The sequence below is a fragment of the Bacillus sp. FSL R5-0576 genome (genome assembly GCF_038004765.1).
GTDB classification, from domain to species: domain Bacteria; phylum Bacillota; class Bacilli; order Bacillales; family Bacillaceae; genus Bacillus; species Bacillus subtilis.
In genome coordinates, this window is the sequence record NZ_JBBORU010000001.1 from 825,001 (window position 1) to 882,300 (window position 57,300).

The 57,300-nt window shown below is 43.9% G+C and carries 60 protein-coding genes, 2 tRNA genes, 1 pseudogene and 1 riboswitch (2 of these 64 cut by a window edge); of the genes and pseudogenes, 51 read left to right on the top strand and 12 right to left on the bottom strand.

Annotation, left to right across the window (positions count from 1 at the left end; all coding sequences use genetic code 11):
* Positions 1-48 (top strand) — tRNA-Leu (locus NX903_RS04215); it begins 34 nt to the left of the window's first position.
* A gap of 78 nt (positions 49-126) precedes the next feature.
* On the opposite strand, the gene spo0M is transcribed toward NX903_RS04215, so the two are convergent.
* Positions 127-903, bottom strand: coding sequence for a sporulation control protein Spo0M (gene spo0M, locus NX903_RS04220; RefSeq protein WP_086343609.1), 777 nt, complete (start codon positions 901-903; stop codon positions 127-129).
* A gap of 141 nt (positions 904-1,044) precedes the next feature.
* Here spo0M and NX903_RS04225 point away from each other — a divergent pair, with 141 nt between their 5' ends.
* Positions 1,045-1,248 (top strand): hypothetical protein, encoded by a 204-nt coding sequence (locus NX903_RS04225; protein ID WP_014479229.1) that lies wholly within the window; start codon positions 1,045-1,047, stop codon positions 1,246-1,248.
* Between the two features lie 74 nt (positions 1,249-1,322).
* Here NX903_RS04225 and NX903_RS04230 read toward each other — a convergent pair whose 3' ends face one another.
* Complete coding sequence (locus tag NX903_RS04230) at positions 1,323-1,595, bottom strand: spore coat protein (RefSeq protein WP_144486548.1); 273 nt, start codon at positions 1,593-1,595, stop codon at positions 1,323-1,325.
* A 41-nt stretch (positions 1,596-1,636) separates the two neighbouring features.
* Between NX903_RS04230 and NX903_RS04235 the strand changes: the two genes are divergently transcribed.
* The gene (locus NX903_RS04235) at positions 1,637-2,329 is read left to right on the top strand and encodes a Type 1 glutamine amidotransferase-like domain-containing protein (RefSeq protein WP_086343610.1); all 693 of its coding nucleotides are present in this window, start codon (positions 1,637-1,639) and stop codon (positions 2,327-2,329) included.
* A gap of 69 nt (positions 2,330-2,398) precedes the next feature.
* A riboswitch (TPP riboswitch) is annotated at positions 2,399-2,506 on the top strand.
* A 131-nt stretch (positions 2,507-2,637) separates the two neighbouring features.
* Entirely contained in the window at positions 2,638-4,410 is a 1,773-nt protein-coding gene (gene thiC / locus NX903_RS04240) for a phosphomethylpyrimidine synthase ThiC (protein ID WP_086343611.1), read from the top strand.
* Between the two features lie 37 nt (positions 4,411-4,447).
* On the opposite strand, the gene NX903_RS04245 is transcribed toward thiC, so the two are convergent.
* A complete protein-coding gene (locus tag NX903_RS04245; protein ID WP_086343612.1) occupies positions 4,448-5,803 on the bottom strand; it encodes an FAD-binding oxidoreductase in 1,356 nt (451 codons plus the stop codon).
* 250 nt (positions 5,804-6,053) lie between these two features.
* Here NX903_RS04245 and senS point away from each other — a divergent pair, with 250 nt between their 5' ends.
* Positions 6,054-6,251 carry a transcriptional regulator SenS gene (senS, locus tag NX903_RS04250; protein ID WP_003245192.1) on the top strand — a complete coding sequence of 66 codons (198 nt, stop codon included), beginning with the start codon at positions 6,054-6,056 and terminating at the stop codon, positions 6,249-6,251.
* Between the two features lie 26 nt (positions 6,252-6,277).
* Here the strand turns inward: senS and katA are convergent, their stop codons facing one another.
* Positions 6,278-7,729 (bottom strand): catalase KatA, encoded by a 1,452-nt coding sequence (katA, locus tag NX903_RS04255; RefSeq protein ID WP_014476225.1) that lies wholly within the window; start codon positions 7,727-7,729, stop codon positions 6,278-6,280.
* Between the two features lie 407 nt (positions 7,730-8,136).
* Here katA and NX903_RS04260 point away from each other — a divergent pair, with 407 nt between their 5' ends.
* The 6 genes from NX903_RS04260 (at position 8,137) to rpsN (ending at position 12,921) form a co-directional block, all read left to right on the top strand.
* On the top strand, positions 8,137-8,904 hold the full coding sequence (locus NX903_RS04260; protein WP_086344579.1) for an ABC transporter ATP-binding protein: 768 nt from the start codon (positions 8,137-8,139) through the stop codon (positions 8,902-8,904).
* Positions 8,905-8,921: 17 nt separating this feature from the next.
* The gene (locus NX903_RS04265; protein ID WP_042977653.1) at positions 8,922-9,920 is read left to right on the top strand and encodes an aliphatic sulfonate ABC transporter substrate-binding protein; all 999 of its coding nucleotides are present in this window, start codon (positions 8,922-8,924) and stop codon (positions 9,918-9,920) included.
* On the top strand, positions 9,917-10,747 hold the full coding sequence (locus tag NX903_RS04270; RefSeq protein ID WP_010886451.1) for an ABC transporter permease: 831 nt from the start codon (positions 9,917-9,919) through the stop codon (positions 10,745-10,747). Before NX903_RS04265 ends, NX903_RS04270 begins: the two co-directional genes overlap by 4 nt.
* 22 nt (positions 10,748-10,769) lie before the next feature.
* On the top strand, positions 10,770-11,900 hold the full coding sequence (gene ssuD / locus NX903_RS04275; RefSeq protein WP_003245787.1) for an FMNH2-dependent alkanesulfonate monooxygenase: 1,131 nt from the start codon (positions 10,770-10,772) through the stop codon (positions 11,898-11,900).
* Positions 11,901-12,002: 102 nt separating this feature from the next.
* On the top strand, positions 12,003-12,539 hold the full coding sequence (locus tag NX903_RS04280) for a hypothetical protein (RefSeq protein WP_042977888.1): 537 nt from the start codon (positions 12,003-12,005) through the stop codon (positions 12,537-12,539).
* A 112-nt stretch (positions 12,540-12,651) separates the two neighbouring features.
* Positions 12,652-12,921: a 30S ribosomal protein S14 gene (gene rpsN / locus NX903_RS04285; protein WP_024573218.1), complete on the top strand. Its 270-nt coding sequence runs from the start codon at positions 12,652-12,654 to the stop codon at positions 12,919-12,921.
* 17 nt (positions 12,922-12,938) lie between these two features.
* Here the strand turns inward: rpsN and NX903_RS04290 are convergent, their stop codons facing one another.
* Positions 12,939-13,412, bottom strand: a complete 474-nt coding sequence (locus NX903_RS04290) for a hypothetical protein (RefSeq protein WP_042977658.1) — start codon at positions 13,410-13,412, stop codon at positions 12,939-12,941.
* Between the two features lies 1 nt (position 13,413).
* Positions 13,414-13,614 (bottom strand): helix-turn-helix transcriptional regulator, encoded by a 201-nt coding sequence (locus NX903_RS04295; protein WP_009966860.1) that lies wholly within the window; start codon positions 13,612-13,614, stop codon positions 13,414-13,416.
* 193 nt (positions 13,615-13,807) lie between these two features.
* Between NX903_RS04295 and NX903_RS04300 the strand changes: the two genes are divergently transcribed.
* Positions 13,808-13,881, top strand: a tRNA-Gly gene (locus NX903_RS04300).
* A gap of 90 nt (positions 13,882-13,971) precedes the next feature.
* Here the strand turns inward: NX903_RS04300 and NX903_RS04305 are convergent.
* A complete protein-coding gene (locus NX903_RS04305; protein WP_086343613.1) occupies positions 13,972-14,595 on the bottom strand; it encodes a B3/B4 domain-containing protein in 624 nt (207 codons plus the stop codon).
* A gap of 82 nt (positions 14,596-14,677) precedes the next feature.
* Between NX903_RS04305 and queG the strand changes: the two genes are divergently transcribed.
* From queG to NX903_RS04400, 19 genes are all read left to right on the top strand, one after another.
* The gene (queG, locus tag NX903_RS04310; RefSeq protein ID WP_072175972.1) at positions 14,678-15,838 is read left to right on the top strand and encodes a tRNA epoxyqueuosine(34) reductase QueG; all 1,161 of its coding nucleotides are present in this window, start codon (positions 14,678-14,680) and stop codon (positions 15,836-15,838) included.
* A 66-nt stretch (positions 15,839-15,904) separates the two neighbouring features.
* Positions 15,905-16,840 carry an amidase domain-containing protein gene (locus tag NX903_RS04315; protein WP_086343614.1) on the top strand — a complete coding sequence of 312 codons (936 nt, stop codon included), beginning with the start codon at positions 15,905-15,907 and terminating at the stop codon, positions 16,838-16,840.
* A 37-nt stretch (positions 16,841-16,877) separates the two neighbouring features.
* Positions 16,878-17,360 carry a tRNA (uridine(34)/cytosine(34)/5-carboxymethylaminomethyluridine(34)-2'-O)-methyltransferase TrmL gene (trmL, locus tag NX903_RS04320; protein WP_010886453.1) on the top strand — a complete coding sequence of 161 codons (483 nt, stop codon included), beginning with the start codon at positions 16,878-16,880 and terminating at the stop codon, positions 17,358-17,360.
* A 125-nt stretch (positions 17,361-17,485) separates the two neighbouring features.
* The gene (locus NX903_RS04325; RefSeq protein WP_044052586.1) at positions 17,486-18,127 is read left to right on the top strand and encodes a YhbD family protein; all 642 of its coding nucleotides are present in this window, start codon (positions 17,486-17,488) and stop codon (positions 18,125-18,127) included.
* The gene (locus NX903_RS04330; protein ID WP_086343615.1) at positions 18,118-18,831 is read left to right on the top strand and encodes a bactofilin family protein; all 714 of its coding nucleotides are present in this window, start codon (positions 18,118-18,120) and stop codon (positions 18,829-18,831) included. The genes NX903_RS04325 and NX903_RS04330 overlap by 10 nt, the downstream gene beginning before the upstream one ends.
* Positions 18,832-18,842: 11 nt before the next feature.
* On the top strand, positions 18,843-19,550 hold the full coding sequence (locus NX903_RS04335; RefSeq protein WP_086343616.1) for a polymer-forming cytoskeletal protein: 708 nt from the start codon (positions 18,843-18,845) through the stop codon (positions 19,548-19,550).
* 349 nt (positions 19,551-19,899) lie between these two features.
* Positions 19,900-21,795 carry a serine/threonine protein kinase PrkA gene (gene prkA, locus NX903_RS04340; RefSeq protein ID WP_003233433.1) on the top strand — a complete coding sequence of 632 codons (1,896 nt, stop codon included), beginning with the start codon at positions 19,900-19,902 and terminating at the stop codon, positions 21,793-21,795.
* A 179-nt stretch (positions 21,796-21,974) separates the two neighbouring features.
* Positions 21,975-23,153, top strand: a complete 1,179-nt coding sequence (yhbH, locus tag NX903_RS04345) for a sporulation protein YhbH (RefSeq protein ID WP_003233432.1) — start codon at positions 21,975-21,977, stop codon at positions 23,151-23,153.
* A 159-nt stretch (positions 23,154-23,312) separates the two neighbouring features.
* Complete coding sequence (locus tag NX903_RS04350) at positions 23,313-23,777, top strand: MarR family transcriptional regulator (RefSeq protein WP_003233431.1); 465 nt, start codon at positions 23,313-23,315, stop codon at positions 23,775-23,777.
* Positions 23,778-23,812: 35 nt separating this feature from the next.
* Positions 23,813-24,478 (top strand): HlyD family efflux transporter periplasmic adaptor subunit, encoded by a 666-nt coding sequence (locus tag NX903_RS04355; RefSeq protein WP_003233430.1) that lies wholly within the window; start codon positions 23,813-23,815, stop codon positions 24,476-24,478.
* 40 nt (positions 24,479-24,518) lie between these two features.
* Positions 24,519-26,117, top strand: a complete 1,599-nt coding sequence (locus NX903_RS04360) for an MFS transporter (RefSeq protein ID WP_003233429.1) — start codon at positions 24,519-24,521, stop codon at positions 26,115-26,117.
* A 22-nt stretch (positions 26,118-26,139) separates the two neighbouring features.
* Positions 26,140-26,670: an NAD(P)H-dependent oxidoreductase gene (locus NX903_RS04365; protein ID WP_003233428.1), complete on the top strand. Its 531-nt coding sequence runs from the start codon at positions 26,140-26,142 to the stop codon at positions 26,668-26,670.
* Positions 26,671-26,682: 12 nt separating this feature from the next.
* Entirely contained in the window at positions 26,683-27,057 is a 375-nt protein-coding gene (locus NX903_RS04370; RefSeq protein ID WP_086343617.1) for a hypothetical protein, read from the top strand.
* Positions 27,057-27,212: a hypothetical protein gene (locus NX903_RS04375; protein WP_072557135.1), complete on the top strand. Its 156-nt coding sequence runs from the start codon at positions 27,057-27,059 to the stop codon at positions 27,210-27,212. Before NX903_RS04370 ends, NX903_RS04375 begins: the two co-directional genes overlap by 1 nt.
* A gap of 4 nt (positions 27,213-27,216) precedes the next feature.
* Positions 27,217-27,978, top strand: a complete 762-nt coding sequence (locus NX903_RS04380) for a hypothetical protein (RefSeq protein ID WP_042977667.1) — start codon at positions 27,217-27,219, stop codon at positions 27,976-27,978.
* 2 nt (positions 27,979-27,980) lie between these two features.
* Positions 27,981-28,346, top strand: a complete 366-nt coding sequence (locus NX903_RS04385; RefSeq protein ID WP_042977668.1) for a GntR family transcriptional regulator — start codon at positions 27,981-27,983, stop codon at positions 28,344-28,346.
* A gap of 1 nt (position 28,347) precedes the next feature.
* Positions 28,348-29,046 (top strand): ABC transporter ATP-binding protein, encoded by a 699-nt coding sequence (locus NX903_RS04390; protein ID WP_086343618.1) that lies wholly within the window; start codon positions 28,348-28,350, stop codon positions 29,044-29,046.
* 16 nt (positions 29,047-29,062) lie between these two features.
* Entirely contained in the window at positions 29,063-29,980 is a 918-nt protein-coding gene (locus NX903_RS04395; protein ID WP_024572923.1) for an ABC transporter ATP-binding protein, read from the top strand.
* Entirely contained in the window at positions 29,973-30,914 is a 942-nt protein-coding gene (locus NX903_RS04400) for an ABC transporter permease (RefSeq protein WP_003233421.1), read from the top strand. Before NX903_RS04395 ends, NX903_RS04400 begins: the two co-directional genes overlap by 8 nt.
* A 91-nt stretch (positions 30,915-31,005) precedes the next feature.
* Here the strand turns inward: NX903_RS04400 and cspB are convergent, their stop codons facing one another.
* On the bottom strand, positions 31,006-31,209 hold the full coding sequence (gene cspB, locus NX903_RS04405; protein ID WP_003224086.1) for a cold shock-like protein CspB: 204 nt from the start codon (positions 31,207-31,209) through the stop codon (positions 31,006-31,008).
* 435 nt (positions 31,210-31,644) lie between these two features.
* Here cspB and NX903_RS04410 point away from each other — a divergent pair, with 435 nt between their 5' ends.
* Positions 31,645-32,475 (top strand): MetQ/NlpA family ABC transporter substrate-binding protein, encoded by an 831-nt coding sequence (locus NX903_RS04410; RefSeq protein WP_014479256.1) that lies wholly within the window; start codon positions 31,645-31,647, stop codon positions 32,473-32,475.
* A gap of 2 nt (positions 32,476-32,477) precedes the next feature.
* Here the strand turns inward: NX903_RS04410 and dgcK are convergent, their stop codons facing one another.
* Positions 32,478-33,557 carry a diguanylate cyclase DgcK gene (dgcK, locus tag NX903_RS04415; protein ID WP_003233417.1) on the bottom strand — a complete coding sequence of 360 codons (1,080 nt, stop codon included), beginning with the start codon at positions 33,555-33,557 and terminating at the stop codon, positions 32,478-32,480.
* Between the two features lie 172 nt (positions 33,558-33,729).
* Between dgcK and tcyP the strand changes: the two genes are divergently transcribed.
* Positions 33,730-35,121: an L-cystine transporter TcyP gene (gene tcyP / locus NX903_RS04420; RefSeq protein WP_003244685.1), complete on the top strand. Its 1,392-nt coding sequence runs from the start codon at positions 33,730-33,732 to the stop codon at positions 35,119-35,121.
* A 39-nt stretch (positions 35,122-35,160) separates the two neighbouring features.
* Here the strand turns inward: tcyP and NX903_RS04425 are convergent, their stop codons facing one another.
* Positions 35,161-35,607 (bottom strand): hypothetical protein, encoded by a 447-nt coding sequence (locus tag NX903_RS04425; RefSeq protein WP_069322471.1) that lies wholly within the window; start codon positions 35,605-35,607, stop codon positions 35,161-35,163.
* Positions 35,608-35,756: 149 nt separating this feature from the next.
* Here NX903_RS04425 and NX903_RS04430 point away from each other — a divergent pair, with 149 nt between their 5' ends.
* Together NX903_RS04430 and NX903_RS04435 are read left to right on the top strand one after the other, a co-directional pair.
* Complete coding sequence (locus tag NX903_RS04430; RefSeq protein WP_086343620.1) at positions 35,757-36,326, top strand: YhcN/YlaJ family sporulation lipoprotein; 570 nt, start codon at positions 35,757-35,759, stop codon at positions 36,324-36,326.
* A gap of 120 nt (positions 36,327-36,446) precedes the next feature.
* Complete coding sequence (locus tag NX903_RS04435; protein WP_003245770.1) at positions 36,447-37,415, top strand: hypothetical protein; 969 nt, start codon at positions 36,447-36,449, stop codon at positions 37,413-37,415.
* Here NX903_RS04435 and NX903_RS04440 read toward each other — a convergent pair.
* Positions 37,347-38,000 (bottom strand): spore coat protein, encoded by a 654-nt coding sequence (locus NX903_RS04440; protein ID WP_009966881.1) that lies wholly within the window; start codon positions 37,998-38,000, stop codon positions 37,347-37,349. The two genes, NX903_RS04435 and NX903_RS04440, sit on opposite strands and share 69 nt — an antisense overlap.
* Before the next feature lie 82 nt (positions 38,001-38,082).
* On the opposite strand from NX903_RS04440, the gene yhcR reads away from it, so the two are divergent.
* Positions 38,083-41,736, top strand: a complete 3,654-nt coding sequence (gene yhcR, locus NX903_RS04445; RefSeq protein ID WP_086343621.1) for an endonuclease YhcR — start codon at positions 38,083-38,085, stop codon at positions 41,734-41,736.
* A complete protein-coding gene (gene srtA, locus NX903_RS04450; protein WP_017695407.1) occupies positions 41,733-42,329 on the top strand; it encodes a sortase SrtA in 597 nt (198 codons plus the stop codon). Before yhcR ends, srtA begins: the two co-directional genes overlap by 4 nt.
* 29 nt (positions 42,330-42,358) lie before the next feature.
* On the opposite strand, the gene NX903_RS04455 is transcribed toward srtA, so the two are convergent.
* Positions 42,359-43,267: an RluA family pseudouridine synthase gene (locus NX903_RS04455; protein WP_086343622.1), complete on the bottom strand. Its 909-nt coding sequence runs from the start codon at positions 43,265-43,267 to the stop codon at positions 42,359-42,361.
* Positions 43,268-43,377: 110 nt separating this feature from the next.
* Between NX903_RS04455 and NX903_RS04460 the strand changes: the two genes are divergently transcribed.
* The 14 genes and pseudogenes from NX903_RS04460 to yhdA all read left to right on the top strand — a co-directional run.
* The gene (locus NX903_RS04460; protein WP_003233401.1) at positions 43,378-43,773 is read left to right on the top strand and encodes a YhcU family protein; all 396 of its coding nucleotides are present in this window, start codon (positions 43,378-43,380) and stop codon (positions 43,771-43,773) included.
* 136 nt (positions 43,774-43,909) lie between these two features.
* Positions 43,910-44,332, top strand: coding sequence for a CBS domain-containing protein (locus NX903_RS04465; protein ID WP_003245462.1), 423 nt, complete (start codon positions 43,910-43,912; stop codon positions 44,330-44,332).
* A 126-nt stretch (positions 44,333-44,458) separates the two neighbouring features.
* Positions 44,459-45,121, top strand: a complete 663-nt coding sequence (locus NX903_RS04470) for an HAD family hydrolase (RefSeq protein WP_014479281.1) — start codon at positions 44,459-44,461, stop codon at positions 45,119-45,121.
* 15 nt (positions 45,122-45,136) lie between these two features.
* The gene (locus NX903_RS04475) at positions 45,137-46,678 is read left to right on the top strand and encodes a bifunctional GNAT family N-acetyltransferase/carbon-nitrogen hydrolase family protein (protein WP_014479282.1); all 1,542 of its coding nucleotides are present in this window, start codon (positions 45,137-45,139) and stop codon (positions 46,676-46,678) included.
* Positions 46,679-46,848: 170 nt separating this feature from the next.
* A pseudogene (locus tag NX903_RS20945) lies at positions 46,849-46,950 on the top strand (AEC family transporter); the annotation flags it as partial.
* A 145-nt stretch (positions 46,951-47,095) separates the two neighbouring features.
* On the top strand, positions 47,096-48,448 hold the full coding sequence (locus tag NX903_RS04480; RefSeq protein WP_086343623.1) for an aspartate aminotransferase family protein: 1,353 nt from the start codon (positions 47,096-47,098) through the stop codon (positions 48,446-48,448).
* 27 nt (positions 48,449-48,475) lie between these two features.
* Positions 48,476-49,054, top strand: coding sequence for a glycerol uptake operon antiterminator GlpP (gene glpP / locus NX903_RS04485; RefSeq protein ID WP_080332325.1), 579 nt, complete (start codon positions 48,476-48,478; stop codon positions 49,052-49,054).
* Positions 49,055-49,232: 178 nt separating this feature from the next.
* Positions 49,233-50,057, top strand: a complete 825-nt coding sequence (glpF, locus tag NX903_RS04490) for a glycerol uptake facilitator protein GlpF (RefSeq protein WP_086343624.1) — start codon at positions 49,233-49,235, stop codon at positions 50,055-50,057.
* 18 nt (positions 50,058-50,075) lie between these two features.
* The gene (gene glpK / locus NX903_RS04495; protein WP_003233384.1) at positions 50,076-51,566 is read left to right on the top strand and encodes a glycerol kinase GlpK; all 1,491 of its coding nucleotides are present in this window, start codon (positions 50,076-50,078) and stop codon (positions 51,564-51,566) included.
* A gap of 140 nt (positions 51,567-51,706) precedes the next feature.
* Positions 51,707-53,374 (top strand): glycerol-3-phosphate dehydrogenase, encoded by a 1,668-nt coding sequence (gene glpD, locus NX903_RS04500; RefSeq protein WP_042977694.1) that lies wholly within the window; start codon positions 51,707-51,709, stop codon positions 53,372-53,374.
* A 129-nt stretch (positions 53,375-53,503) separates the two neighbouring features.
* Positions 53,504-55,249, top strand: a complete 1,746-nt coding sequence (gene pgcA, locus NX903_RS04505) for a phosphoglucomutase (protein ID WP_042977697.1) — start codon at positions 53,504-53,506, stop codon at positions 55,247-55,249.
* 148 nt (positions 55,250-55,397) lie between these two features.
* Positions 55,398-56,537, top strand: a complete 1,140-nt coding sequence (gene yhcY / locus NX903_RS04510; protein WP_086343625.1) for a two-component system sensor histidine kinase YhcY — start codon at positions 55,398-55,400, stop codon at positions 56,535-56,537.
* Positions 56,534-57,181 carry a two-component system response regulator YhcZ gene (gene yhcZ / locus NX903_RS04515; protein ID WP_021479675.1) on the top strand — a complete coding sequence of 216 codons (648 nt, stop codon included), beginning with the start codon at positions 56,534-56,536 and terminating at the stop codon, positions 57,179-57,181. Before yhcY ends, yhcZ begins: the two co-directional genes overlap by 4 nt.
* Positions 57,178-57,300, top strand: partial view of an FMN-dependent NADPH-azoreductase gene (yhdA, locus tag NX903_RS04520; protein ID WP_086343626.1) — the 5' portion only. It continues 402 nt past the right edge of the window; 123 of the gene's 525 nt are visible here — the first part of the coding sequence; its start codon is at positions 57,178-57,180; its stop codon lies beyond the right edge, outside the window. The genes yhcZ and yhdA overlap by 4 nt, the downstream gene beginning before the upstream one ends.

Consider the following 57,300-nt stretch of genomic DNA (forward strand, 5'->3'; position numbering starts at 1 on the left):
CAAAATCGTGTTCCTTCTGGAGTGTCGGTTCGACCCCGACCACCGGTATACTGAAAAACCCGTTTCTTAACAGAAACGGGTTTTTATTTTTTATTAAAGAAAAGGAGCCTCGGCTCCTTTTTATACTTACTCAGCGTATTGGTCTAGGATCTCTTCTAGCACCTCTTCTAGCTCTTCTGTATCTTCAAGCTCTGATTGGCTGAAACGTACGCGTACAAGCTGTTCTCCGTCATTATACATCTCTTCCAGCCACCCTCGGAGTCCTCTTGCTCTGCGGTCGACTTCGAAAATGATTTCCAAACCGTCTTCGTCTAAAAGGAAAATGAGCTCTAATTCATCAAGCATCTGACGATAATATCCGGAAGTCGGAACGAATTCGAATTCTTGAACGAACGGAAGACGACGCTGGAAGTAGGGCGCTTGTTCGCAGTCTGCTTCGTTAAGATGGAAGCCCAGGTTTTCGATTGCTTCAAGCACATTTTCAATCCAAGGGTGCGCTTCAACGAAAATGCGGTCATGATCGGATTTATCGATACCGCCTTGAATGTCAAGGTCTGTCACCACGGCAACCTCTACTTTCCCTACAGTGATCGGCGTATCTAGAGGCAGAGTGAATGTGAACGGAAATTGATGCTCTTCACCAGGCTGAATGGTAAATGAACCAGTGACCCGGAAAGAATGAATTGTAGCGTATTTCCGGTGCTCTTCATCGTCTTTTACAATGACATACCGTGTACTAAGCTGTAAATCGATATAACGGATGTCCTGAGCGATTTTTCCGCCTTTGACATGTACAGTTCCCTGTACTTCTTCTCCAGGAAAATATGCGTCTTTCTCTAAAATAGTATCAACTTTTGCTGCTCCAATTCCGGCACTTGCCGCAAGCTTCTTAAAAAGTGACATGTTAGATCTTCCCCTTTTTCTTTTTTCTCAACAGATATACGTAAGAAGGAGGAAAAAAGATTCATTCGATCCATACTTTTTTCCTATTATTCGTCTCGGCCTAGGGACAGACTAAGAATAATATTGAAAATAAAGGAGTGGATGGAAGTGAATAAAGAAAGTTTGGTTGCAGATGAATTACACAGAATGTTTTTGGCTGGTGAGCTGCAAATCACAGTAGAGGAGGATATAAACAATATTTCCGAAAGGCTGAGAAACGGCGATCTCAGTTTAGACCGATTAAGCGGTGAAGACGCGTTTATAAAAGAAACGGTAAACGAGGCTTTAAGAAGAGTGGAGCAATAAAAAAGAGACGGTATCTCATCTTTGAGATCCCGTCTCTTTTTGTGATCTTTGCTGTAAGATAAAAGCGTAATTGCTCACCAGAGCCACCCTTTTTCCAACAGAAAATCTGACAGTTCATCTTGGAGATAAACAGTTGTATCTAATTGATCATGCAATGCTCTTCTGATGTGGGGATTTTCGGCTTCTGTTATTGCGACAGTGTATTTGTTAATGCTGGTTTTTATTGTTGTTAACAAATCAAGAATATCTTTGGGACAAAGACTTTGTTCAATGGGAAACCACCTCCTTTGTTTTTTTAGCAGCTCCTGATAAGAAAGTATTTGACTTTGTTTCTTGCTTCTATACAAAATGCTATAATAAGCAACAAATTTTGTTGGGGGGTGTGATGATGAAGCAGATTATTGCGATGGGGGGCGGGGGTTTTTCGATGGAGCCGGATAATTTGTCCCTCGATCAATATATCCTCAATCAATCAAAACGAGAGCAGCCTCGTATTTGTTTTTTGCCGACGGCGAGCGGAGATTCCCAAAACTATATTCAGCGGTTTTATCATGCATTTCAAACACTGGATTGTGTGCCGTCTCACTTATCTTTGTTTAAGCCGCCATCAACAGATGTAGCTTCTTTTGTTATGGAAATGGACGTGATTTATGTTGGCGGTGGAAATACGCGGAATTTACTTGTGTTATGGAAAGAGTGGGGGCTGGATCATATTCTCAGGGAAGCATGGAAGAACGGTGTGGTTATAGCTGGATTAAGTGCCGGTGCGATCTGCTGGTTTGAAGAAGGGGTGACAGATTCAGCCGGACCGCTGACAAGTTTGAAAAGTTTAGGTTTTTTGCAAGGGAGCTTTTGTCCCCATTATGACGGGGAAAAGGATCGGAGACCGGCATACCACCAGCTGATATCTAACAAGTTCTTATGCAGTGGCTATGCAGCGGATGATGGGGCTGCTCTCCATTTCATAAATGATCAGCTGTTTCAGACTGTGAGTTCAAGGTCGGGTGCAAAGGCATATCGGGTGATGATGGCTGAACATGAAATAGCTGAAATCCCGTTGCCGGTCAAATATTTAGGGTGAAATTGGCTGAATATTATCTATATTCCTCTTTTTTTCAGATTGATTTTATGATAAGATGAGTGCGAAATCAATAGTTACTGGGGGTGCCCGCTTTCGGGCTGAGAGAGAAGGTAAGCTTCTTAACCCTTTGGACCTGATCTGGTTCGTACCAGCGTGGGGAAGTAGAGGAATTGTTTTTGTTATTGTCGTGCTGGGCAATAATATGTTTCTTTCTGACTGTAACCGGGTTCATTTATATGAATCCGGTTTTTTGTGCTGGTTATGGGCTTGATTTTGTCCTTTCAAACGTAGAGAGGGGAAGGAAAGTAATGCAAAACAATTCAGTGCAGCAAGCCAACATTTCCATTATGTCAAGTTTTTCAGGCAGCAAGAAGGTATACGTGGAGGGTTCTTCTTCGGACATCCAAGTGCCGATGAGGGAGATCCTATTGAGTCCGACGACGGGATCGTTCGGCGAAGAGGAAAACGCGCCTGTGCGTGTCTATGATACAAGCGGACCGTATACGGACCCTGAAGTAACCATTAATATTCAAGAAGGATTAAAGCCGCTCCGCCAAAAATGGATCACAGAGCGCGGTGACGTGGAAGAGTATGAAGGTCGGGCTATAAAACCAGAAGATAACGGTTATAAAAAAGCAAATCCAAACGTAAGCTACCTAGGATTAAAGCGGAAACCGCTGAGGGCGAAGGCAGGTCAAAATGTCACTCAAATGCACTATGCAAAAAAGGGGATCATTACACCTGAGATGGAATTTATCGCCATTCGTGAGCATGTGTCTCCTGAATTCGTCAGAGACGAGGTAGCCAGCGGCCGGGCGATTATTCCTTCAAACATTAATCACCCTGAAAGTGAGCCAATGATTATCGGCCGGAATTTTCATGTGAAGATTAATGCGAATATCGGGAATTCAGCGGTTACGTCATCCATTGAAGAAGAAGTGGAAAAAATGACGTGGGCCATCCGCTGGGGAGCAGATACAATGATGGATCTCTCTACCGGAAAAGATATTCATACGACGCGTGAATGGATTATCCGCAATTGCCCCGTGCCTGTGGGAACTGTTCCGATTTATCAGGCGCTTGAAAAAGTAAACGGCGTAGCGGAGGATTTAACGTGGGAGATTTATCGTGATACGCTAATCGAGCAGGCAGAGCAGGGAGTGGATTATTTTACGATTCACGCGGGTGTTTTGCTTAGGTATGTACCGCTGACTGCCAAACGGACAACTGGTATTGTGTCACGCGGGGGAGCGATTATGGCGCAGTGGTGTCTGGCTCATCATCAAGAAAGCTTTTTATACACACATTTTGAAGAAATCTGTGAGATTATGAAAACGTATGATATTGCTTTCTCTCTTGGGGATGGTTTGCGTCCCGGATCAATTGCTGATGCCAATGACGAAGCGCAGTTTGCTGAATTAGAGACGCTTGGAGAGCTGACGCAAATTGCCTGGAAGCATGATGTTCAGGTGATGATTGAGGGTCCTGGACATGTTCCGATGCATAAAATCAAAGAGAACGTCGATAAACAAATGGACATTTGTAAAGAAGCGCCTTTTTACACATTGGGGCCGTTGACAACGGATATTGCCCCGGGATATGACCATATTACTTCAGCGATCGGAGCGGCGATGATCGGTTGGTACGGGACAGCAATGCTTTGTTATGTAACGCCGAAGGAGCATTTAGGGCTGCCAAACCGTGATGATGTTCGTGAAGGAGTCATTACATATAAGATCGCTGCGCACGCTGCGGACCTTGCAAAAGGGCATCCCGGAGCGCAAATCCGGGATGATGCGTTATCGAAAGCCCGTTTTGAATTCCGCTGGCGGGATCAGTTTAATTTATCTCTTGATCCGGAGAGAGCCCTTGAATACCATGATGAAACCCTGCCTGCTGAAGGAGCAAAAACCGCTCACTTTTGTTCCATGTGCGGTCCGAAATTTTGCAGCATGAGAATTTCACAGGATATTCGGGATTATGCGAAGAAAAACGATCTCAGTGAAGCAGAAGCCATAAATAAAGGATTAAAAGAAAAAGCAAAAGAGTTTGTCGATACGGGAAGCAATTTATATCAATGAAAAAGATGAAGATGGAGAATGCTCCATCTTCATTTTTTTAGAAAAACAGAGAGCGTCGAAGCGGCGGAATGCTCTGTTCAAAACGGAAAACATTTTCTGGATCATATTTCGTTTTGACACGGCGGAGGCGTTCTACGTTTTCGCCGTAATATGTTCTTGGCCAGTTTCTGATTTCAATATCTGGCCAATTTACGTAGTCTCCCATCGTTTCTCTCGAAAGGGACGTTCTCAGCCCCTCAATCCAGCGGACGTTTTGTCTTTTTTCTCCAGGGGATGTCCAGTTTGTTAAGTATTCCTGGGCAATGATTGCGTCACGATAATAAAATGCCGTTTGGTCGGGAGCGATCCGTCCGGCTGCCCCGCCGAGTGCTTGCTGCCAGACACTGGCGTTTTGATTCGGAGCGTGCTCTAAAAAGTGTTTTATTGTTGAAATCGCACGTTCTGATAATGGCTTTTCAATGAAAGAGCCGGAGCGTTTCATTTTTTGAGGCTGATTGCCTCCCGGGCTGTTAAAAAAGGTTACCGCTTCGATGAACGGCATTGTTTTTACCATTCCGCTTGTTGGGCTTCCTGCTTTCAATAAAGGCTTTAACAGTTTTTTTAACTCTGTTTTTGGCCCGACAAATTGGCCGAGGGCTTCTATGCGGTTTACTTCTTTAGGGCAAAACTCTATTGATGATGTAAGCCGGTCATCTGTATACGGGGCCCAGTGCTGCCACGTGTTAAATACTTCCTCAAAATCATCCCATCCCCATGTTATAGAAAAAATCGACACTTGAGAGATGGGCACTGCTTTAAATGTCATGGAGGTGACTATGCCGAAATTGCCTCCTCCGCCTCCCTGAGACGCCCAAAATAAGTCTGGATGATTTGAACAGCTGACTGTAATCAGATCAGCGCCCTCTTTTTCGTCTGCTACGATCATCTTAAGCTGCACGAGGCTGTCGCAAGTAAGGCCGGCAGCCCTTGTTAAAAGTCCAATTCCCCCTCCGAGAGTTAAACCTGTGAGCCCTACATTAGCAATGGTGCCTGCGGGAAGCGTCAGGCCGTATTGCCAGAGTGTCCGATAGACTTCTCCCAATTCAGCCCCCGCTTCAATATAGGCCAGCTTTTTATCCTGATTCACAGTTATTTTTTTCATCTCGCTTAAATCAATAACAAGACCGTTATTTAAAAGGGAAAAGTTCTCATAGCTGTGTCTGCCGCCTCTAATACGGAAAGGCACACGGTTTTCACGCGCCCATTTCAGCGCATTGAGTGCATCCTGTTTGTTTTGGCAAAACACAATGATGTCAGGATACCTTTCTAAGCTTAGGTTAATATTGGTTCTTGCTTCGTTATAGTCCGGATCATCCCGTGTCACGATACGTCCGGTCAATTTTGTCTTTTCCACACTCCCACATCTCTTTCTCTCGTATTCTAGTTTCTCTAGCTTATGCGTCAGGGGAAAAGAGTGTATAAGGAAAAAGCGGGGATGCAATCTGATACAGTGTCAACACCCTCAAAAAATAGTTGACAGGTCGGTATTGTATGAATTAACATGGTCAGTACAAATTTTTCAAATTAATCGCGCTGATCGGAACACCGAAGGCTCTTATCGTTTAGATAAGGGCCTTTTTTGTATGAAAAAGGAGGGATTATTGATGGGAGTCAAAAAAGAAAAGGGGAGAAAACGATTCAGGAAGCGAAAAACCTACGGGAATCAGATTTTGCCGCTTGAGCTGCTGATTGAAAAAAACAAACGAGAGATTATAAACAGCGCGGAGCTCATGGAAGAAATTTATATGAAGATTGATGAGAAGCATACGCAATGTGTAACTAAATATAAAAAAACCCGCTGATTACAGCGGGTTTTTGCATTTCTACATTAAGCATCTTTTTTAATCGGCAATCCAAGGCCTTCTGCCACGCGTTTTCCGTATTCAGGATCCGCTTTGTAGAAGTGCTCGATTTGACGAAGCTTGATTTCTTCTTTTTCTACCGGCTTCATAGCATTAACGATATTTTCAACAAGGCGGGTACGTTCATCTTCACTCATTAAACGATACAGATCACCGGCTTGAGTGTAGTGATCGTTGTGATCGTAGCTTACGCTGTCAGCGATACCTTGTACCGGATATGCTGCTTGCTTATCCTCAGGTGACTCTTTTGGACCGCCGAAGCTGTTAGGCTCGTAATACACAGATCCGCCGCCGTTATCGTCAAAACGCATTTGTCCATCACGCTGATAATTGTTTACTTTGTTGCGTGCGCGGTTGATTGGCAGCGCTTGATGGTTTGCACCGACACGGTAGCGGTGTGCATCATGATAAGCAAACAGTCGGCCTTGAAGCATTTTATCCGGTGAAACATCAATACCAGGCACGAGTGTTCCAGGTGAAAATGTCGCTTGTTCTACCTCTGCAAAGTAGTTTTCCGGATTTCTGTCTAGAACCATGCGTCCGACCTCGATTAACGGGTAGTCTTTTTGAGACCAAACTTTTGTGACATCAAACGGATCGAAACGGTACGTGTTTGCATCTTCTAAAGGCATGATTTGCACATATAGTTTCCATGCAGGATAATCACCGTTTTCGATTGCATTGAAAAGGTCTTCTGTATGGTAATCAGGGTTTTCACCAGCAATTTTTGCTGCCGTATTGACATCAAGGTTTTTTACGCCTTGTTCCGTTTTAAAGTGATATTTAATCCATACGCCTTCGCCTTCGGCATTTGTCCATTTGAATGTATGGCTTCCGAAGCCGTGCATGTGGCGAAGTGTTGCAGGAATTCCGCGGTCAGACATCAGGATTGTCACTTGGTGAAGTGACTCTGGTGAAAGTGACCAGAAATCCCATACAGCCGTAGGGTTTTTCAGGTGTGTTTTTGGATCTCTTTTTTGTGTATGGATGAAATCAGGGAACTTAATCGCATCGCGGATAAAGAATACAGGCGTATTGTTGCCGACGATGTCGTAGTTTCCTTCTTCAGTATAAAATTTAACAGCAAATCCGCGCGGGTCGCGAACTGTGTCAGCAGAGCCAAGTTCACCGGCAACTGTTGAGAAACGGATGAACAACGGTGTGCGTTTGCCGACTTCAGAAAGGAAAGCGGCTTTCGTGTATTTTGTTACGTCGTTTGTCACTTCAAAATATCCGTGTGCGCCTGCTCCTTTGGCGTGAACAACACGTTCAGGAACACGTTCTCGGTTGAAATGGGCCAATTTTTCGAGTAGATGTACATCTTGAATTAAAGTTGGTCCGCGAGAACCGGCAGTCATTGAGTTTTGATTATCTCCAACCGGAGCGCCCCAGCTAGTTGTCAGTTTATTTGAACTCATGTTATCACCTCTTGGAATTTATAAGAACATAATATCATCTCTAAGTAAAAAGTCAATATTATTTTATAATTATTATAAAATAGTTATATCTATTAATCGATATCTAATATCGAAAGTGTTGAAAAACCTTGTTGTAACAGCTTTTTATGACACTTAATAATTTTTGGAGAAATAATTTTTTCTTCTCTATTTGCGAAACAAGCAGAGTAAGTGATAAACAAGGATATCAAAAATCGTATTTAAAAAAGAGTTGACATATCGGAATAATTTGAATTAACATGTTATTCAAACAAAAAAACAATTGGGCAGCTGATCGGACCGCCGAAGGCTCTCATCTCTACAAGAACAGAGATGGGGGCCTTTTTGTTTTTTTTGAAGGCGGGGTTGGCAGAAAGAGAGGGATAAAAGTGGCTGTGACCATCAGCATCAAAGAAAAGGCATTTGTTCAAGAGGGCCGCAAAAACACGGTCTTAGAGAACATAGAATTATCAATCGCACCAGGCGAATTTCTAACGCTTATCGGACCGAGCGGGTGCGGAAAAAGCACCCTGTTAAAGATTATTGCAGGGCTTGATTCTGAATATGACGGGAGTGTTGAAATTAACGGCCGCAGCGTAACAGCTCCGGGTATTCAGCAAGGATTTATTTTTCAGGAACACCGCCTCTTTCCTTGGCTGACTGTTGAGCAGAATATTGCCGCCGACTTGAATTTGAAGGACCCAAAAGTCAAACAAAAGGTGAATGAACTGATCGAGATTGTCAGATTGAAAGGATCGGAAAAAGCATATCCGCGCGAGCTGTCAGGCGGCATGTCACAAAGAGTAGCCATCGCCCGGGCCCTTCTGCGGGAGCCTGAGGTGCTGCTTTTAGATGAACCGTTTGGTGCACTCGACGCTTTTACAAGAAAACACCTGCAGGACGTGCTGCTGGATATATGGAGGAGGAAAAAAACAACGATGATTCTCGTGACTCATGATATAGATGAATCTGTTTATTTAGGAAATGAGCTAGCGATCCTTAAGGCCAAACCGGGGAAAATCCATAAGCTGATGCCCATTCACCTGGCGTATCCGCGGAACCGGACGACTCCGGATTTCCAAGCGATCAGACAGAGAGTGCTGTCGGAATTCGAGAAAACAGAAGATTTGGAGTACGCAGAAGGATCAGGGATATAGAAAGGGCGGAAGCGGAAATGAAAAAAGGGCTCATTGTATTGGTTGCTGTTATTTTTCTGCTCGCAGGCTGTGGAGCAAATGGAGCCAGCGGTGACCACAAACAATTGAAGGAAATTCGTATTGGTATTCAGCAAAGCTTAAGCCCGCTTTTGATCGCAAAAGAAAAAGGCTGGTTTGAAGATGCATTTGAAAAAGAAGGCATCAAAGTGAAATGGGTGGAGTTTCAAAGCGGTCCGCCCCAATTTGAAGGCCTTGCGGCAGACAAACTTGATTTTTCTCAAGTCGGTAATTCGCCTGTGATTGCTGGACAGGCGGCAGGCATTGACTTTAAAGAAATCGGTTTGTCTCAGGACGGTTTGAAAGCAAACGGCATCCTTGTCAATCAAAACAGCAGCATTCAAGACGTTAAGGACTTAAAGGGAAAGAAAATTGCAGTCGCCAAAGGCAGCAGCGGGTTTGATTTTTTGTATAAAGCGCTTGATCAAGTGGGGTTGTCAGCTAACGATGTGACAATTATTCAGCTTCAGCCTGATGAAGCAGCTTCCGCATTCGAAAACGGATCCGTTGATGCCTGGTCCATTTGGGAGCCGTACTTGTCCTTAGAAACAATGAAACACGGAGCAAAAATCCTTGTGAACGGAGAAAGCACAGATTTATATTCACCGGGTTTTACTTTAGTAAGAACAAAGTTTTCAGAAGAGCATCCAGACGAAGTGGTCCGTTTTCTGAAGGTGTTTAATAAAGCCGTTGTATGGCAAAAGGAACATCTGGATGAAGCAGCGGACTTGTATTCTGACATTAAAGATCTCGATAAAAAGGTCGTCGAAAATGTGCTGAAAAATACTGAACCTCTGAATGAGGTCATCAGTGACGACATTGTGAAAGCGCAGCAGGAAACAGCAGATTTTCAATTTCGAACAAAGGCGATAGATAAGAAGATTGATGTGAAGGATGTTGTCGATAACACTTTTATCAAAAAAGCATTAAAGGAACATTCCTCAGGAGGTGATCAATGATGAAAGCAGAGGCTGCGGGCTCGCTGCCCAAAACGAATGCGGAAGCGGTGCGAAAAAAGCCCGGAAGGAAGAGATACGGCTGGATGAAGGGGCTTTTACTGCCCGCTGTCATCATTGCCATCTGGCAGGTCATCGGCGGGCTGGGGGTTGTGTCCGCTACAGTGCTGCCTACACCTGTTACGATTGTTCTGACCTTTAAGGAGCTTATTTTGTCCGGCGAACTGTTCGGCCATCTGCAAATCAGCATTTATCGGGCGGCACTTGGTTTTTTGCTTGGCGCGGGGCTTGGATTGATGATCGGGATTTTGGCCGGATTCTCCAAACGGACGGAGCTGTATCTTGATCCGTCGTTGCAAATGCTTAGAACCGTACCTCATCTGGCCGTCACGCCGCTGTTTATTTTATGGTTCGGATTTGACGAAGTATCTAAAATTTTGCTGATTGCGCTCGGTGCCTTCTTTCCTGTCTATATCAATACGTTTAACGGCATCCGCGGGGTTGACGCGAAGCTGTTTGAAGTCGCCCGGGTGCTTGAATTTAAATGGCATCAGCAGATATCCAAAGTGATATTGCCGGCAGCCCTGCCCAATATATTGCTAGGCATTCGCTTATCGCTCGGCATTGCATGGCTCGGGCTCGTTGTGGCAGAGCTGATGGGCTCAAGCTCGGGAGTCGGCTATATGATCATGGATGCGAGACAGTTTTCACAAACGAATAAAGTCTTTGCAGGGATTATCATTTTTGCAGTGGTTGGAAAGCTGACGGATTCCTTCGTCAGGCTGCTTGAACGAAAGCTGTTAAAGTGGAGAAACAGCTACGAAGGATAAAAGATATAAAGGGGAGATGAATATGGAAATTCTTTGGTTTATACCGACTCATGGAGACGCGAGATATTTAGGATCTGAAAGTGATGGACGGACTGCGGATCATCTTTACTTTAAACAAGTCGCGCAGGCGGCAGACAGGCTGGGATATACAGGAGTTCTTCTGCCGACGGGAAGATCGTGCGAGGACCCGTGGCTTACAGCGTCGGCGCTGGCAGGAGAAACAAAGGACTTAAAGTTTTTAGTTGCGGTAAGACCTGGTTTAATGCAGCCTTCTCTGGCAGCCAGAATGACATCAACCCTAGACCGCATTTCAGACGGCCGGCTGCTGATCAATGTTGTGGCAGGGGGCGATCCGTATGAGCTGGCAGGCGATGGCCTGTTTATCAGCCATGATGAGCGCTATGAAGCAACAGACGAATTTTTAACCGTTTGGCGGAGACTTTTGCAGGGAGAAACGGTTTCCTATGAAGGAAAGCATATAAAAGTGGAAAACAGCAATCTGCTTTTCCCGCCGCAGCAAGAGCCGCATCCGCCCATCTATTTCGGTGGTTCGTCACAGGCTGGGATTGAAGCTGCCGCAAAGCATACAGACGTATACTTGACATGGGGTGAGCCGCCTGAACAAGTAAAAGAAAAGATAGAGAGAGTCAAAAAGCAAGCGGCAAAAGAAGGGAGATCCGTTCGATTTGGTATTAGGCTGCATGTCATTGCCCGTGAAACTGAACAAGAGGCGTGGGAAGCGGCAGAGCGCTTGATCAGCCACTTGGATGATGACACCATTGCCAAAGCGCAGGCAGCTTTGAGCCGTTACGACTCTTCAGGCCAGCAGCGGATGGCCGTCCTTCATCAAGGCGATCGGACGAAACTTGAAATCAGCCCGAATCTGTGGGCGGGGATCGGCCTGGTCAGAGGAGGGGCAGGAACAGCTCTTGTCGGTGATCCGCAGACGATTGCCGACCGGATAGCGGAGTACCAGGCACTCGGCATAGAATCGTTTATATTCTCCGGCTATCCGCATTTAGAAGAAGCGTATTATTTTGCAGAGCTTGTATTTCCGCTTTTGCCGTTTGAAAATGATCGGACGAGAAAGCTTCAGAACAAAAGGGGAGAAGCGGTAGGAAACACTTATTTTGTCAAAGAGAAAAATGCATGAGTTTAATTAAAATACAGCCCCCAAACATGGTATGATATTCAAAAAAAGGGGGCTTTTTTTCTGAAAACATTGAGAAGCGCGGCAGTCATTTGCCTCATAGCTATGCTGTCAGCATGCGGACATTCAAAACAGATGGAAATCAAAGCGGCGGACATATCAGAACTTGAAAAAAACAGAATGGATGTTGCAGCTTCACAGGCATTCACTGCTGAAGCCGTCAATATCGGTGAAGGTATTTCTTCAGCTGACATGTACATCGAACATTATCAAAAGGGAAAGCTTGTTGAGAGGTTAGGACCGGCTAGTGCAGATTATTCAGAGGAAAAACCCGATACCATACAATTTGTTTATTTTGAGAATGAAGAGGGGGCAGGAAAGAATAAACATACCACCATTCATTTTGGCATTGTGGATAAACAGGGAACTATAGCGGCTGATTCATCGGTGAAACGTGACGATAGCACAACACAGGAAATGACTCAGAATATTTCATCGCCGGAACCGATTACTTTCGAGAAGCCTGCTTTGATCGGCAGCAGTATTAGAGGGACTGACGAGACAATGCACACCTCTGAACATAAAAAAGAGCTCATTAAGCATCAAGATGCGTTACTGTATTATGTGGAATTGCATCATTAGAATGGGCGGCTTCAGGCCGTCTGTTTTTCAAAGCGGTATGCTTGCTTTTTTGAATGGTGCATGATACATTTTAAATCGTAATAATTTCGATTTAAAAGGGAGGCTATGTGACTTGGCTAAAAAATCAAAAGTGGCAAAAGAGTTAAAACGCCAACAGCTTGTTGAACAATACGCTGATATTAGACGCGAGTTGAAGGAAAAAGGAGATTACGAGGCACTCAGCAAGCTGCCAAGAGATTCAGCACCGGGAAGGCTTCACAACCGCTGCATGGTAACGGGGCGCCCGAGAGCATATATGAGGAAGTTTAAAATGTCCAGAATCGCTTTCAGGGAGCTGGCCCATAAAGGCCAGATTCCCGGTGTGAAAAAAGCAAGCTGGTAAGAAAAAACTCCGGCCGATTACAGCGCGCCGGAGTTTTTTTCGTTTTTCTTGAAAGAGATGACGTAGGAAAGGTGCTGGATGATCATGATGATAAACACAATAATAATAGGGAAAAACGGAATACGCGATTGAAATAGTGGATAAAAAATGAGAAGAACCGCTGCGGCAGGCAGCGAGAAGTAGACAGCGATATATGACGCGCGACATGCTTTTGCCGTCATCATCTGCTCTCTTTCATCCTGCTCTTCAAACTCATCAGGCAGAAGAAGCTGCTTTCTGGCAGGGCGGCTTTTTTTCTGTAAGTACAAATAAACCGCAAACGCCGCAACAAACAGAATAAAGGGGGTGAGGTTTAATTCAAATACCATCCCGCCGCTCTTTGTGCCGAAAAAAGATGCTATGCCTTCTGAGGCTTCAAAGTATGAAATCAGCGTCCAGCATGCAAGGCCAAATAACACAAGGTGAAAAGCTGCTTTTGTTTTCATGCTCATCTTAGTTTTCCTCCTCTAACCAAAAGACATCCTCCATTTTCATGGAGAAGGCTTTGCAGATTTTCAGTGCTAACAGCAGTGAGGGAACATAATCGCCTTTTTCAATCGCTGCCACAGTCTGTCTTGTGACGCCGACCGTTTCTCCGAGTTTTTCCTGAGAATAGCCGAAGCGTGCCCTCAGCTCTTTTACTTTATTTTTCATCATGACGTCTGTCCCCTTCACAATCTCGATTGATTATATTGTATAGTATACTTAACATTATGTAAATGAAACTTAACAACTTTACAAAAAGACAACTTTTTTTCGACAAATTTTTTATATTCCCTTGACGAAAAATAAATAAACATGTAATATAAAAAAAGTCAGAGCGGTACTGTTACTGACAACCACAAATGCGGGTGTAGTTTAGTGGTAAAACCTCAGCCTTCCAAGCTGATGTCGTGAGTTCGATTCTCATCACCCGCTCCATACATACGTTATTAACGCAGTGTTTCGTTTCTCAGATAAACGAAGTATTGCGTTTTTTTATGTAAAAAAGAACACGACATTCGTGTTCTTTTACGTAAGCCAATGTACTGTATGGGTGCCGCCGTGAATTTGTTCAAACATTTTCGTTAATGATGATAAGAGGTTAACAGCGCTGCTTTTCTCAATAGATGGCGGGAAAAAAATGATTTGCAGCATATTCTTAGTCTCGTTTGAAACGGGATAGTGGTTGACGCTGTTTTTGAAATCGCCAAAAATGCCGTTTTCATCAGAGAAAAGCAGTATGTTTTCTTTTTCTCCCAATGAGATCCGGACCGGCTCATGAAGCTTTCCGGCATCATAAATCATAATAGGCAGAGAATATTTTAATGCGAAAAAATCGATTGTGTCATGGGCCGAGTCTTTACTTTCCATGAATTGTTCCTTGGATATCGGGACCAGCATGTCCTCCATTGGGGTTGTTTCTCCCTCAAATGAAGGGTTAAGCTGTTTAAAGAGTTTCTGCCATTCCTTGACGAAGGATTCATCGGATATACCGCCGTCCGCATAGTCGAAAAACAAGGATTCTTGAAACAGGCGGAGTCTGCCTTTCAGCATTTGCGGTGAGGAGCCGACTTCGATATTCTCATAAATGACAGCAGCTGCATGTAAGCCGGCCACACGTTCAGTAATAACAGAATCAAGTTTGATATTCACTAGCATTCACTCCAGTTACGTGATATCAACCTATTATAAACGCTGTATCGTTTTATCACAAAGAAAGGAGGCTGTGCAAAACATGAACGTTTATCAGCTCAAAGAAGAATTAATTGAATACGCGAAAAGCATTGGCGTGGACAAGATTGGTTTTACGACCGCTGATACTTTTGACAGTTTAAAAGACCGTTTGATTCTTCAAGAATCACTCGGCTATCTCTCCGGCTTTGAAGAGCCGGATATCGAAAAAAGGGTGACGCCGAAGCTTCTTTTGCCGAAAGCGAAATCAATAGTGGCAATTGCTCTCGCATATCCTTCCAGAATGAAGGATGCGCCGAGAAGCACGAGAACTGAGCGCAGGGGCATTTTTTGCAGAGCTTCCTGGGGAAAAGACTATCATGATGTGCTGAGGGAAAAGCTTGATCTGCTGGAGGATTTTCTAAAAAGCAAGCATGAGGATATCAGAACGAAGTCAATGGTTGATACAGGTGAATTGTCTGATCGCGCCGTTGCGGAACGTGCCGGAATCGGATTCAGTGCGAAAAACTGTATGATCACAACACCCGAGTATGGCTCTTATGTGTATTTGGCGGAAATGATCACAAATATCCCTTTTGAGCCTGATGTGCCGATTGAAGATATGTGCGGGTCCTGCACGAAATGTTTGGACGCCTGTCCGACGGGAGCACTGGTTAATCCCGGGCAGCTTAATGCGCAGCGCTGCATCTCTTTTCTGACCCAGACAAAAGGATTTTTGCCTGATGAATTCCGGACAAAAATCGGAAACCGCCTGTACGGGTGCGATACGTGCCAAACGGTATGCCCTCTCAATAAAGGGAAGGATTTTCATCTTCATCCGGAAATGGAGCCTGATCCTGAGATTGCCAAACCGTTATTGAAGCCGCTTTTGGCCATCAGCAATCGGGAATTTAAGGAGAAATTCGGGCATGTCTCAGGTTCTTGGCGCGGAAAAAAACCGATTCAGCGAAACGCCATTCTCGCGCTTGCCCATTTTAAGGATGCTTCCGCACTGCCTGAATTGACGGAACTGATGCACAAGGATCCGCGTCCTGTCATCAGGGGGACAGCCGCATGGGCAATCGGAAAAATCGGAGACCCCGCATACGCGGAAGAGCTTGAAAAAGCGCTGGAAAAAGAGAAGGATGAAGAGGCAAAGCTGGAAATTGAAAAAGGAATTGATTTGCTAAAAGCTTCAGGCATGACTAAACAAGGCCTGTCCTGACATACGTATAGAGCAGAAGGAAAAAACACTTGAGATCATCCAAGTGTTTTTTCTCTATAAAAAAGTATGGCGGGTGGGGTGAGCTTGAAGCACATTTTAGAACAATTAGCGGAGGAGCGGCTGGGCTTTCTGGTTAACGGGCATGCTATGAGACAGGAGTCTCAAGTCGGAGACCTTAAAGTCATGGAGCGTAAGAAAAAGCTTCTGGAAAAACGTAAAGTTGACATCATAAAAGCGAAAGCAAAGGCCGTGATTAATCATGTGCGGGTTGAGGATGACGGAACGACCTGCCTTTCGTATACCATCCATTACGAATACGTGTGTAAGGAACAAGATGACAGCTTGTATATAGAAGAGCACATAGAGGAGCGAATGGCTTTCCTGTATGATCACATTTTGATTAGTGATCAGGAAATTGCGAAAAAGCCGGCTGGATTTCATGAAGGGACCAGTATTATTGACTATTCTGAAGCTGAAGAGGAAAGAGAAGCGTTTGGCAGGGCTTTTCAATACGATCGTCTCGGCGCTGTCCAATATGCCGAGAAATTTTGGAACAAGCGCAATCCTGCTTATAAAAATTTCAGCGATAACTGTACAAATTTTATTTCTCAGTGTCTTCATGCAGGAGGCGCGCCGATGCGCGGTCACCCGAACAGGGGATCAGGCTGGTGGATGAAACAAAGCTCATGGAGCTACAGCTGGACGGTGGCTCACTCTATGAAAATGTATTTGTCGAATTCAAAGGCCGGACTGCGTGCGGTGCGGGTGAAATCAGCGGAAGAACTGATGCCGGGCGATGTGATTTGCTATGACTTCGAAGGAGACGGCCGGTTTAATCATACAACGATTGTCGTGACAAAGGACAAAGGCAATATGCCGCTTGTCAACGCCCAGACTTATGACAGCAGGATGAGGTATTGGTCATATGAGGATTCTACGGCATACACGCCGTCAATACGATATGCCTTTTTTCATATCGTTGATGATACGACAAAAGAGTAATTAATGTTATAATGATGGGCGGATAAGAAAAACAGAGGTGAACATTGTGGCATTACATGTCGTTTTATATCAACCAGAAATTCCCGCTAACACAGGGAATATTGCACGTACTTGTGCAGCAACCAATACAACGCTACACCTGATTCGTCCGCTCGGCTTTTCAACGGATGATAAAATGCTGAAACGTGCCGGACTCGATTATTGGGAGTTTGTTAACGTTGTGTATCATGATTCGTTAGAAGAATTGTTTGAGGCATATAAAAAAGGCAAGTTTTTCTTTATTACAAAATTTGGCCAGCAGCCTCATACATCATTTGATTACACTGATCTTGACGAGGATTATTTCTTCGTGTTCGGAAGAGAAACAAGCGGTTTGCCAAAGGATTTAATTCAAAATAATATGGACCGCTGCCTGCGTCTTCCGATGACAGAGCACGTCAGATCGTTAAATCTGTCCAATACTGCCGCGATTCTTGTTTATGAAGCGCTGCGCCAGCAAAATTACCGTGATTTAAAATAGTGAAAAAACCCGCTCATCGATGATGGGCGGGTTTTTTTGCGGATGTTGAAATGCTTTGTTTCGTTTTTGGGCTTAACAACGTAACAGTGTTATGTTACAATGTACCCATCAAAGGAGCTGGACTTATGGAAGAACAATTAATCTCTAAAAAAGAATTACTTGAAAGAACATCGATTTCATACGGTCAGCTGTATCGATGGAAGCGGAAAAACTTAATACCTGAGGAATGGTTTATTCGTAAATCCACATTTACAGGGCAAGAGACGTTTTTTCCGAGAGAGGAGATTTTAAAACGTATATCAATGATTCAAAAGATGAAAGAAAATTTGTCTTTGGATGAAATGAGGGAAATGCTGTCGCCGAAAATGAAGGATGTCAGCATGACCGCTGATGAATTGCTTCATAAAGGTTTGGTTTCAAGGCCTGCTCTTGAAGCCTATTCAGAAGACGGAGGAAGTCCGGTTTTCTCATCCAGCGATTTGCTTTCGCTGTATGTGCTTGAGGGACTGCTGCAGTCTGGAAATGTCAGCCTTGCAGAAGCAAAAATGGCTGCAGAGGTATTAAAGAAGCATGATACTGAAGAGATTGAAAAACAGACGGAGCTGATTGTGCTCCGCAAGCTCGGTGTCACAACTTGTTTTATAGCGGCTGCGGCGGACAGCATTTTGTTTGAATCATCCGTAAAGGTTGTGGAACGGGTAGATTTATTAAAAGCTTCAGAGGAATTAAAAACAACATTTATGCAGGAGGGCCATCGATGGATGTAGTGGAAAAGCTGGTGATAAACGGATCAGGAAGTTCAAAGGGAGGAACATTTCAATCTGTTGAGATTAATGGCAGCGGGACAGTGGCCGGGGACGTGGAGTGTGACACTTTTTCTTTTAATGGAAACGGAAAAGCGGACGGCAGCGTCAAAGCGAAAGCGGTAACCATCAGCGGTTCAGGAAAGATACATGGAGACGTTGAAGCAGAATCTATCCGGATGAATGGCACTAGTTTTATCCAAGGAGAGGTATCTGCAAAACAATTGAAAATCGCTGGATCATCAACATTTGGCGGCACTGTCAAGGCTGATGGCATTGACATTAGCGGAAAAGCTGTCATGGAAGCAGATTGTGAAACAGAAACCTTTCAATCAGAAGGGAAATGCAAAATCAGCGGGCTTTTAAATGCAGACCAGGTGATCATTAAGCTTTCTGCAGGGGAAAGCTATGCGCGGGAGATCGGCTGCCGCCATCTTCAAGTGACCTGCAGAAAAGGAATGCTGACATTGCTCAGATTGATGCCGCAGCCTGTTCTAACAGCAGAGCTGATCGAAGGTGACGTGATTGAATTGACAAATACAAAGGCGAAAACCGTGCGCGGTAATAAAGTGGTCATCGGCCCGGATTGCCAGATTGAAACTGTCGAATACAGCGGGGACTATACCTGTGATCCAAGCGCATCGGTTGAAACATCCACAAAGTTGTAAGGAGGATCGTAATGGAGACAACAAAACTGGGAAATTTAAAATTATATGGCGCTGGGCATGCCACAGGAGGCGCGTATCACAATGTCAGCATCAAAGGAGAAGGTGTAGTTGGAGAAGGGTTGTCTGCTGTAGGCTGCCGCATATACGGAACGGGCCTTTTTCTTGGAAAAGCAGAGACTGAGCGGCTGCGTGTGCTTGGAGAAAGTGAATGTAAAGGCGATCTGACAGCCGGCAAAATCAATATATATGGGACAATGAAAGTCAGCGGCTCACTTCAATTTGATCGATTCAATCTGAAAGGCCAGACTGAAATTGGCGGGAATATGACTGGAGAATCCTGCGATGTGAAAGGGAAGCTCAGCGTAAAAGGTGATTGTGAAACAGAAATGTTCCATGTCACAGGCTGTGTTGATGTATCGGGGTTATTAAATTCGGGTGAGATCAAGCTGGGATTGAGCCATGATATAAGTCATGTACAGGAAATCGGCGGAACAACAATTACAGTGAAAAGACGCGCGAGTTTTTTTAACCGGAAGAAAGTGAAGCTGTTCGCCGATGTCATAGAAGGAGATCGGATTTATTTGGAGAATACCGAAGCGGCAGTTGTCAGGGGAAAAGAAGTGATCATCGGGCCGGGATGCAGTATCGGAACAATTGAGTACGAAAACAAATATGAATGCGATCCGCATTCACAGATTAAAGAAAAAACAAAACTGTAAAACATTGTTCTGTTATACAAAAAGGGTGCTCTTTCAGGAGCACCCTTTTTTATTCTTTTCCAGGCTTGCTTTCGTATCCTGCGGTAAAAATTGATACTAAAAAAGTGACAATGACACCCATCATGATGATTGTTTTCACCGTCTCTCCCCCTCTTCAATTTTTCCGTGCTGTCCGAGTCTGGATGATTCTGTATTTTTCTTTATTATGAACGGTCGCAGTCTGCCTTGTCAACGATGTATAAGTATCTTTATTTTTAAGAAACCAAAGCATGTATCACGAGATGGCGGCATAGATTGTATCAAAGTACCTTATTTGCATAGTGTATCAAACATGATAGAGGAGGTCCTTATGGATATATTAAAGAAAATTGAAAAGTACAGAGAGGAAGAGCAGCGGCTGAAATGGGAAGGAACTTTCGCCGATTATTTGGAGATTATTAAAGAAAATCCGATGGTCGCGCAATCTGCTCATTCTCGAGTTTTTAATATGATAAAAGACAGCGGGATAGAGGAGATTGACGGACGCAAGAAGTACAGTTTTTTTGACCGCGAGCTGTTCGGGCTTGAAGAATCTCTGGAGCGTCTTGTGGAAGAGTATTTTCATCCGGCTGCCAAACGTCTAGATGTCAGAAAGCGGATTCTATTGCTGATGGGGCCTGTGAGCGGCGGTAAATCCACGCTGGTCACAATGCTTAAAAAAGGTCTCGAAGCATACACGCTGACAGATAATGGCGCTGTATATGCAATTAAAGGCTGCCCGATGCACGAGGACCCTCTACATTTAATCCCCCATCATTTACGCGATGACTTTTACAGAGAATACGGCATTAGAATAGAAGGAAGTCTTTCTCCTTTAAATGTCATGAGGCTGGAGGAAGAGTACGGAGGAAGAATTGAGGATGTGAAGGTGGAGCGCATCTTCTTTTCAGAAGATAAGCGTACGGGAATTGGAACATTCAGTCCCTCTGATCCGAAATCTCAGGATATCGCCGATTTGACGGGGAGTATTGATTTCTCAACAATCGCCGAGTACGGTTCAGAATCAGATCCGCGCGCTTATCGGTTTGACGGAGAGCTGAATAAAGCGAACCGCGGGATGATGGAGTTTCAGGAGATGCTGAAATGTGATGAGAAATTTCTCTGGCATTTGCTTTCCTTGACACAGGAAGGGAATTTTAAAGCTGGGCGGTTTGCGTTAATTTCTGCTGATGAGCTGATCGTGGCTCACACGAATGAAACGGAGTATCGCTCATTTATTTCTAATAAGAAGAATGAAGCCCTGCACTCAAGAATCATCGTGATGCCGGTTCCTTATAATTTAAAAGTGTCTGAGGAAGAGAGAATTTATGAAAAAATGATTGCAGAAAGCGATGTGGCGGATGTTCATATTGCCCCGCATACGTTGAAGGTCGCCGCGATGTTCTCAATCCTTACCCGGTTAAAAGAGCCGAAGCGGTCGGATATTGATCTGGTCAAGAAAATGAGACTGTATGATGGAGAAAGTGTGGAAGGATATAATTCTGTCGACGTTGAGGATATGAAAAAAGAATATAATGATGAAGGCATGAGCGGCATTGATCCGCGGTACGTGATCAACCGGATTTCTTCAACGATTATCAGAAAAAATATGGAATCGATTAATTCTCTCGATGTCCTTCGCTCCTTAAAAGAAGGTCTTGATCAGCACCCATCAATTTCAAGCGAGGACAGAGAGCGGTATTTGAATTTTATTTCTGCCGCCCGCAAGGAATATGACGATATTGCGAAAAAGGAAGTTCAAAAAGCGTTTGTGTATTCATATGAAGAATCAGCAAAAACACTTATGGACAATTACCTCGATAACGTAGAGGCCTATTGCAATAAAAACAAGCTTCGTGATCCTTTGACAGGAGAGGAAATGAACCCTGACGAAAAGCTGATGAGATCCATCGAAGAGCAGATCGGCATTTCGGAAAACGCCAAAAAAGCGTTCCGCGAAGAAATTTTAATCCGCATCTCGGCCTATGCGAGAAAAGGCAAGCGGTTTGATTACAATTCCCATGAAAGACTGCGTGAAGCTATTCAGAAAAAGCTGTTTGCTGATCTGAAGGATGTCGTTAAAATTACGACCTCTACAAAAACGCCGGATGAACAGCAGCTGAAAAAGGTAAATGAAGTCGTGGCCCGTTTAATTGATGAGCACGGCTACAACTCGACGAGCGCCAATGAGCTGCTGAAATATGTCGGCAGCCTGCTGAACCGATAAGCAACGTGACCCGTCCGAATAGGGCGGGTTATTTTGTCCCATTTTCTAAATAGTTTGTCAATTAAACGTGCATATGTGCATATGATGAATATAAATCTTTTCAAAAGACTTGTTTCATAATCTGGCACAAGCCGGAATACGTATGTATCACGACCACAAATGGTTAAGGAGGGGAATTCATGTCCCAAAATGACAGCGGCCATTTTTTGATTTCTGAGGAAAACTGGTCCCTCCATCGCAAAGGCTTCGATGACCAGCAGCGCCACCAGAAAAAAGTGCAGGAAGCGATCAAAAACAATCTTCCGGACCTCGTAACTGAGGAAAGCATTATTATGTCTAATGGAAAAGATGTAGTGAAGATCCCAATCCGTTCACTTGATGAGTATAAAATCCGTTATAACTATGATAAAAATAAACATGTAGGGCAAGGAGACGGCGAGAGCCAGGTTGGAGATGTTGTGGCCCGGGATGGATCAGACAAAAAACAAGGGCCTGGAAAAGGGCAGGGTGCCGGTGATCAGGCAGGCGAGGATTATTATGAAGCGGAAGTTTCATTAATGGATTTAGAAGAAGCGCTTTTTAAAGAATTAGAGCTTCCGAATCTCCAGCAAAAAGAGCGAGACAATATCATTCATACAGATATCGAGTTTAATGATATCCGTAAAACAGGGTTAACCGGTAATATTGATAAGAAAAGAACGATGATGTCAGCCTTTAAACGAAACGCAATGTCAGGAAAACCGTCGTTCTATCCAATTTATCCGGAGGACCTGAAATATAAGACGTGGAATGACATCACAAAGCCCGAATCAAAAGCCGTCGTTTTAGCCATGATGGATACAAGCGGCAGTATGGGGGTTTGGGAAAAATACATGGCCAGAAGCTTCTTTTTCTGGATGACCCGTTTTTTGCGGACAAAATACGAGACTGTGGAAATTGAATTTATTGCCCATCATACAGAAGCAAGAGTGGTCTCGGAGGAGGATTTTTTCTCAAAGGGAGAAAGCGGCGGAACAATTTGTTCTTCCGTATATCGGAAGTCGCTTGAGCTTATTGATGAAAAGTACAATCCCGCCCGCTATAACATTTACCCGTTTCATTTTTCTGACGGTGACAACCTGACATCTGATAACGCGCGCTGTGTGAAGCTGGTCAATGATATTATGAAGAAGGCCAATCTGTTTTGCTACGGCGAGGTCAATCAGTACAACAGGCATTCAACGTTAATGTCTGCATATAAAAATGTAAAAGATGAGAAATTTAAGTACTATATTTTAAAACAGAAATCTGATGTTTTTCAGGCTCTAAAGAACTTTTTCAGAAATGAAGAGTCTGGTGTAAGCCATCAATTTTCGTAATGAAAAGCCCATTTCAGGGCTTTTTTTTATTTAATAAAAGCAAGAAAACGCTTGCGAAAAAAATACGGGAGAAAAAGAAATTTTTCCTTTGACAAATCTTCTTTCATTTATTAATATTTTATCTTGTGAACTATTATTGAGGAATGAGGTGAAAAGGAGTTGACTGAATCAGAACGTGCTTTGCTCACTTTTGAACAGCTCTTCGATACGTCTCGGGCGATATATAAAAAACAGAAGAAGATATTGGAGATTGTGCTTGAGCCTTTTGATATTACAGTCCTTCAATATTTGCTGATGTTTAAAATTCATCAAAGCGGAAGCACCCCGCTAAGCAAGCTGGCAATGTCGCTTGATCTTAAGCCTGCTTCTGTGACGCGGATGACAGATATTCTGTATAAGCGCCAATTGATGAATCGATATGACAGTCCGGATGACCGCCGTATCGTCATGATTCAGTTAACCGAAGAGGGGGAAGAACTGATAGAAAAAGCCGCTGTGCAATATGCAAAAATGGGTGCTGGCTTGTACCAAAAGCTTGATACCTCCCAGCTGCAGTATTTGCGCAAACTAGCCGGAAGCTTAACGAAGCTTGCTGAAGGCTGTTCAGAAAAAAGCGGTAATTAAAAACTTCTCACATATTTTCACCAGCTTTCCGCAAAATGATAGAGGATGAAACGAAAGGAGAAAACAAAATGAACAGAGGACGTTTAATTCTGACCAACATTATCGGTTTGATTGTTGTTCTTGCAATTATAGCTGGAGGTGCTTACTACTATTATCAAAGCACAAACTACGTAAAAACAGATGAAGCAAAAGTAGCGGGCGATATGGCTGCTATTACTGCTCCAGCAGCAGGTAAAGTATCTGACTGGGATCTGGACGAAGGAAAAACAGTGAAAAAAGGCGACACAGTTGCAAAAATCAAAGGCGAACAAACTGTTGACGTAAAATCCATTATGGATGGAACAATTGTGAAAAACGAAGTGAAAAACGGACAAACCGTACAAGCTGGTACAACAATTGCACAAACGATTGACATGGACAACCTATACATCACAGCAAATATTAAAGAAACAGATATTGCGGATATTGAAGTAGGAAATAGTGTAGACGTAGTAGTTGACGGAGACCCTGATACTACATTTGACGGTACTGTAGAAGAAATTGGTTATGCGACTAACTCAACTTTTGATATGCTTCCTTCTACAAATTCAAGCGGAAACTACACAAAAGTAACACAAAAAGTTCCTGTGAAAATTTCAATCAAAAACCCATCTGATAAGGTGCTTCCTGGAATGAATGCATCTGTTAAAATTTCTGAGTAAAACAGATCAGTCATCAAACCATGAAAGGAGGTTGTCTTAGATGGCTACAGGCAAAGAAAAAAATGCAAAAAACCCTATGTCATTGCTGATTGTGCTAATGGCGGGTTTATTTTTGGCAATTCTAAACCAAACACTGCTTAATGTTGCAATGCCGCACTTAATGACTGAATTTGGCGTAAGTGCAACGACGATTCAGTGGCTGACAACAGGTTACATGCTTGTTAACGGTGTATTGATTCCGTTATCTGCTTTCCTGATTACACGATTTGGCCAGCGGAGTCTCTTTCTCGTCGCGATGTTTTGTTTTACGCTCGGTACGTTAGTCTGCGGTATCGCACCTAACTTCTCTACAATGCTGATCGGCCGTTTGATTCAGGCCGTGGGCGGAGGTATCTTGCAGCCGCTCGTTATGACAACCATTCTGTTAATTTTCCCGCCTGAAAGCAGGGGGAAAGGAATGGGGATTTTCGGGCTAGCGATGATGTTTGCTCCAGCGGTCGGCCCGACTCTTTCCGGGTGGATTATTGAGCATTATACATGGCGCATTATGTTTTACGGACTTGTGCCGATCGGCGCAATTGTTATCATTGTGGCTTTCTTCATCTTTAAAAATATGGTGGAGCCGCAAAAAATCAAACTCGATACTCTTGGCGCAATCCTCTCGATTGTCGGATTCGCCTCCTTATTATACGGAGTCAGTGAAGCCGGATCTGACGGCTGGACCGACCCGATTGTATTGTCTACAGTTATTATCGGAGCCATTGCAATTGTTGCTTTTGTTGTTCAGCAATTGCGTCATGATGATCCGATGCTTGATTTCAGAGTGTTTAAATATGACATTTTCTCACTCTCGAGTGTCATTAATATCATTATTACAGTGGCACTTTACACTGGTATGTTCCTTTTACCGATCTATCTGCAAAACCTGGTCGGCTTTACGGCGCTTCAATCCGGTCTGCTTCTGCTTCCGGGTGCGATCGTTATGCTGATTATGTCACCGATCTCAGGTATTTTGTTCGATAAATTCGGACCGAGACCGCTTGCGATTATCGGGCTTCTCGTGACAGTGGTAACAACCTATCAATACACGCAATTGACAATTGATACACCATATACACACATCATGCTGATCTATTCAATTCGTGCATTTGGTATGTCTCTCTTAATGATGCCAGTCATGACAGCCGGGATGAACCAGCTACCTGCCCGTCTGAACAGCCACGGAACGGCGATGAGCAACACGCTTCGCCAAATCAGCGGATCAATCGGAACAAGTTTAATTACGACGATTTATACAAACCGGACGACATTCCATTATTCACAAATTGCAGATAAAACAAGCACGGCGGACCCGAACTTCCTCCATGCGTTCCAAAATGCAGTTTCGAATTTAATGGTGAATATGAATGTGTCTTATGATACGGCGAAAACATATGTGTACTCACATATTTATAAACACGCGTCACTCGATTCCAATGTCATGGGGATAAATGATGCCTTTATGTGGGCAACCTTATTCTGTGTAGCAGGTTTGATTTTAAGTATCTTCCTGCGTGACGTCAGAAAAGATAAATTGCGTAAGAAGAAAAAAGAGGAGCTTTCATTACTTCCTGCTCCAAAAGAAGCTAAGGAATCTTAATCTGTACAGGGAGGTTTCCTGAATGAAAATTTATGTAGTGTATGATAGTGAAGGCGAACATACTAAAGTGCTTGCAGAAGCAATTGCTGAAGGCGCGCGAGAAAACGACGCGGCTGAAGTGTTCATCGACCATGTAGATCAGGCTGATATCCGCAAGCTTAAAGATATGGATGCGATTATTTGGGGATGCCCAGGGCATTTCGGAACAATCAGCTCCGGTCTTAAAACTTGGATCGACAGACTTGGCTACTTGTGGGCTGAAGGCGAGCTGATCAACAAAGTCGGTGCTGTCTTCTGCACAACGGCAACAACACACGGCGGCTTGGAAATGACAATGCACAATTTAATCACGCCGATGTTCCACCAAGGCATGATCGTTGTCGGACTGCCTGGCAACGTGCCTGAAAACGCACTTTATGGCTCTTATTACGGAGCAGGTGTCACTTGTCCGGTAGACAGTGATGAGTTAATGTCTGAGGAAGGTATTCAGCTTGGACGCGCGTTGGGAAGACGTGTCAGCCAAGTCACAGGAAACCTAACAGCAGGACAGTAAGGAGAGGTTGAAATGGCCATTATTATAGCAATTATTGCTGCTGTCATTGTCATTGCGGCCCTTATTACATTTAATGTCCGCAGCGCCTCACCTGGACCTGAGAAGCAAGACGCAACTGATAGAATCGCACCTCCAGAAGAGGAAAAAAACGAAGCGCATTACCCTGCTGAAGCAAGGGCTGCGGAGCATACGCCATCCGTTGTCAAAAACGATTCCCCAAAAGAGAAGCGTGACACAATGGGTGATGATATTTACAGGCAGGCGCTGCAAAAGTTTAAGCATTCTGATGAAGTTCATGCAGAAGAAGAGGTCACTGAGGAAAGTGACAAAATGCAGGACCGCAGCTATCGTGATGCGCTGCTCTCTATGAAAAATAAGAAAAAGTAATGAAAAAGGCAAATCCGTTTTCTCATGCGGGTTTGCCTTTTTTGCTGTTTCCATCAATTCGGTTTTTATCAAATAAATCCATGGAATATGTTGTATTCCATCTTGATCTAGTGTACTATGTTACTCATACACCGAGGGTTTTTTCCGGGAGGTAAAGACATGAATTCTTTTTTAGGTTTATTAAAGAAAGATATCAAGCTTTCAAGAATGTGGCTGCTAGTATGGATATGCGGAATCATTTTCTTATTGGGAACAGGCCATATTATAGCTTCTCGCACGAAAGAACCTCTAGTCATTTTTGGTTTTTTTGTTGCAGTTGCTTTTTTTCTGCTTTTCTTATCTCCTGTTTTTGTGTTTTATCACCTTCGCAAGGAAGGGAAATCACAGCTTTGGCTGTACAATCCAAATGGCGGCTTATGGCTGTTTTCTTCTAAATTGGCAGCATCTTTGCTCTATCAATTTGTGATTCAGTTGGCATTAACAGCCTATGGCATATGGATGTATCATATGCTCTCTGTAAAAAATCTGCTGGAGCATCAAGTTGATATAACGAGTACAGTGGCTTTGCTGAATATGTATGGGCTTATTTCTTCGTTAGATATGTCAGTAACAGTCATTGTGTTTTGGACTGTTTTTCACTCTCTCAGAAATTGGCGCAGAATGCGGTGGGCTGCGATGGTTCTGTTGGTTGCAGTGTGGTTATTCTTCGATGAATACATCATAAGCCCTTTGGTTGAATCTCAAAAGCATTTCTGGCCTGTAACAGTCTATTGCAATTTTGATTTTCACTTCTACAATGTTTGGATATTGGAATTAAAACCTATCCATCTGTCTGTGCTAGGGTTTCCTATTACTTTAGTCATCACATTCTTGCTGCTCATCATGGCTTCAAAACTGCTTGATCGTAAAGTAGAGGTGTAAATATGAACAATCAATTCCAATCCTCGAAACCGATTTATCTGCAGATCGCTGATCAGATCTTTTATAGGCTGGTCAGGAAGGAGCTGCTCCCAGGAGACAAGCTTCCTTCAGTAAGAGAAATGGCGATTCAAACTAAGGTAAATCCCAATACAATTCAAAGAACTTACAGTGAGATGGAAAGGCTGGGTATTGTGGAGACAAGAAGAGGTCAAGGGACGTTTATTGCGGAAAAAGCAGAAATCGTAGACGAGCTGAAAGACAAGCTGACACGAGAGGTGCTGGAAGGCTTTGTCAAGCAAATGAAAGAGCTGGGGCTAACGAAAGAGGAAATGGTAGAAGGGATTAAAACATTCACAGAGGGAGGCTAAAATGGAAATCAAGCTAGAACATGTATCAAAAAAATACGGCCGCCATACGGCCGTCAATGATGTGTCAATCACCCTATCATCCGGACGGATTTATGGCCTGATCGGACCGAACGGCAGCGGCAAGTCAACGACCCTGAAAATGATGGCTGGCCTTCTGTTTCCGACTTCAGGATTTGTGAAAGTTGATGAAGAGCAGGTTACGAGAGAAATGGTGCGTCAAACGGCTTATCTTACTGAGCTTGATATGTTTTATCCGCATTTCACTGTTAAAGATATGGTGAATTTTTATCAGTCGCAGTTTCCTGATTTTCAAACAGAACAGGCTTATAAGCTATTGAATGAGATGCAGCTGAATCCGGAAAAAAAGATCAAAAAGCTATCAAAAGGAAATCGGGGCCGGCTGAAAATCGTTCTTGCTTTAGTGAGACGGGCAGACGTCATCTTGCTTGATGAACCTTTTTCCGGGCTTGATCCGATGGTCAGGGATTCCATCGTAAACAGCCTTGTGTCGTACATTGATTTTGAGCAGCAGATTGTCGTGATCGCGACACATGAAATTGATGAAATTGAGACTTTGTTAGATGAAGTAATCATCCTCGCCAATGGAGAAAAAGTTGCGCAGCGTGAAGTAGAAGATATTCGTGAACAGGAAGGCATGTCTGTTTTGCAATGGTTTAAATCAAAAATGGAAGTTTGCTAGAAAGAGGAGGAATATGATGAAAACAGTGTTGGAATTGAAAAACGTGACTAAAAACATCAGAGGCCGAACGATCATTGATGATCTCAGTTTTACGATTCGTGAAGGCGAGGTATTCGGTTTTTTGGGACCAAACGGAGCGGGGAAAACGACAACCATCCGGATGATGGTGGGGTTAATGAAACTGTCGAAAGGTGATGTCCTCATTTGCGGCCAATCAATTACGAAAGAATATGCCAAGGCGATTAAGCATATTGGAGCGATCGTTGAGAATCCCGAGCTGTATAAATTTTTGAGCGGATATAAAAATCTCCAGCAATACGCAAGGATGGTCAAGGGTGTCACGAAGGAAAAAATTGATGAAGTTGTTGAGCTGGTCGGTTTAACAGACAGAATCCACGACAAGGTGAAAACATATTCTCTAGGGATGAGACAGCGTCTTGGCTTGGCACAATGCCTTCTGCACGATCCGAAAGTGCTGATTTTGGATGAACCGACAAACGGCCTTGATCCGGCGGGGATCAGAGAAATCAGAGATCATTTAAAGAAGCTGACCCGAGAAAGAGGAATGGCTGTCATCGTTTCAAGCCACCTGCTGTCAGAAATGGAACTGATGTGTGATCGAATTGCGATTCTGCAAAAAGGAAAGCTGATCGATATTCAAAATGTAAAAGATGAAAACATTGATGAGAATGATACATATTTCTTCCAGGTTGAGCAGCCGAGTGAAGCCGCTGCTGTTTTAAATCAGTACGATTTGCTGAGTAAGACAAATGGTGTAGAAATCAAACTGGCTAAAGAGGAAGTCCCTGCGGTTATTGAATTGCTGGTGATGCAGCAAATCCGTATTTATGAGGTCAAGGTCATAACAAAATCATTAGAGGACCGTTTCTTAGAAATGACAGGTGAAACAAAAGAGGAGGTTCAGCATGCTTAATTTGATTTATAATGAGTGGCTCAAAATTTTCAGCCGAGCCGGAACATGGGTGATGATCGGAATTCTGGGGCTGACAATGGTTGGATTTGCATTTTTGGCGAATCATTTTTCTGCTGGTGAATCAAATTCCCATTGGAAACAAGAACTTCAAGCACAAAACGCCGAATTAAAGAAAGAAATCAAAGAAGATCCTTCACTGAAAGATGGGTATAAAGAAACAATCACACTCAACGACTATCGCATCGAGCATAATATCCCTAGTGACACGGGCTATACGGTATGGTCTTATGTAACGGATTCAGCAAACTTTACCATCCTTACCGGTCTGTTTACTATTATCATCGCGGCCGGAATTGTCGCGAACGAATTTAATTGGGGAACGATTAAGCTATTAATGATTCGGCCGCTCAGCCGTTTTCAAATTTTGATGTCCAAATATATTACAGTTCTCCTGTTTGGGCTCCTGTTGCTGTTGATTTTATTTATCGGTTCTACTTTATTAGGGTTGATCTTCTTCGGAACGGGTGGTGAAACCGCCGCGAATATTCATTTAATCTATAAGGATGGCCATGTCATTGAGCAAAACATGATGGGGCATTTGGCCACAACGTATCTTTCTGAATCCGTCTCGGCTTTAATGGTGGCGACGATGGCGTTTATGCTGTCTGCGGTATTCAGAAACAGCTCTCTTGCGGTTGGTTTTTCCATCTTCTTGTTGGTTGCCGGTACGACTGCAACTGCATTTATTGCAGCGAAATTTGACTGGGCAAAGTATATATTGTTTGCTAATGTCGACTTGACTCAGTATGTGGATGGCACACCGTTAATAAAAGGGATGACTATGACGTTTTCTCTCGTCATGCTGGCGATCTACTTTATCATCTTCCTGTTGCTTGCTTTCGGAATCTTCATGAAGCGGGATATTGCAAACTAATAAATAAAGCTGTTTTGCTTATGCAAAACAGCTTTTTTGTCAAAATAAAAACTGCAGGTTTGCACCTGCAGTTTTTCATATCAATTTATGCTTACGCTTCTTTAGTAACGTTAGCAGCTTGTGGTCCGCGGTTTCCTTCAACGATTTCAAAAGAAACAGCTTGGCCTTCTTCTAAAGTTTTGAAGCCTTCGCCTTGAATAGCAGAGAAATGAACGAATACATCGTCTTGACCTTCTACTTCGATGAATCCGAAACCTTTTTCAGAGTTGAACCATTTTACTTTACCTTCTAACATGAAATTTCCTCCTAAAGCGATCATAACGCTTAAATTCACTATTCTTGCTCTTAACAAACTTTCAAGACGAAAACTCTTACAAAACTTTCTTCTTAAAGATAGTTCGAACAAAAATAATTACCTTTACTCTACCAGTAATCTTCAGAAAAAACAACTGCTTATTGAAACTTTTTTCGGAAAATACCATATTTATTTTTCAATTTGATATTTATTTGCGGAAATTCATCTGCTTTCTCGATATGTGATCATACGTTTGCCTTAGTATTTCTTCATTTTGGGAAGATAAGTAATAGGAATTGACAACCTTATTGGATATGAGTAAGGTAAAAGTTAATCAATATTACAAATGACAACGTTTATCAACTAAGAGAGCGTATGATTTTTATGTCTGATATTGCTTGCATGCTCTAATACATAGATAGGAGTATGGTCACAATGAAAAAGTGGCTTATATGCAGTTTTGTCCTTGTTCTTCTCGTTTCATTTACTGCATGTTCACCGTCTGCAGAACATGAATCGATAAAAATCGGGATTGCTGAGTCTGACGGGGCAATATGGAACTATATTGCTCAAAAGGCTGAAGAGGCAGGGCTGGATATTCAGCTGATCCCTTTTTCTGATTATGCGGAGTCTGATATCGCACTTGCTAACAAAGAAATTGATGCCAACGCCTTTCAAACCATTTCATATTTTCAGTCGTTCACTCAAAAATACAAACTTAATTTGGCACCGCTCGGAACGACATACATAACGCCCATGGGCATTTATTCAAAACGATATGACCGAATCCGAGATATACCGCGAGGAGCTGTCGTTTCTGTTCCGGATAAAGCGTTCGATTTTGGCAGGGCGCTTACGGTGCTCCAGGAAGCGGGTTTGCTAACGCTGAAAAACGGATTTAACGGAACAGGTTCAGTTGATATGATTAAAGATAATCCGAGACACCTGAAATTAAAAGCTGTCCGGCAACAGGATGCAGTAAGCGGTGCCGACGTGTTTGTCATGAAACCATCAGAAGCAAAAAAAGCGGGCCTGAACCCGAAAAAGCATACGCTAAAGAGCGGCGGACCCATGTCTGGGGAAGAGATGAATTTGATTGTTGTTAGAGCGGAGGATCAAGATCGGGAAGCGCTGCAAACCATTCTTGAGCTTTATCAAGCTGATGATACAGCGGCATTTATAGAAAAAGAATACCAGGGAGATCTTGTCCCGGCTTTTCTGCCTTTGAAACGTCTTTCAGATTGGAAGAATGAATTCGAACATTGAATTCATTCTTTTTTTTCTGAAAAACATACTCTGTTCCGTCCCGTTTCTTTCGCTTTGTAAAGCATTTGATCGGCAAGAATGGGCAAGGATCCTGGCTGTTCCGTATTATTGGGGTAATGAGCGGCCCCTAGTGATATCGTAACTGAAAGCTCTTCACCGTTTGTTAATACAATCGGTGCATCACTTACAGTTCTCCTGATCCGTTCAGCGATCCGGGCTGCTTTATCAAGAGAACAGTTCGGCAGGAGCACGGCAAATTCTTCACCGCCGATACGAGCGGCAGGATCAGTATTTCGGATGCTCTGCTTCAGACGTAACCCCAACTCTTTGAGCACCTGATCTCCTTCATGATGGCCATATTGGTCATTGATGGTCTTAAAATGATCGATATCCATATAAATCAGTGCAAATTGAAAATGCGGGGTATCGGCCGCCTGCTGATACAGAGCTTTTGTGGTTTCTTCAAATTTTCTTCGGTTATACACGCCTGTTAAAAAGTCAAAGTGCGCCTGAAACTTATATTGTTTAAAAAGAAGATGTGCATTTGTTTCATGATCAATAATATATAAACTGAGCATGCCGCCCGCTATTGATATGATCCAAAAATACAAATGAAGTTCGTATGAATGTAAATCTATAAGAAAATAAAAGGAAAAGGAGATCAAGCTATTTGTGATTATTAAAAGATAGAAAGCATGTTTTAGTTGAACTTTTTTTCTTCTAGAAACAATGAGTGACGGAATGGCAGCGATACAAATGATAATAACCGAGTATAGTGCAGATGTGTTCATCGTAATCAGCAAGCGGCCTGCAGTGATCATGGCCAGGGCCGTTGCCGTTGAAACCCAGCCTCCATAAAGAGCGGCAATCATAATAGGGATATTTCGAAGATCAATAATTGAATGCTGATAGGTAAATCCAAAAACCATCAGAATAACCCCGAGCAAACCGCAGGCCAGTCCTTTAACAGCTTGAAAAGATATGCTGTCTTTTTTATGTACTAGCCTTTCTTTAAACAGGTGGGTGAAGAGATAATTAAATGTGATTAAAATGGTCAAATTTACAAACAGTTCTTTCAGCAAATATTATCACCCTTATATAAGGTACTAAAGATGGAAGGGAAAGAAAAGAACAAAAAAGGCATTATATAAGGTTTTTTTACTTGAATTGATAAGTTAAAATAATTCGCACTTGACCCATCGGAATTAGTGTAATATAGTAAATGAGAAAATTTGAAGGGAGAGTTTACCTGCTTTGGAGACTTTACTGGTTGTATTACATGTATTTATTTTATTTTTACTTATCTTAGGGCTCTTTGTTATGCAGAAAAAACATGTTTCCTTCTCTAAACGTGTATTTACTGCGCTGGGGCTGGGGATTGTATTCGGATTTGCGCTTCAGCTGATTTACGGCCCGACTTCAAATATAGTCATTCAAACAGCCGACTGGTTTAATATCGCCGGGGGCGGATATGTCAAATTGCTTCAGATGGTTGTCATGCCGCTCGTCTTTATTTCGATTCTCGGTGCATTTACAAAACTGAAGCTGACAAAAAATCTTGGGAAAATCAGCGGTTTGATTATCGGGATTTTAGTAGCAACAACAGCAGTTGCTGCAGCTGTCGGTATCGCGTCCGCGCTTTCATTTGATCTGCAGGCGATTCAGGTTGACCAAGGAAGTACAGAGCTTTCACGGGGACAGGAGCTTCAGCAGAAATCAGAGGATATGACAGCGAAAACGCTGCCGCAGCAGATTGTTGAACTGCTGCCTGGAAACCCGTTTTTAGATTTTACGGGAGCTAGACCGACTTCAACGATCGCTGTCGTTATTTTTGCCGCTTTCCTTGGAGTGGCATTCCTCGGCGTAAAACACAAACAGCCGGAACAGGCAGAAACATTTAAAAAACTGGTTGATGCCGTTTATGCCATTGTCATGCGTGTTGTCACACTCATTTTGAGACTGACGCCTTATGGGGTGCTAGCCATCATGACAAAAACAATTGCAACGAGTGATCTTGACAGCATTCTAAAACTGGGCATGTTCGTGATTGCATCATATGCCGCGTTAATCACTATGTTTATCATTCATTTGCTGCTGCTGACGTTCAGCGGCTTGAATCCGGTGATTTATTTGAAAAAAGCGGTGCCTGTACTTGTATTTGCATTTACGTCAAGGTCTAGCGCAGGTGCTTTACCGCTGAATATTAAAACACAGAGAAGCATGGGTGTACCGGAGGGAATCGCAAACTTTGCCGGTTCGTTCGGTCTTTCGATCGGCCAAAATGGATGTGCCGGCATTTATCCTGCGATGCTGGCGATGATGATTGCTCCGACTGTCGGCCAAAATCCATTTGACCCGGTGTTTATTATCACTGTTATCGCAGTCGTTGCCATCAGCTCCTTCGGGGTTGCCGGAGTCGGCGGCGGAGCGACATTCGCGGCGCTTCTTGTTTTATCATCATTAAACATGCCTGTCGCGCTCGCCGGTTTGTTAATCTCAATTGAACCGTTAATCGACATGGGGCGTACTGCTTTGAATGTCAGCGGAAGCATGACATCCGGTCTTATTACAAGTAAGGTCACAAAAGAAATTGATCAAGGGGCATTTCATGATCAATCCAGAGTGATTGAAGCTGAAGAAGCGTAACATATGAAAACGTGTAATCCAAGAGGATTACACGTTTTTTTAACGGCCAGGCTCTAAGTCCTCCAGCATTTCCATCATCGTGTTGTCGTCCATGACATTCATTGCGCTTTGTTCAAAATGAATGGGTTCAGCATAATGCGGCTGTCTTTTTTTCGCGGCTGTCTCAGTTTGCCTAGTTTGAGACTGTGTATGCTGGTGCTGTGTTTGCTGCTGTCCGGCGTGCTGGTGCTGACGGCCATTTTGCCGCTGGCTTTGATGTTGCGAACGGTCTTGGTTATCCCCGCTGCCTCCGCCAAATGCTTGTTTGACTATGTTTCCTACATTAGAAGCATCAAATGTGTTATTTTCTGAATTTCTTCTGTTCATTTGTCCTGTGATAAACCCGCTGATTCTTTGGCGGATCTGAGGTGATAATGCAGCAATAAGCATAGTTGATCCTATGATCAATGCTGCGGGGCTGATTCCTCTTCGCTGGTTAAACAACATGATCCCTCCTTTGTAGTGTATTCATATTTTCCCCCTCGTTAGACAAATTAACCGTTATATTTCCCGGGAAAGCATTTCCTCCAGATTTGCATGCATAATTAAACCCAGTTAGAAAAACCTATAAGTAAAGTGATAAAGGAGGAATTCACATGTTTGGAAAAAAACAAGTCCTTGCGTCTATGCTTCTTATCCCTTTGCTTATGACTGGCTGCGGTATGGCCGACCAAGGTGAGGGCAGACGTGATAATAATGATGTAAGAAACGTAAATTATCGAAATCCGGCCAATGACGATATGCGGAATGTAAACAATCGGGATAACGTTGACAACAATGTTAATGATAATGTCAATAACAATCGTGTAAATGACGATAATAACAACGACCGAAAACTTGAGGTTGCTGATGAAGCAGCTGATAAAGTAACAGACCTAAAAGAAGTAAAGCATGCCGATATCATTGTGGCTGGAAATCAAGCCTACGTTGCAGTCGTTTTAACCAATGGAAATAAAGGTGCAGTAGAAAACAATCTGAAGAAAAAAATAGCCAAAAAGGTAAGATCTACTGACAAAAACATTGATAATGTTTACGTTTCAGCTAACCCTGATTTTGTAGAGCGTATGCAAGGATATGGAAAGCGTATTCAAAATGGTGACCCAATCGCCGGATTATTTGATGAATTTACACAAACTGTACAGCGTGTATTCCCTAACGCTGAATAAATGAAAGAAGCCGCACAATTTGTGCGGCTTTTTCTTTGCGTTAATGACACACTGCGAACTCAGGCTGCATAGAGTAAAAATAAAAAGGTACAAGACGGACCGGCTCAGGGAGGGAGACGTTTGCGGGATGGCATAGGAAAGCGTGCGGCATCCGCTCTATTCCTGTGCGGAGTCCTTGTGATGCTGGCTGTAAGCTCAGCCATCGTATCAAGCGCGATGTATATCCTGTCTTTTCCAGGTCAGGCATCTGGAATAACAAAAGAACAAGTGACGAAGCACATGAAGAAAGAGTCATTCAAACAGGCCGATATTTATTACACTTCTAAGGAAAAGTCCTTACTGCCATTGACGAAAGAAACGCTTGAATATGCGGTCAGTATTAATCAGATTATGATTGGATATTCGAATCAAAAGCCTATTGACATTATTTTTTTTCCTAATGAAAAACAGATGGAGGCTTACTCCGGTTTATTGGATGTAGTTGGTTTTTATTCTGAACGGGAGCAGCTGATCGGATTGTTGCCTGAAGAGAAAAAGAAACTGTTAGAAGGGGACGAGGTAGCAGTTTATTTGTACCAGAGATTGTTGATTCATGAATACTCGCACCATGCGTTTCACCAGAAATTGAAGGAGCTTGAGACGGATCCCGATGAGTTTCCGTTATGGTTTCATGAAGGGTTAAGCGAGTGGATTGCGAACTATGAATTGCTCATAGATCCGATCACGTTTTCTGTCGTGCCCTTTGACCGTTTGCAGACTGATCGAGACTGGCAGGAAGCTAGAGCCGAATATGACACTGATGTCTATTTGCAAAGCTTTTATATGATCGATGAGCTGACGGACAAATACGGGAAAGACATTATTTCAGAAATGATTAAGGAAACGGCAAAAAAAGGGGACTTTGAAAAAGGGTTTAAATCAGCAACAAAGGAAAGTCTTGATCAATTTGAAAAAGATTTTAAGAAAAAATTTGAAAAAAACAGTGCGGCATTGGATAGTATCTATCCAATGCCTTTGTTATTAGTGAAGTCCTTGCTGACCCATTCCGCCTTGTGTCGGAGGCATTTGTCCTTGGGCAGGGGCGAATGAATTTCGCAGCTGTTCCATATCCTGCGCATCAAGCTGAGGAACCTGGTAATAGCCGTGTTTGTTTTGGTATAGGAAAATTTCAAATGCCATTTCAACATACTCCTGAATTTGCGCAGACAGTACGCGTCTTACGGCCGGATTTGTCATTTCCAGAGAAGCCATCGTCAGCATAGAAGCTTGTGCTTTAATCGCGCAAAGCATTTGTCGGCTGATGATGCTGTCATCAATATCATTCATGGATTGAACAGGTTTTTTAGGCTGTGACGGCTGCATGCCGTAAACAGTCTGGTTGTCTTCCTTCATCATATAAGTTGCTGTTTTTTGTGAAGGTTCGCTTCCTGTTTTGAAGCATTCTGCAGTTATATTGTATTGAGATGTGATGAATTGATGTTGACGATCAAGGATGTTTAGTAATTCTTGATCCTTACAGAATTGTCTCAGCATCATAAACTGATCAAGCACAGTAAGTGTTCCGGAAAGCACCTCATGCATATCAAACATTTCATGTCCGCCGTGGTTTTTATGCGGTTTGCCAGGAATACCTTTGTTCATTTGGGATTGCTGCTGCTGATTGAACTGATCCAAACCGAATTCCTCCTTTTTTTTCAGATCAGCTGTATTTTGTGTCAGTCTGCCGTGTATTATGCAGAAGCCTGAAAGGAATTATATGCTGTCTGTCGAAATGATAAGCAGACAAAATCGTTGTCATTATGTGTATAAGGGAGGAAATATGATGAGGCGTATTCTGCATATTGTGTTGATCACGGCATTAATGTTCTTAAATGTAATGTACACGTTCGAAGCTGTAAAGGCAGCTGAACCGCAACAGCCTATATCGATTGAGAAGGCAATACAGCAAAAAGAAGGACAGGCGCTTGTCGAAGGATATGCAGTCGGCCAGGCTGTTTCCCCGCAGCATTATAAGCTGACAAGCCCTTTTTCAAATGATTATAATGTTGCGCTGGCAGACCGTAAAAACGAAACATCGCCCGAACACATCCTTCCTGTGCAAATCCCCTCCGCCTTCAGAAGCCAATTTGGGCTGCAAACCAATCCGCTTCTTCTAGGGAAAAAGATAACGGTTCAAGGAAAGCTTGAAAATTACTTTAACACGACAGGACTTAAAAACGTTCAGTCGATGAACGTAACCGATGACACAAAAACTCCGCCGGCTGAACAGCAAGTGACCATAAATGAAGCACGGGGAAGGCTGAATGAAGAAGTAACGATAAAAGGGATCATTACAGCTGATCAAAACGCAATCGGAGGCGGGAAGCTGTCGACCTTTTTGCAAGATGAAACCGGAGGCATTAACATTTATTCGCCATCCCCTGAACAATTTCCCGAATTAAAAGAGGGTATGGATGTCACGGTGACAGGGAAAATCACGTCTTACCAGGGGCTGAAAGAAATCGTTCCAAACTCATCAGGCATCAAAATCAACCAGTCAAATCAATCCCTCCCCGCCCCCAAACACTTAACAATCAATGAACTTATTAACGGCAGCCTAGGTGATCAGTATGAAGGACGCCTTGTGAAACTAACCGCTTTTGTTTCCTCAATTCCAAGTTCTCCTGCCGGCGGCGGTTACAATGTAACAATGATTGATGACGACCATCATGCAATGACGCTCCGGGTTATGAATGAAACAGGGGTGATAAACGAGCTTGATGAGGGCAAATGGTATGAATTTACCGGTGTGTTAAGCAGATACCAAACCTTTCAGCTGCTTCCGCGAAAATCGGCTGACCTGAAGCTGCTTGAAGAGCAGCCCGCACCTCCGTCTGCAGAGGGAGAATATGAAGGGATTGTTGACCGGGTAGTTGACGGCGATACCATTCATCTTAAATCTCCGGTGCTTGGAACGACAAAAATCCGGTTTGTAAATGTAGATACACCCGAAACATATCACACACCAAAAAATGACGCAGATGAAAATCAATTAAGATTTGGCAAAAAAGCATCTGACTATCTAAAAACGGTTCTGTCCCCGGGTGATAAAATTACTGTCAAGGTCGGGAGTGAAGCCAAGGACAGCTATGGCAGATTGCTCGGACAAGTCATAACCGAATCAGGTTCAAACGTGAACTTAGAGCTTGTAAAAAACGGCTATGCTCCGACGTATTTTATTTGGCCGGTTGACAATGAAGAGGATTATCAGCAGTTTCAGGCCGCAGTAGCCGCTGCAAAAAAAGACCAAAAAGGAATTTGGAATGAAAACGATCCGCTCATGGAAATGCCGTTTGAATTCAGAGCCAGAGAGCAAGGGAAAGGCCTGACAAGATATGTGGGGGACTCGTCGAATAAAACATATGTGCAGCCAGCTCACTGGAAGAAGGTAGCTGTGGAAAACAGAATTTTCTTCGCTTCAGCAAGTGAAGCGGAGAGCGCGGGATATAAAAAAACGCAAACGGCACCTAAAGAACATGTGCCGCTTAGAATTCTCAGCATGAATGATTTGCATGGCAAAATCGATCAGCAATATGAGCTTGATCTTGATGGAAATGGAACTGCAGACGGCACGTTTGGACGCATGGATTATGCCGCCGCATATTTAAAAGAAAAAAAGGCTGAAAAGAAAAACTCGCTGATTGTGCACGCGGGAGATATGATCGGCGGAAGCTCTCCAGTTTCCTCTCTTCTTCAGGATGAACCGACTGTAGAACTGATGGAGGACATCGGATTTGATGTCGGAACCGTGGGAAACCACGAATTTGATGAAGGCACGGATGAACTGCTGAGGATCTTAAACGGCGGTGATCATCCGAAAGGCACAAGCGGATATAATGGACAGAATTTCCCCCTAGTATGTGCCAATTGTAAAATGAAATCAACTGGAGAGCCCTTTTTGCCGGCTTACGACATCATTAATGTGGAGGGCGTACCCGTTGCTTTTATCGGAGTTGTCACACAGTCGGCAGCTGGCATGGTTATGCCTGAAGGGATAAAGAATATCGAGTTTACAGATGAAGTGACAGCGGTGAATGAGGCGGCCAAAGAGCTCAAGAAAAAAGGCGTGAAGGCCATCGTAGTTCTCGCACATATGTCAGCTGAACAAAACAGCAACGCCATTACCGGTGAGTCTGCTGATCTTGCAAACAAAACAGATTCTGAAATTGACGTGATTTTTGCCGCGCATAATCATAAGGTAGTTAACGGCGAAGTGAATGGAAAACTGATTGTTCAAGCGTATGAATATGGAAAAGCGATAGGTGTCGTTGATGTAGAGATCGATAAAACAACAAAAGATATTGTCAAAAAGTCCGCGGAAATCGTATATGTGGATCAAAGTAAAATCCAACCTGATGCCAGCGCTTCAGCCATTTTAAAGAAATACGAAGCTATTGCTGAACCGATTATCAGCGAGGTAGTCGGCGAAGCCGCTGTTGATATGGAAGGGGGGTATTCAAATGACGGCGATACACCTCTTGGAAACCTGATTGCGGATGGTATGAGAGCTGCCATGAAAACGGATTTCGCCCTTATGAATGGCGGCGGCATACGTGAAGCGCTGAAGAAGGGCTCGATTACGTGGGGAGATCTTTACAATATTCAGCCGTTTGGAAATGTGTTAACGAAGCTTGAGATTAAAGGAAAAGATTTAAGAGAGATTATCAATGCTCAAATCTCGCCGGTTTTTGGGCCTGACTACAGCATCAGCGGGTTTACGTATACGTGGGATAAAGAAACCGGAAAAGCAGTTGATATGAAAATGGCAGATGGCACCGAGATCCAGCCCGATGCCACATATACATTGACCGTCAACAACTTTATGGCGACGGCGACAGGAGCCAAATATCAGCCAATCGGACTGCTGGGAAAAAATCCGGTGACAGGGCCTGAGGATTTGGAAGCGACAGTTGAGTACGTGAAGAGTTTTGATGAGCCAATTGCGTATACAAAAGAGGGAAGAATTAAGCTTGCTGAAGTCAGTGATATTGAAGACCCTGTAACAGAAGACCCGATTACGGAAGAGCCTGGAGATGATCCGGGGACGGAGGATCCGATTAAAGAGGATCCAAGGCCAGATGAAGATTTGCCTGATATAAAAGAAACTCCGGGAACAGCACCGGTTCATCAGCTTCCGCCTTCAGCCATTTCGAGATTCAATGAAATACCAATCAACAACACAAAAACCGCTGATACTGCTAATAGCATCAGCACATTGCCGTTACAAACCGAGGCTGCGGAAAGCGGGTCTGATCATCAGCTTCCGGATACGTCAGCGGGCTACTATAACTTTATGGTAATCGGTGCGGCGGTGACATTGTCAGGAACTTATCTATATGTCAGAAGAAAAAGGAGCGCCTCCAGAACGTGAAAAAAGTTATTCCACTATTCATCATTGCTGCCGGCCTAGTGATCGCAGGCTATGGAGGCTTTAAATTGATCGATACGAATATGAAAACGGAACAGACATTAAAAGAAGCAAAACTTGCGGCTGAAAAGCCGCAGGAACCTTTGGGGACGAAAAATAGCACAGATCAAGCAAAGAACAAAGCATCATTTAAGCCTGAGACCGGCCAAGCGAGCGGAATTTTGGAAATACCGAAAATCAATGCAGAGCTTCCGATCGTGGAGGGCACCGATGCTAATGATTTAGAAAAAGGTGTCGGGCATTACAAGGACAGCTATTATCCTGATGAAAACGGGCAAATTGTGCTGTCGGGGCATCGGGATACCGTGTTTCGCCGGACGGGAGAGCTGGAAAAGGGGGATCAGCTCCGTCTTCTCCTGTCATATGGAGAATTCACATATGAAATTGTAAAAACAAAAATTGTCGATAAGGATGACACATCTATTATCACGCTCCAGCATGAAAAGGAGGAGCTTATTCTAACGACCTGCTATCCGTTTTCATACGTCGGAAATGCCCCGAAACGCTATATTATATATGGAAAACGAGTGACTTAAAAAGCCGAGGCAGTGCCTGCGGCTTTTCTTCATGAAAAATATGTGCGGCAAAGGTTTTCCATATCAGCAGGGAAAGGGGCTTCAGCAACTATGAGCTCGTCTGTTATCGGGTGAACCGCTTGTACTTTATTGGCGTGCAGTGCCTGCCTGTTTAGCAGCTTGCTCCCGCCTCCGTAAAGCGAGTCTCCTGTCAACGGATGTCCGAGGCTCGCCAGATGAACACGGATTTGGTGTGTTCTGCCTGTTTCCAGCTCTAATTCAACGAGCGACAGCCGTTCTTTCGCATTGCTGACCATTACCTTGAAATGAGTGACGGCTGTTTGCCCGCCTGGTGAAACCCGGCGTCTTGTCGGGTGTGATCGGTCTCTGCCGATCGGTGAATTAATTGTCCCTTTTTTCGTCCGTAGCTTACCTTCAGCGATGGCGGTATACGTACGCTTCAGCGTCTTTTTCTCTAACTGCTGGTCTAAGATGGCGTGTGCCAAACGATGCTTGGCAAAAACGATAGCGCCAGATGTATCCTGATCAAGACGATGGACGTGGCGCACCTTACATGTTTCGCCATTTATCTGATAATGATACGCGATCAAATTAGCCAGTGTGCCGGTTTGCCCATCCTCATTCGGATGCGTTGCGATGCCAGCGGGTTTATTGACGATGAGCATATGATTGTCCTCATATAAAATATCAAGCTCGCCATACTCCGGAATGACCGAAGATGCTTCACTTTCCTGAAGATCAATGAACACGCGGTCTCCCTTTTTTACAATCATATTGTTTAAGACGGATTCGTGATTGACCTTTATCTGTTGATGGGACATCCAGTCTTGTATCACTGGTTTAGAAGCTTTGAGCGCTGTTTTGAGTACGGAAAACAGCCATTGGCCGTCCTGTTTTTCATTGATGAGGATCTCAAGCCCTCTGCCTTTTTGGTTCATGTTAAATGGCTCCTTTTCGAAGCGGAAGGCTGCTGTTTCTCATAGGAAACACTTACCTTAGCTTTCGCGTTTTTTTCTGTGCTATTCTTGAGTAAGACTTAGGATATTCGATGGCAAGAAAGGTGATTGACGTGAGAATTGTGAACGCAGCAACTGCAGAACAGGAGAGCTTTATCAAGGAGCTGTCTATGGAGCTGATCCATGATGTATTTCCTCTTTATTTCTCCGAACTGGACATTCAGCGCTTTAAAAAGAAAGGCGTTCTGTCTTTAAATAACCATTATTACCAAGGAACATTAAAAGAAGCATTTCAAATTATGGCTTGTCTGCAAATGATACATATTATCCTGACCAAGCCTTCGCCGCACTCTGATTTGAGTGATCAGGCGATTTTTGAAAAAAACAGCAAGATGCTGAATGATTTTGGGATTTATTTTCCGTTTGCTTTTTCTGACTTTCAAAAGAAGACTAACAAAGCCTTTTTCGGTCAAAGAAGGCTAATATAATCATGCGGCAAGGGCTTTTCTATTTTTAGAAAAGCTCTTTTTGTATCAGAGAAATCATATCATAAAACCTTTCCTCTAACTCCCTTTTTAAACGGCTCGTGTCTGAACATACTAATGATTGAAAGGGGTGCTGACAATGAGTTCAGTTAAAGATACAATGACAACGCAGGTGGCAACCGTTTCTCCGAATCAAACGATTCAGGAAGCGGCTTCTCTAATGAAACAGCATAACGTCGGGGCGATCCCCGTTGTAGAGCAAGGTGTTTTAAAAGGAATGCTGACTGACCGTGACATTGCATTAAGAACTACAGCTCAGGGCCGTGATGGCCAGACACCCGTTTCAGAAGTGATGTCAACAGAACTCGTATCAGGAAACCCTAATATGAGTCTGGAAGACGCGTCGCAGCTGATGGCCCAGCACCAAATCCGCCGCCTTCCTATTGTAGATCAAAACAATCTAGTCGGGATCGTTGCGCTTGGAGACCTGGCAGTCAATCAGATGTCGAACGAGTCTGCGGGATCAGCGCTGACAAACATTTCTCACCAAAACATTCATTAATAAGAAAGAGCTTGCAGTGTGCAGGCTCTTTCTTCACATAAAACCTTACTTTTTGAAAGCGGACTTGTTTCGGGGTATAGTGAGTGTATACATATGTCTCAATTCGTACTAAAGGAGTTGTACCCAGTGATTAAAGCGTTAATTTTTGATTTTGACGGGCTTATTCTAGATACAGAAACACACGAATATGAGGTTCTTCAGGAAATATTTGAAGAGCACGGCTCAGTGCTGCCGCTATCTGTCTGGGGAAAGGTCATCGGAACTGCTGCGGGTTTCCGGCCTTTTGAATATTTAGAAGAGCAGATCGGGAAAAAGCTGAACCATGAAGAGCTCACACAATTGAGAAGAGAGCGGTTCGCCAAACGCATGGAAACAGAAAAAGCGAGACCTGGTGTCGAAGCGTATTTGAATGCGGCAAAGGATTTAGGCTTAAAAATAGGCCTTGCCTCCAGCTCTGATTATAAATGGGTGTCCGGCCATTTGAAGCAAATCGGCCTGTTTGATGATTTTGAAGTTATTCAAACGGCTGATGATGTGGAAGAGGTGAAGCCGAATCCTGAACTCTATTTATTGGCGGCAAAGAACCTGGGGGTATCGCCAGCGGAATGTCTCGCGTTTGAGGATTCTGTCAATGGTTCGATTGCTGCGAAACGTGCAGGAATGAAGTGTGTCATTGTCCCGAATAAAGTAACGGGCACCTTGATGTTTGAAGACTATGATCACAGGCTTGAATCAATGGCGGAAATGGAGCTCGCCCTATTGCTTGATCATCTGAACTCACAAAACTAGAAAGGAGCGAGTAGGTTGTCTGAGAAATTAGATTTGACCCGGTTTGAAAAGAAAATGGTTATCCGCAATATCGAAGAGAAAGACATCGACAAGATTATCGATCTTCAAAAGGACTGCTTTCCGGGGATGGAACCTTGGAAGCGAGAGCATTTAATCAGCCATTTGGAGCATTTTCCAGACGGGCAGTTTTGTGCAGAATTCGAAGGTGAAATTATCGGTTCGTGCTCAAGTCTCCTGATTAACTTTGATGAATATGATGACCGCCATACGTGGCAGGACATTACAGATGACGGTTATATCACCAACCATAATCCTGACGGCTTGAATATGTACGGAATTGAAGTCATGGTGCACCCGAAATACAGACGAATGAAGATCGGCCACCGTTTGTACGAGGCGAGAAAGGACTTAGCCAGACGCTTAAACCTGAAAAGCATCATCATAGGCGGACGGATTCCAAACTATCACAAATATGCAGATGAAATGACAGCGAGAGAGTATGTTGAACAGGTGACACGCCACCAAATATACGATCCGGTTCTTTCTTTTCAGCTGATGAACGGCTTTACCCTTATGCGAATTAACCCGAATTATCTCCCAGATGATACAGCTTCGATCAAGTATGCGACGCTGATGGAATGGAATAATGTCGATTATCTACCGCAGCAGACAAAACGCTATTATAAATCGGCGTTCCCTGTTAGAATTTGTGTGATCCAATACGAAATGAAGAAAATTTATTCCTTTGAGGAATTTGCGAATCAAGTAGAATACTATGTCGATGTTGCTTCCGACGCAAGATCTGATTTTGCGGTGTTCCCGGAAATTTTCACAACCCAGCTGATGTCTTTCCTTGAGGAACGGTCACCGAGCTTGGCGGTGCAGAGAATTACCGAGTATACAGAAGATTACATCAGCCTGTTTACTGACTTGGCTGTGAAGTATAACGTCAACATTATCGGCGGATCTCATTTCGTCGAAGAGGAAGGCAAGATCTATAATATCGCTTACCTGTTCAGACGGGACGGAACAATCGAAAAGCAATACAAACTCCATATTACGCCGAATGAACGCAAATGGTGGGGGATCAGCGCAGGAGACCAAGTTCGCGTGTTTGATACGGACTGCGGGAAAATCGCGATCCAGATCTGTTATGACATTGAATTTCCTGAGCTTGCCCGGATTGCGGCTGATAAAGGAGCCAAAATCATCTTTACGCCATTTTGTACAGAAGACCGTCAAGGCTATCTGCGTGTCAGATACTGTTCGCAGGCTAGAGCGGTTGAAAATCAAATTTATACGGTTATCTCTGGAACGGTCGGAAACCTTCCGCAAACGGAAAACATGGATATCCAATACGCCCAGTCAGGCATCTTTGCCCCGTCTGATTTTGAATTCGCCCGAGACGGCATTGTCGGCGAAACAAACCCGAATATTGAAATGGTTGTCATCGGCGATGTTGACCTGGAAATTCTCAGAAGACAGCGCCAAAACGGTACAGTGCGCCAGCTAAAAGACAGACGGCGTGATATTTATCATATTCAATATAAAAAATAATTCCCAAAAAACCCGCCTGAATTGGCGGGTTTTTTAAAACAAAAGCGGAATTGTTTAGGTGCTTTCTTTAAAAAAAGTAAATTGTATAGTGGAGGAGCCTTATGGAGTTTCTGTATTTTCGCCATTTCCTATATCATACAGAAATCGGCTAGGCTTCCATTGCTATTGCAATGGCTGTCCAAGTTGTTTCGAGTGCGACCTTTATCAGTACGATGCTGAGCATTGTCACTTTGCCTGTTTTGCTTTGGAAGCTGCATCCTCTTTCTTCTTGAGAAAGGGGATGTTTTATTATTTACGCGGTTTATTGACTCTGACCCGGTCTGGCTTTATATTGAAGGCAGGGAAATCATCACCAAGACATCACATAAAGAGAAGGTCTGTTTCAATTGAATTGGCATTATAGGGAACGCTAATGAAATGGAGATGATGGGGATGGAAAACATTCAGCAAAATCAGGTATTAAAGCAAAAAGATGAGCAATTTGTGTGGCATGCCATGAAGGGAGCGCATCAAGCGGACAGCCTGATAGCCCAGAAGGCTGAGGGGGCCTGGGTAACCGACATAGACGGACGCCGCTATTTGGATGCGATGTCCGGTTTGTGGTGCGTCAACATTGGTTACGGCAGAAAGGAGCTTGCGGAGGCTGCCTATGAGCAACTAAAGGAGCTGCCTTACTACCCGTTAATGCAAAGTCACGCACCCGCAATCCAACTGGCGGAAAAGCTGAATGAATGGCTTGGCGGCGATTATGTTATCTTTTTTTCCAACAGCGGATCGGAAGCAAACGAAACTGCTTTTAAAATTGCCCGCCAGTACCATCTGCAAAACGGCGACCACAGCCGTTATAAATTCATCTCAAGATATCGGGCATACCACGGCAATACATTGGGAGCGCTCTCAGCTACCGGACAGGCGCAGCGGAAATATAAATACGAGCCTTTGAGCCAAGGGTTCCTGCATGCAGCTCCGCCAGATATATACCGGAATCCTGATGATGCAGACACGCTTGAAAGCGCAAATGAAATCGACCGCATCATGACATGGGAATTAAGCGAAACGATTGCCGGGGTCATTATGGAGCCCATCATTACAGGCGGAGGCATCTTAATGCCGCCGGACGGATATATGAAAAAGGTGGAGGACATTTGCCGGCGCCACGGAGCCCTTTTGATTTGCGATGAAGTGATCTGCGGGTTTGGACGGACCGGCGAGCCGTTCGGGTTTATGCACTACGGTGTGAAGCCTGATATCATTACGATGGCAAAAGGAATCACAAGCGCGTATCTGCCATTGTCAGCGACTGCTGTGAAACGGGACATTTTCGAAGCGTATCAGGGGGAAGCTCCTTATGACCGTTTCCGCCACGTGAACACGTTCGGCGGAAGCCCGGCTGCCTGTGCCTTGGCGTTGAAAAACCTGCAAATTATGGAGGACGAACAGCTGATTCAGCGATCCCGCGATCTTGGAGCAAAGCTTTTAGGTGAGCTTCAAGCTCTGAGAGAACACCCGGCAGTCGGGGATGTTAGAGGAAAAGGGCTACTGATCGGAATCGAACTCGTCAAAGACAAATTGACTAAAGAGCCGGCTGATGCCGCCAAAGTAAACCAAGTGGTTGCGGCGTGCAAAGAAAAAGGGCTGATCATCGGCAAAAACGGCGATACAGTCGCCGGCTACAACAATGTCATCCAGCTTGCGCCGCCATTTTGCCTGACAGAAGAGGACCTTTCCTTTATCGTGAAAACGGTGAAAGAAAGCTTTCAAACGATATAATATAAAAGTGATTTATTAAAGGAGCACATGATGAGTTTTCACAACCAGCCGATCTTACCGGCTATTCGCAATATGAAGCAATTTGATGAGTTTTTGAGCAGTTCGTTCTCTTACGGTGTTATTCTTGATATTCATCTCGGGCAGCTGAAGGGCGTGATCAAAGAAGCGCAAAAGCACGGAAAGAACATGATGGTGCACGTCGATCTCATTCAAGGGATTAAGCATGACGAATACGGTGCGGAATTTATATGTCAGGATATTAAGCCCGCTGGGATTATTTCCACAAGATCGAACGTGATTGCCAAAGCGAAGCAGAAGAAAATTTATGCCATTCAGCGCCTGTTTTTGCTTGATACAAGCGCGATGGAGAAAAGCATGGAGTTTATCGGCAAGCATAAGCCTGACTTCATCGAAGTGCTTCCCGGCATCGTTCCGACACTCATTCAGGAAATAAAAGAGAAAACAGGGATTCCCATCTTTGCCGGGGGTTTCATCCGTACGGAAGAGGATGTAGAGCAGGCATTGAAAGCGGGGGCTGTAGCTGTCACAACATCTAATACCAAATTATGGAAAAAATATGAAAACTTTTTGACGGAAAATGATTGACACCGCTTTCATGCACTGATACAATTGCACTAGGTTAATACATTGTGATGGAGAACTCGGAGACCACAGCAGCTCTTTACGGCAAATGTTTATGCACCCGTAAAGCGGTTTGTTGTGGTTTTTTTATTCTCTTCTTCTCTATCATGCTTTTTAATCGTGACTTTAGGAGGAATGTGCTATGACAGCATTTTGGGGAGAAGTCATCGGTACGATGCTGCTTATCATTTTTGGTGCAGGTGTTTGTGCAGGTGTCAATTTAAAGAAAACGCTTTCATTCCAGTCTGGCTGGATTGTTGTTGTATTTGGATGGGGATTGGGTGTTGCCATGGCGGCATACGCGGTTGGCGGCATCAGCGGTGCCCATTTGAATCCGGCGCTAACGATAGCGCTTGCATTTGTAGGAGATTTTCCTTGGAAAGAGGTTCCGGTTTATATTGCGGCGCAAATGATCGGAGCGATCATCGGTGCGGTGATTATCTATCTGCATTACCTCCCGCACTGGAAGTCAACGGATGATCCCGCTGCCAAGCTGGGTGTTTTCTCAACAGGGCCCAGCATTCCGCATACATTTGCAAACGTTTTAAGCGAAGTGATTGGGACATTTGTCCTTGTGCTTGGAATCTTGGCCATTGGGGCAAATCAATTTACAGAAGGACTTAATCCTTTAATCGTCGGTTTCCTCATTGTAGCAATCGGTATTTCTCTGGGAGGCACCACCGGCTATGCTATCAATCCTGCACGTGACTTAGGTCCGCGGATCGCCCACGCTTTTCTTCCGATTCCGGGGAAGGGCTCATCAAACTGGAAATACGCATGGGTTCCGGTAGTCGGCCCGATTTTAGGCGGATCATTCGGCGGCGTATTTTACAACGCTGCATTTAAAGGGCACATCACAAGCAGCTTCTGGATTGTAAGCGTTATATTGGTTGTGGTATTGTTAGGACTCTATATTTATACGAAATCACATTCTGCTAAAACATTATCAAATTCAAAATATATTTAATCAAAGGGGAGACATCTTATGGAAACGTACATTTTATCCTTAGATCAGGGGACGACAAGTTCAAGAGCGATTCTGTTTAATAAAGAAGGCAAAATCGTTCACTCTGCTCAAAAGGAATTTACACAATACTTCCCGCATCCTGGCTGGGTTGAGCATAATGCCAATGAAATTTGGGGCTCTGTCCTCGCGGTTATCGCCTCAGTCATCTCTGAATCAGGAATCAGCGCTTCTCAAATTGCCGGCATCGGCATCACGAACCAGCGCGAGACGACGGTTGTGTGGGATAAAGATACAGGAAGTCCTGTCTATAATGCAATCGTTTGGCAGTCCAGACAGACGTCCGGCATTTGTGAGGAACTTCGTGAAAAAGGATATAATGATAAATTCAGAGAAAAAACTGGGCTTTTAATCGATCCATACTTCTCCGGCACGAAGGTGAAGTGGATTTTAGACAATGTGGAAGGCGCAAGAGAAAAAGCGGAAAAAGGCGAGCTGTTGTTTGGAACGATTGATACATGGCTCATTTGGAAAATGTCAGGCGGAAAAGCGCATGTGACCGATTACTCCAATGCCTCAAGAACACTGATGTTTAATATTTACGATTTAAAATGGGACGATGAACTGCTCGACATTCTAGGCGTACCGAAATCCATGCTCCCTGAAGTGAAGCCGTCTTCCCATGTGTATGCGGAGACTGTTGATTATCACTTCTTCGGAAAAAATATCCCGATTGCTGGAGCGGCAGGCGACCAGCAGTCCGCGCTGTTCGGCCAGGCATGCTTTGAAGAAGGCATGGGGAAAAACACATACGGCACAGGATGTTTCATGCTGATGAATACCGGGGAAAAAGCAATTAAGTCCGAACATGGGCTTTTGACAACAATTGCTTGGGGCATTGACGGAAAAGTGAACTATGCGTTAGAAGGAAGCATTTTTGTCGCTGGCTCTGCCATCCAGTGGCTTAGAGACGGATTGAGAATGTTTCAGGACTCTTCGCTTAGCGAATCTTATGCAGAGAAAGTGGATTCAACTGACGGCGTGTATGTTGTTCCAGCATTTGTCGGACTGGGAACGCCTTACTGGGACAGCGATGTGCGCGGTTCGGTTTTCGGCCTGACAAGAGGGACAACAAAAGAGCACTTTATCCGTGCGACACTGGAGTCATTGGCTTATCAGACAAAAGATGTGCTTGACGCAATGGAAGCAGATTCAAACATTTCATTAAAGACGCTTCGTGTAGACGGAGGAGCTGTAAAAAACAATTTCCTAATGCAGTTCCAAGGAGACCTGTTGAATGTTCCTGTGGAGCGCCCGGAAATTAATGAAACGACTGCACTTGGCGCGGCTTATTTGGCGGGTATCGCTGTGGGATTCTGGAAGGACCGTTCTGAAATCGCGAACCAGTGGAATCTGGATAAACGGTTTGAGCCTGAATTAGAAGAAGAAAAACGAAATGAGCTGTATAAAGGCTGGCAAAAAGCCGTGAAAGCAGCTATGGCTTTCAAATAAAGTAATACTATGGTATAATGGTTACAAGTTAATAAGAACGGTCCTGAGATGAGGAGAGACCACAGCACCAAAGTGTAAGCATGCACTTTGGCTGTTGTGGTCTCTTTTTCTATTTACCGTGACAACAAGGAGGAAACGTAATGATGAAACATCAATTTTCAAGTCTTGAAAGAGATCGCATGCTGACAGACATGACGAAAAAAACATATGACCTATTTATTATCGGAGGAGGAATTACAGGAGCCGGAACAGCTCTTGACGCGGCATCAAGGGGAATGAAGGTCGCACTAAGCGAAATGCAGGACTTTGCGGCGGGAACATCAAGCCGATCAACGAAGCTGGTACATGGCGGCTTGCGCTATTTAAAACAATTTGAAGTGAAAATGGTCGCTGAGGTAGGAAAAGAGCGGGCGATTGTGTATGAAAACGGCCCGCATGTCACTACACCGGAATGGATGCTGCTTCCGTTTCATAAAGGCGGCACATTTGGTTCATTTACAACATCTATCGGGTTAAGAGTTTATGACTTCCTTGCAGGTGTGAAAAAGTCAGAACGAAGAAGCATGCTTTCAGCAAAAGAAACGCTGCAAAAAGAGCCTTTGGTGAAAAAAGACGGCTTAAAAGGCGGCGGGTACTATGTGGAATACCGCACTGACGATGCGAGACTAACCATCGAAGTCATGAAGGAAGCGGTGAAATTCGGGGCAGAGCCTGTGAATTACTCCAAAGTGAAGGAGCTTCTTTACGAAAAAGGCAAAGCCGTCGGCGTATTAATTGAAGATGTGCTGACAAAGAAAGAATATAAAGTGTATGCGAAAAAAATTGTCAATGCTACAGGCCCTTGGGTCGATCAGCTCAGAGAAAAAGACCATTCGAAAAACGGGAAACATTTGCAGCATACAAAAGGCATTCACCTTGTATTTGACCAGTCTGTCTTTCCGCTGAAACAGGCTGTATATTTCGATACACCTGATGGCCGGATGGTATTTGCGATTCCTCGTGAAGGCAAAACATACGTGGGAACAACAGACACTGTTTACAAAGAGGCGCTGGAGCATCCGCGGATGACAACGGAGGATCGTGATTATGTCATCAATTCAATCAATTACATGTTCCCGGAACTGAATATCACTGCGAATGACATCGAATCCAGCTGGGCGGGGTTGCGTCCGCTGATTCATGAAGAAGGCAAAGATCCTTCTGAAATTTCACGGAAAGACGAGATTTGGACATCTGACTCAGGCCTGATCACCATTGCCGGCGGAAAATTGACTGGATACAGAAAAATGGCGGAGCACATCGTTGATCTTGTCGGTGATCGCTTAAAAGAAGAAGGCGAAAAGGATTTTGGACCATGTAAAACGAAAAACATGCCAATCTCTGGCGGGCACGTCGGCGGTTCGAAAAATCTCATGTCCTTCGTTACCGCAAAAACAAAAGAAGGAATTGCAGCCGGTTTATCAGAAAAAGACGCAAAACAACTTGCGATCAGATACGGCTCTAACGTAGATCGCGTCTTTGACCGGGTAGAAGCGCTGAAAGATGAGGCCGCGAAACGCAACATTCCGGTTCATATTCTTGCTGAGGCAGAATACAGTATAGAAGAAGAGATGACTGCAACCCCTGCTGACTTCTTTGTCCGCAGAACGGGACGTTTATTTTTCGATATCAATTGGGTAAGAACATATAAAGATGCCGTTATTGATTTTATGAGCGAGCGATTCCAATGGGATGAGCAGGCGAAAAACAAACATACAGAAAACCTCAACAAGCTTTTACACGATGCGGTCGTACCGCTTGAGCAATAAATCATAACGGGCTGTCTGCAGCCCGTTATTTCTTTTTACGTAGAAAGGGCCAGATCTCAGGTTATCAAGTGACAGAGGCACCCGCTTCATATAAAATAATGGCATAAGCTGATACATAGGAGGACGAATATGACTTGGAGAAAGAGCTATGAACGCTGGAAACAGACAGAACATTTAGACCCGGAATTAAAAGAGCGCCTTATTGAATTAGAGGGGAATGAACAGGCCCTTGAGGACTGTTTCTATAAAGACCTTGAATTCGGTACCGGCGGAATGCGCGGGGAAATCGGCGCCGGGACAAATCGGATGAATATTTACACTGTGCGCAAAGCATCGGCCGGGTTTGCGGCATACATCTCGAAGCAAGGTGAGGAAGCGAAAAAACGGGGCGTTGTCATTGCTTATGATTCCCGTCATAAATCTCCGGAGTTCGCGATGGAAGCGGCAAAAACACTTGCGACACAAGGCATCCAAACATACGTGTTTGATGAGCTTCGCCCGACGCCAGAGCTGTCATTCGCTGTCAGACAGCTGAACGCTTATGGGGGAATTGTGGTAACGGCAAGCCATAACCCGCCTGAATATAACGGCTACAAAGTATACGGGGATGATGGCGGCCAGCTGCCTCCAAAGGAAGCGGACATCGTCATTGAGCAGGTAAACGCGATTGAAAATGAGCTGACGATCACAGTGGACGAAGAAAATAAGTTAAAAGAAAAAGGCTTAATCAAAATCATCGGTGAAGATATTGATAAAGTTTATACAGAAAAACTGACGTCCATTTCTGTACATCCTGAATTATCGGAAGAAGTAGATGTAAAGGTTGTTTTCACACCGCTGCATGGAACTGCAAATAAACCGGTCAGACGCGGTCTTGAAGCACTCGGCTACAAAAATGTAACGGTTGTCAAAGAACAGGAACTGCCGGATTCAAACTTCTCCACTGTTACATCGCCAAACCCGGAAGAGCATGCGGCATTCGAATATGCCATTAAGCTTGGGGAGGAGCAGAATGCAGATATTCTCATCGCGACAGATCCTGATGCTGACCGCCTCGGCATCGCGGTGAAAAACGATCAAGGCAAATATACAGTGCTGACAGGAAACCAAACCGGAGCGCTGCTGCTTCATTACCTGCTTTCTGAAAAGAAAAAACAAGGTATCCTGCCTGATAACGGTGTTGTTCTCAAAACGATCGTCACAAGTGAAATCGGCCGTGCTGTAGCTTCTTCATTCGGCCTTGATACGATTGATACGCTGACAGGCTTTAAGTTTATCGGTGAAAAGATTAAGGAATACGAGGCATCAGGCCAGTATACCTTCCAATTCGGTTATGAAGAGAGCTACGGTTATTTAATCGGGGATTTTGCCCGCGATAAGGACGCCATTCAGGCTGCGCTTTTGGCAGTTGAAGTTTGCGCGTTCTATAAAAAACAGGGAATGTCATTGTATGAGGCGCTCATCAATCTCTTTAACGAGTATGGTTTCTATCGTGAAGGGCTGAAATCCCTGACGCTGAAAGGCAAACAAGGAGCAGAGCAAATTGAAGCGATTCTTGCTTCCTTCAGACAAAATCCGCCGCAGAAAATGGCGGGCAAACAGGTTGTCACAGCAGAAGATTACGCTGTAAGCAAACGGACGCTTCTGACTGAAAACAAAGAAGAAGCCATCGACTTACCAAAATCAAATGTATTGAAATACTTCCTGGAAGACGGGTCTTGGTTCTGTCTTCGTCCTTCTGGAACTGAGCCGAAGGTGAAATTTTATTTTGCCGTAAAAGGGTCATCTTTGGAAGACAGTGAACAGCGTCTTGCCGCCCTTTCTGAAGATGTAATGAAGACGGTTGATGAAATTGTTGAGTCGACGGCAAAATAATTCAAGTATGAGCTGGGTCATTGTAAATGATCCAGCTTTTTCTTTTTCTCATTCAAAAGTCTGAAAGAAAATCATCCTACAAGTGAAGCAATGAAATACAAAAAACTGGTATAATCTTAAATACAAGATCAATGCCGGAGTGAGAAACGTGAGCAAAACGAGGATGGAAAAATTAAAAACGCTGAAAACGATTGCGGAAACCTTAAATCAAGGGCACGATATCAAAGCAACACTGGATGAGGTTTTAAAAGAGTTGCTGAGTCTGACAAACCTTCAATCCGGATGGATTTTTCTGATCGAAGAAGATGGGTCTTATGCGTTAGCGGCCGACGCTTATCTGCCCCCGGCTTTAAGCCGCAAGGAAAAAGTGCTGATGTGCGAAGGGGAGTGTTATTGCCTGACGAAATTCAATAACGGAGGGCTTAGAAAGGCTGCAAATATCATGAACTGCAAACGCATCGAATCAGCAGAAAACCTGCATTGTTTTGACACAGAAGGGATTACGCATCATGCAACTGTGCCTTTAGAAGACGGGGACAGAAGATTCGGATTGTTAAATGTAGCGGCGGCCGGAAAAACCATGTTTGATGAGGAAGAGCTGCATTTACTCGAGTCTGTCGCCTTTCAGATCGGAACAGCAATCCAGCGTATGAGGCTTTCTAAATATCAACAAAAAAATGCTCTTTTAATGGAGCGTAACCGCCTCGCTCAGGAGCTTCACGATTCTGTCAATCAAATGCTGTTTTCCGTCAGTTTAACTGCCAAAGCTGCGAAGACACTAACAAAAGATGAGAATTTACAGCAGATGATTGATTTCATCCAAAACCTATCACAGGACGCGCTCGCAGAAATGAAAGCGTTAATTTGGCAGCTTCGCCCCGGAGGATTGGAAAAAGGGCTGGCTGAAGCCATTAAAAGCTATGGTGCGCTCATTGGATTGAAGATCATTTTTACACAAAAAGGCTGTCCTGTTCTGACTGATGAGCAGGAGCATATGCTATGGCGTGTCGTACAGGAAGCTTTAAATAACTGCAAAAAGCATGCCGGAACGGATACGGCGTATGTCAGTCTGAGGGCTTCTTTGTGCCATGCGGAGCTGGATATAATCGATCATGGGGCAGGATTTCGCTATGAAGCGCATGCCGGTCTGCCTTCACTTGGCATCAAGGGTATGAAAGAACGGGCGGAAAAAGCCGGCGCTAAGTTTTGGATTGAGTCAGCGCTTGGAACTGGAACAAAGCTGTCCATCAGGCTTCCGCTAACAAGCCGAAAAGGAGGGGCGGTATGAAAATTGTCATTGCTGATGATCATCATGTTGTCAGGAAGGGTCTGCGTTTTTTCTTTGCCACCCAGGATGATATTGAAGTTGTCGGAGAAGCTGCAACTGGAATAGAAGCTCTCCGTGTTATCGAAGAGACAAAGCCGGATCTTGTGCTAATGGATCTGTCTATGCCCGAGATGGACGGCATTCAAGCCATTAAAAAAGCAATACAGCAATTTCCGGAGACGAATATCATTGTGCTAACGAGCTACTCTGATCAGGAGCACGTCATTCCCGCGCTTCAGGCAGGCGCGAAGGCGTATCAATTAAAGGATACGGAGCCCGAGGAATTGGTGAAAACACTAAGACAAGTGCATGCTGGCGAATACAAGCTTTCTACAGCTATTATGCCCCATGTGCTGACACATATGAAAAATCAGCACGACCCGGAAAAAGAAAAATACTATCAATTAACAAGAAGGGAAAAAGACGTTCTGACTGAAATAGCAAACGGGAAAAGCAATAAAGAAATCGCAGCCGCCTTGTTTATTTCAGAAAAAACAGTAAAAACCCATGTATCGAATCTTTTAGCAAAACTTGAAGTGGCCGATCGCACGCAAGCAGCGCTTTTCGCAGTGAAATATAATCTGAATGGAGAGATCTCAAAATGAACATGTTAGTCATAAATGGCACGCCTAGAAAACATGGCAGAACAAGAATTGCTGCATCCTATATTTCAGCTCTGTATCACACGGATTTGATTGATCTAAGCGAGTTTGTATTGCCGATT

Bases quoted from the DNA above. Each gene is read 5' to 3' on its own strand.
- pgcA (WP_042977697.1), top strand. From the start codon at position 53,504: ATGACTTGGAGAAAGAGCTATGAACGCTGGAAACAGACAGAACATTTA.
- NX903_RS04400 (WP_003233421.1), top strand. From the start codon at position 29,973: ATGCTTAATTTGATTTATAATGAGTGGCTCAAAATTTTCAGCCGAGCC.
- NX903_RS04290 (WP_042977658.1), bottom strand. From the start codon at position 13,412: ATGAGCATGAAAACAAAAGCAGCTTTTCACCTTGTGTTATTTGGCCTT.
- glpP (WP_080332325.1), top strand. From the start codon at position 48,476: ATGATGAGTTTTCACAACCAGCCGATCTTACCGGCTATTCGCAATATG.
- NX903_RS04460 (WP_003233401.1), top strand. From the start codon at position 43,378: ATGGCAAGAAAGGTGATTGACGTGAGAATTGTGAACGCAGCAACTGCA.
- NX903_RS04325 (WP_044052586.1), top strand. From the start codon at position 17,486: ATGGAAGAACAATTAATCTCTAAAAAAGAATTACTTGAAAGAACATCG.
- yhcR (WP_086343621.1), top strand. From the start codon at position 38,083: ATGCTGTCTGTCGAAATGATAAGCAGACAAAATCGTTGTCATTATGTG.
- NX903_RS04380 (WP_042977667.1), top strand. From the start codon at position 27,217: ATGAATTCTTTTTTAGGTTTATTAAAGAAAGATATCAAGCTTTCAAGA.
- NX903_RS04315 (WP_086343614.1), top strand. From the start codon at position 15,905: ATGGCGGGTGGGGTGAGCTTGAAGCACATTTTAGAACAATTAGCGGAG.
- katA (WP_014476225.1), bottom strand. From the start codon at position 7,729: ATGAGTTCAAATAAACTGACAACTAGCTGGGGCGCTCCGGTTGGAGAT.
- senS (WP_003245192.1), top strand. From the start codon at position 6,054: ATGGGAGTCAAAAAAGAAAAGGGGAGAAAACGATTCAGGAAGCGAAAA.
- NX903_RS04370 (WP_086343617.1), top strand. From the start codon at position 26,683: ATGGCCATTATTATAGCAATTATTGCTGCTGTCATTGTCATTGCGGCC.
- NX903_RS04235 (WP_086343610.1), top strand. From the start codon at position 1,637: ATGAAGCAGATTATTGCGATGGGGGGCGGGGGTTTTTCGATGGAGCCG.
- NX903_RS04465 (WP_003245462.1), top strand. From the start codon at position 43,910: ATGAGTTCAGTTAAAGATACAATGACAACGCAGGTGGCAACCGTTTCT.
- NX903_RS04425 (WP_069322471.1), bottom strand. From the start codon at position 35,607: ATGTTGTTTAACCAGCGAAGAGGAATCAGCCCCGCAGCATTGATCATA.
- NX903_RS04225 (WP_014479229.1), top strand. From the start codon at position 1,045: ATGGAAGTGAATAAAGAAAGTTTGGTTGCAGATGAATTACACAGAATG.
- NX903_RS04335 (WP_086343616.1), top strand. From the start codon at position 18,843: ATGGAGACAACAAAACTGGGAAATTTAAAATTATATGGCGCTGGGCAT.
- NX903_RS04455 (WP_086343622.1), bottom strand. From the start codon at position 43,267: ATGAACCAAAAAGGCAGAGGGCTTGAGATCCTCATCAATGAAAAACAG.
- NX903_RS04410 (WP_014479256.1), top strand. From the start codon at position 31,645: ATGAAAAAGTGGCTTATATGCAGTTTTGTCCTTGTTCTTCTCGTTTCA.
- NX903_RS04295 (WP_009966860.1), bottom strand. From the start codon at position 13,614: ATGAAAAATAAAGTAAAAGAGCTGAGGGCACGCTTCGGCTATTCTCAG.
- glpF (WP_086343624.1), top strand. From the start codon at position 49,233: ATGACAGCATTTTGGGGAGAAGTCATCGGTACGATGCTGCTTATCATT.
- NX903_RS04395 (WP_024572923.1), top strand. From the start codon at position 29,063: ATGAAAACAGTGTTGGAATTGAAAAACGTGACTAAAAACATCAGAGGC.
- spo0M (WP_086343609.1), bottom strand. From the start codon at position 903: ATGTCACTTTTTAAGAAGCTTGCGGCAAGTGCCGGAATTGGAGCAGCA.
- NX903_RS04265 (WP_042977653.1), top strand. From the start codon at position 8,922: ATGAAAAAAGGGCTCATTGTATTGGTTGCTGTTATTTTTCTGCTCGCA.
- NX903_RS04365 (WP_003233428.1), top strand. From the start codon at position 26,140: ATGAAAATTTATGTAGTGTATGATAGTGAAGGCGAACATACTAAAGTG.
- NX903_RS04430 (WP_086343620.1), top strand. From the start codon at position 35,757: ATGTTTGGAAAAAAACAAGTCCTTGCGTCTATGCTTCTTATCCCTTTG.
- prkA (WP_003233433.1), top strand. From the start codon at position 19,900: ATGGATATATTAAAGAAAATTGAAAAGTACAGAGAGGAAGAGCAGCGG.
- NX903_RS04390 (WP_086343618.1), top strand. From the start codon at position 28,348: ATGGAAATCAAGCTAGAACATGTATCAAAAAAATACGGCCGCCATACG.
- glpK (WP_003233384.1), top strand. From the start codon at position 50,076: ATGGAAACGTACATTTTATCCTTAGATCAGGGGACGACAAGTTCAAGA.
- glpD (WP_042977694.1), top strand. From the start codon at position 51,707: ATGATGAAACATCAATTTTCAAGTCTTGAAAGAGATCGCATGCTGACA.
- yhcZ (WP_021479675.1), top strand. From the start codon at position 56,534: ATGAAAATTGTCATTGCTGATGATCATCATGTTGTCAGGAAGGGTCTG.
- cspB (WP_003224086.1), bottom strand. From the start codon at position 31,209: ATGTTAGAAGGTAAAGTAAAATGGTTCAACTCTGAAAAAGGTTTCGGA.
- yhbH (WP_003233432.1), top strand. From the start codon at position 21,975: ATGTCCCAAAATGACAGCGGCCATTTTTTGATTTCTGAGGAAAACTGG.
- thiC (WP_086343611.1), top strand. From the start codon at position 2,638: ATGCAAAACAATTCAGTGCAGCAAGCCAACATTTCCATTATGTCAAGT.
- ssuD (WP_003245787.1), top strand. From the start codon at position 10,770: ATGGAAATTCTTTGGTTTATACCGACTCATGGAGACGCGAGATATTTA.
- NX903_RS04480 (WP_086343623.1), top strand. From the start codon at position 47,096: ATGGAGATGATGGGGATGGAAAACATTCAGCAAAATCAGGTATTAAAG.
- NX903_RS04360 (WP_003233429.1), top strand. From the start codon at position 24,519: ATGGCTACAGGCAAAGAAAAAAATGCAAAAAACCCTATGTCATTGCTG.
- NX903_RS04385 (WP_042977668.1), top strand. From the start codon at position 27,981: ATGAACAATCAATTCCAATCCTCGAAACCGATTTATCTGCAGATCGCT.
- NX903_RS04375 (WP_072557135.1), top strand. From the start codon at position 27,057: ATGAAAAAGGCAAATCCGTTTTCTCATGCGGGTTTGCCTTTTTTGCTG.
- NX903_RS04330 (WP_086343615.1), top strand. From the start codon at position 18,118: ATGGATGTAGTGGAAAAGCTGGTGATAAACGGATCAGGAAGTTCAAAG.
- NX903_RS04355 (WP_003233430.1), top strand. From the start codon at position 23,813: ATGATAGAGGATGAAACGAAAGGAGAAAACAAAATGAACAGAGGACGT.
- queG (WP_072175972.1), top strand. From the start codon at position 14,678: ATGAACGTTTATCAGCTCAAAGAAGAATTAATTGAATACGCGAAAAGC.
- NX903_RS04270 (WP_010886451.1), top strand. From the start codon at position 9,917: ATGATGAAAGCAGAGGCTGCGGGCTCGCTGCCCAAAACGAATGCGGAA.
- NX903_RS04280 (WP_042977888.1), top strand. From the start codon at position 12,003: ATGCTGTCAGCATGCGGACATTCAAAACAGATGGAAATCAAAGCGGCG.